Raw genomic sequence first — 57,671 nt, 5'->3', positions numbered from 1 at the left:
AAAATAAGAAGATTAAATAATCAATTGATTGATAGTTTTATCCAGAGTGTCAAGGGTGATTATGCAGAGAAAACGGTCAAATCATATGAAAATTCTCTCAAACTCTATTTAAATGAATATTTAGCTTTCAGATTTATAACGGTGTTTAATTATGAATCTGATAATGTTTCGGATTTGTATCTGCATGGTTCAAGTATGCAAGAAGTTAAACGGGTTCAAAAAAGCATGGTTAAATTTTATCAGTTTTTGGCGAATACTGGAGTAATAGATTTAAAGTTTGCAAAAACGATGAAGCAAGGCATGAAAGATAACATTGAATTATTAAATCTCTGGTAAAAATTAAAATATAACGAAATTGGTAGGTATGGTAATCACGCAATTACGATTAGCCATATCTATTTTTGTGGTTAATAAAGATTTGGTGTAATAAAATAAGGGAACTCGTTATAGTTTGTATTCTTTGAAATGACCCACAATTTACGATTGTTAATTATTTTATTTGTTAATAAATTCGATTTATTCATTATAAATAATTTGATTAAAATTGTCTTTTAAATAGATAAATTAATTAATCACGGATAAAAAGATAAATTAAAAAAGAATTCATTTAATACTGATAGAAAAGTCCTTATATGGTTAAATAAAATTTAGTTCAGAGCGTAGTTCAAAATGCTTTTTATAAAGGAGACTTTTCTAGTAATGAAAGTATCAGATCATGAGAATATTTATAAACAGATAAATAAAGACGGTAATTCAGGAAAATTAGTGGTATTAGAGGCTCCTACAGGGTGTGGAAAAAGTTACAGCGTTGTTTCTTTCTTATGCCAGCAAGCACTCAATAATAGTGGATTCAAGACTTTTTTTGTGACTGATCAAAAGAAAAACCTTATGGAGAAGAGTTTTGTGAATGAATGGAATCGTAAGAGAAAAAGCCAGAAATATTCTTACAAGAAGATTGCTGTTTTACGTTCATTAACAGACACTGTCAGTTTATTAGTGGATGATTATACTAATAAAGAAATTCCAATGATAATTATGAAATCAAATTTGGAAAAGGCTTTGATAAAACTTCAAGAGTCATTTAATTTATATAATACGATTCATAACTCTGACCCAGATACGATTTCAGGATGGTCTGAATTAAAAAAGATGGAATATGAATTTAGAAAAAGTTTAGCTGAGGTTCTTTCGGATTTAGCTGGAATTAATTTTAGTAATTTCAATGATGTTGAAGTACAAAAAGGTATAAAAGCATTTTTAAAGACATGTCCGGAAGAACTTCAAAGGTGGATAAATAAAATTTATCCAACAATTCATCCTGAGGATTTTCAAATTTTTCTATCCACAACTGATAAATTTATTCGAAGTTATACGCCTTTTTTTAAATTCGAAGGAGAATTATTTCAATACTCTGCTTTAATTGAAAATTCATTAGTTGTTTTTGATGAATTTGATAGTACTAAAACAAGATTTTGGAATAAGTCTATTAATGATGCTTTGACTATTAAATTTGATTTGATTGACCTATTTGATTCAATTTTAAAAGGATTGCAAAGAGTTGAAAATGATTTACCAATAAAATTGAACAAGATTCTTTCTGAAGGTAAAGGGTATCAACATTTTCTCGAAATTGCGAATAAATTAAATAGTGAATTCAAATTATCTTTTTTATATAAATTTAATGAAATGGAATCAAGTTCCTATGTGATTCACACACCAGGAAATACCTTAGTGAGTTTGAATAAAAAAAGATATGCTCATTTTGATGAAAATTTAAAGCAAATTATCGTTAATCAAAATGAACCGGATGAATTAAACTTTAGTCTTATGCTGAGACGCGTTTCCGGTTTTATCAAATATTTTAATGATTTTATCGTTCAATGTGCAAGACGATACATGAATTTTAGAAATTCCCATGGCTCTGATTTAGATATGGCAATTACTCAAATGGACGCCTACAGAACTATTTATCATGCATTACGATTGGACGACAGACAAATTGAAGGATTAGTCAATATCTTACCTGAAATCAAACAAAATGATAAGACTAACAAGATTAGCCAATATGATCCGCATGATTATCATGAATTTCAAAAGGAGGGAATGTCACTTTATTATTTTGAAAATTCAGCTGCGCATGATTTAGAAACAGAAATTAATGCTTCATTTTTGAATGCGACAGCTGAAAATTTTCTCTTAAATTTAACAAAAAAATGTCTAGTTTATGGATTGTCCGCAACTGCATTTGCACCAACAGTTTTAGATAATTATGATTTGGATTATTTGAAAGAAAAATTAGGTGATAATTTTATTAACGGGAGAAAATTTTTAACTAAATCAACAATTTCTGAATTTGATTATGTCAAAAGATATCATGAACACAAAATAAAAAATGATTCTTGGATAGTGGGTTTGAAATTGACTCTAAAGGACTCAGTTGAAATGGCTCTGTCTCATTCAAGAACTAAGAAAATTTCTAGGATAGACATAGATTGGAAAAAAAATTCAATCTTTGGATTCAGAATTACAAAAAACTCTTAACGGAATCAAATGTTCAAATATTAAAAATAGAGAAAAAGAAATACAATATTTCCGAACTAGATATTTATCTTTATTTGAAAGTTTTGTTTACTTTATTTTAGATAAAAATTTGACTTCGTTTTTGGGCTTGCAATCAAAGTTGGCAGATGAGTCGGATGAGATGTCAAAAGTTTTAATCGAAAAAGTTTTTAATGGATTGTGCAATGAGTTGGCTGATAAACATGAAAGCTTACCTCAACTTTGTTTTATTTCAACACAAAATGGGCAAGTTCAAGAAATGTTAAATCAAGCTTTAGAATTACTAGAAAAAAAAGATATTAGGGTTTATTTATTGAGTGCTTATGCATCGATAGGTGTTGGCCAAAATTTGCAACATAAAATGAGCGAGAAAGAAAAGGCATTAGCATTCAATATAGCTATGCCAGAAGTTCAAAGAAATGACGAAAGAATGAATCAAATTGATTTAGGAGGAATGTATTTAGGCGATGTCACGAACATCATGACCAATTTAACTGATTTTAAATTGAGCTCAGATATTTTAAAATTTGTAACTGGATTAGAGTATCTGCAAGATGCTAACGAAATAGGACCTTTTGAAGTAAAAAGACAGATGAAAGCTATTCAAAATAGATCCCCCTATTGTTCTCATCCTAAACATACTAAAAGTATTCCAGTAAGTTATACTAGAGCGATTATTCAAGCATTAGGTAGGATGAATCGGACTTTTAATAAAGTTCGTCGACCGTTGATACTAGCTCACAGTAATGTCATTAAGAATATTAAATACATTCATAAAGATAAAATGTTGTTTAGTCCCGAATTTAATTCTCTAATGAAAAAGGTTGATTCAGAAAATAATATTTTGCAACAAGATTATGATACCAATGTTGTAAAAAATAATTTAACCGCTTATAGCTATCGTGATGTAAATCAGTTAGTCCACAGATTGAGTAGCGATGAAAAATTTGCCGAGGAATATCAAAAAATTCGCAAACTGGTTTTAAAATATCCAACGATTTCTAATGATGATTTAAAACTATTACAAAGTACTTCCAAAAGATGTTTACAATATCTTCCTAACTCAGATAGATCAATATCATATTGCGTTGATTGTGGTTCAATTAACCGAGGAGAAATTGATTTTAGTTCGACAATTGATTTTAAGGAAAAAACATCGTTATGTGTTTCTGAACAGGAATCAGGTTTAGATATTTTAATGAACTATAAAGGTTTGAAACAGTTCTTTGATAGTAATGGCTATGCAACAGAGTGGGTTCCAAATGAGAATATTTTAAATCCAATTCAGTATATAAATTTGTATCGAGGAATTTTGGGAGAAATTGCAGGAAAATATATTTTTGAAGATGTTTTTGGTAATCAATTGCGTAATTTTGAAAAGTTAGGGAATAATGAATTGTTTGATTACAAAATTGAAAATAATAATGTTGCGATTGATTTTAAAAATTGGAATCCAAGTCACTTGGAAGATCGAAAAAATGCACTTTTAAAAGTCCAAAAAAAATTAAATATTTTAGAAAACAATGAAAATAAAAAATGGCGAGCCATAATTATTAATATTATAGGTGAAAATTATTCTCCAGTGACTATTACTAATGATGGCAAAATCATGGAGGTTTCAGCATTAGTTGATTTCAATTGTCAGAATTCCTTAACATCTGAAGATAAAAAATTGATTGGAGAGTTCTTAATTGGAAATTAAAAAGATGGTTAGGACTAATGAGACAGTTTACGATTTAGATTTTCTTAAATTAAATCATGATTTTGATTTAATCTATGCTCAGTTGGAAAGTAAAAGTTCATATAAACAATTTCAAAAAGATATTAGTAAATTAAAGTTACAAGCTTTAACAGCTATTAATTCACTTAGGTATGTAATTTTGTTTAAAAAAAATGAATTTGTTGAACCAAAAATAAATAATGAAATAACTTATACTAAAGTAGATTTTGGTATCTTTAATAAGAAAACTCCAATTTATGAAAATAATATCGTTCAATTAATGATTAATCAATTAGCAATTGATGAAGTGATGTTACCTGAAAAAAGCATCACTCCTTATTTGTTTGTTGGCAAGGGACAACAACCCAAAATATTAGCAGATGATTTAAAACAAATGATTACCTTAAAGGTATCTCTTAACTGGGAAAAAAATTTCGAAATTGGTGTGACGACGTTTACTGAAATCAGTAAAATTAAGAAAGTTCAGGAAGTTCAGGAACCATATGTCTGGGATAATAATCGTGAACAAATGCAACGCACCTATGATTATGGGAAAAAAGAGAGAAAAATAGTCTTATATGAAAGACACAATGGTCATAAAAAAAATTTAATAAATTATCTTTCTTTAGAAGATTTAGAAAACTTTAGTAAAAGTAAAATCGGGATTTTAAACCAATTATTAGATGAAATGAATACTTACTTTAATAAATATTTTCTTGATGGATTCAAATTGAAAGAAAGAAAAGAAGAGCAATTTGTTGACGGTAAATTGGCAGTTGATGTTGATAATATTTGGGATCATCTTCAAAATAAGACGATAAATTTATTTTTTGATCCTGACGATTTGATTTCAAAACAATTAACTGATTTGTTAATGGCAGGTTTTCAAGATAGTGAGTTATTAAAGTGGGAGAATATTACGATTACTTGTGCCAATCAAGCAGTTGATGGACTTAATATCCAAGTAATTCGTGATGCTCGTAAAGATATGAGTGTTGATGAACGATATCAATTGGGACAAGATAAAAAAATCATTCAACATATTACACCTGATGGTTTGGGAAACTTGAACCATAAAACTAATAAAGTTAATTGGAAACTAAAAAAGCATAAAGTTGATGGAGAAGTTCAAAATAAAGATATTGTTAAGAGTCCAGAAATTATAAATACTTTTCTTAATTTGATTGTCAAAAATGACATACGCCAGAAACAGATGACGCTGGTTTCTGGAGATTTATTGAAATTAGTTAGCTGTTATGAATTCTTTAGTTTCGAATGGATTAAAAAAGGTTCGATAAAAGTTATCAAATTAAGTATATCTTCTGAAGGAACAATGTTATTTGATTCAGACATTGTTAGTTTAGAAAATTACAATAGGAAAAGTGAGTTGGCACATGTTGTTTATGATGTTGCCGACACAATTAAAAGTAAAGAAAAAAAATATCACTGGGATCGTGTTGATTGTGTTATTAAGTCAGGCTCAGACTATTTGTTAATCACACAAACATCAATACAGGTTGTTCCACTGCAAGATGAAATAAAAGAACGTGAAATACACTTTGATAGTGAAAAGATTGTGTTAAAAAATGAAGTGATTAAAGATTTGAAAACTTTTTTAAGTATAAATCACCAAACCACACATGATGAGTATAATGATGAAGATGTGAATCTATTGATTGCTGCAGTTAAAAAAATTTCGACTTCTGTGGTTTCAATAGGTGAAATTAAAGATCAATTAAAATTAGATAGTCAAATAAGTTTCAAAAAGAAGAAATTTCGAAGTATTTGTCGAGATTTAGAAAAAAATTTCAACTATACTTTTAACAATTCAGTTCGTCAAAAGGATCCAACATCTTTGTTCCCAGGTTTTGATGGTATCGGTATTACAAGGTACAATAATGCATTTCTTTACTATGTAGGAACTAAACGGAGTTCTGGTATAAAGCAAGAAATCAGTAAGGCAATTAAATTTAGGAAGATTACAGCACTGACAGGGGATGACAAGGTCATTTTAGATTCTTTTGGTGATATTGCAAAAATGATGAGTGTTGATTTTGTCCGCCAAAACAGCTTACTGTAATCCCATTTCCAATGAAATATTTGCGAGAATATGATGATTATCAAGATAGATTATTAAATCAAAATAAATCTTTATAACACTGAAAAAAAGCCACGACTTTGTCGTGACTTTTTAAATTAAAATGAATTTTTAGCAGTTCTTAGAATCGAAAAATTTGAGAGACTATAGAGTATTTCGTACAAACAATCACCAAACTTTGAATGGGTTATTTCTTTGTTGTCACATTAGGATTATTAGAAATTTTTGCCAATAAAAGAATCATTTTATCTAAATCATTATCTGACAAAAATTTACAAGTATCTAACTTTGATACCAAAGCAACCGTAAATGAATACTTAGGATGTGTCTGACGAATGTCATAAAGTTGGCGAGCAATTTTTCTATAATCTAAAGCGGGTCTTGACTTAAAGATTGTTTCAATAAGTTATCATAACATCCCCATAATGGAGAAACAAGACCAAAAAATCATGCGAAGTAACATTATGTAAATTCATGTTAATATTTTTGTAGCTATTGATAACATCTAAAACGTTATTCCATTCGATCCATGCTCTGAAGAAATTAAAAATAGATTTTGATTTCTTTATTTTTTTCCATTTCCGATATGTTCTAGCCTTGAAAAACTTTCGATTTCTTTTGTGACAAGATTTAATTCTTTAATATCCATTATTTGAACTCTATTCTAAAGCATTAATTGAAAATGTAATCATTCTCACACAACTGCTTTATTTTGCTATCTAGATTAAATAAATTCAGTGTGATTTGTAAAAATGGAGTTGAATTATTTATTAAACTTGAGTGTAACATCATAGCTAAGTTTCGTGATTGAAAAAGTTCAGAGCGTATCTTTCCAATTAAATAAATTGTAATGTATTATTAAATAGTAGTTTAGTTTTTAGCAGGAGGGCAATAATATGGAATTTCAAAAATTAAGTAATGGTGTTTCTATCCCTATGTTAGGCTTTGGGACATATCAAATCAAAAAATCCGAAGTGGCTGACGCAATAAAAGGTGCAATCGACGCTGGATATCGTCACTTTGACTGTGCTCATATTTATGGCAATGAGGTTGAAGTAGGTAAGGCTCTTAAAGATTCGGGAGTTAAAAGAGAAGACTTATTCATCACTTCAAAAGTTTGGAATGCTGATCAAGGTTATGATTCAACTTTGGCTGCGTTTGATAAAACTTTGAGTGACCTTCAATTGGATTATTTGGATCTTTATTTGATTCACTGGCCAAATGAAGACAATTTCCAATTGACTTTGGATACTTGGAAAGCACTCGAAAAGATTTATGCAGATGGAAAAGCTAAGGCTATTGGTGTTTCTAACTTTTCAGAAGAACAATTAAAGAAGCTCTTTGCGGTCGCAAAAGTTAAGCCTATGGTAAATCAAATTGAGCGTCACCCACTCAAGACTCAAGTTGAATTGGCTAAATTCGATAAAGACAATGGCATTGTGAATGAAGGCTATTCTCCAATTGGACATGGTCATTTAGTACTTCAAAATGAGACCATCAATAAGATTGCTAAAGCTCACAACAAGAGTGCTGCTCAGGTTGTACTTCGTTGGCAAGTTGATACAGGATTCGTTATTTTCCCTAAGTCATCAAACCCTGAACACGTTAAAGCAAACTTTGATATTTTCGATTTCAATTTGACTGATGATGAAATTAAAGAAATTAATGGTTTGGATGAAAACGAGCATTTGAATTATGATAATTAAAATTAATAAATTATAGTTTTTCAAGATATATTCTCAGTGTTTTTGCTGAGAATATATTTTTTTGTTTGAGAAATAAATAATAAATTATCTCTTAATGGGTATTGACCTAAAGTAAACTTTAAGAATTAGTATAGTAGTGATAATTAAAGGAGATAAAAAATATGGCAAAAAAAATCACAGTTTTAACTGGTAGTCCACACAAAAATGGAACTTCAAGTCAATTGGCAGACGCATTTGTTAATGGTGTTTCTAAAACCAATGATTTATATCGATTCGATGCTGGTTTAAATGCATCAAAAATTGATTTTCTAAAAATAGATGAAAATGAAATGACGATTCATGATGACGATATTATCTCTAAGGAAGTTATGCCTAGGATTTTGGACGCAGGCGTTTTGGTATTATGTACTTCTCTTTATTACTATGGAATCAACGCTGAATTGAAAACAGTTATTGATAGATTTTATGAATACAACCATGAATTAAAAGACGGTAAAGATGTTTATGTTCTTATTAGTGGTTATAGTTCCGGGAATAAAGACAGTGAATTTTATCATTCTCTAGTAGAATATTTTGATCAACTTTGTAAATATATGCGTTGGAATATAAAAGGAGAAGTTCTTGCTTCAAATTCATGGAATAACAATGAATTGAATAAGCATATTGCAGAGGCAGCCGACTTAGGGAAAAGTATTAATTAGTTTTTTTATTGGAAGAGAAAAATACCCCTTAGATATACAAACTTTTGTATGTCTAAGGGGTATTTTTGAATTTTACTGTTAAATCATCAGGGCCTAAATTTACTCTTCTACAAATATGGTAAATTTAATGATTTTAAGTAATTCATAAAGCATTAATAGTCGAAATATAATCAGTTCATGAGTATAATAACCTCATAAGGAGGTAATGAAATGCAAATGAAAGAAGGCTCTAAGAAAAAATTAAACATCAATATTGATAGAAATTTGGCAGATGAGACTCAATCTGTTCTAGATGAATTAGGGTTAAATCAAACAACAGCAATAGTGATGTACTTTAAACAAATTGTGTCAAAGGGCAAGATTCCTTTTGCAATTGAACTAACTGATAAACAGAAAGCCTCACGAGAGTTAAGAAAAAGTATCAAAGATATTCCTATTGAAAAATTGCAGACAAAGAAGCAAATAGAGGAATGGTTTAATGACAAATCACAAGATTACTAAACCAGATGATATCTTAATACTTTATGTTAGTTTTATTGATTCTGATAGTGGGAAAAAAAGACCGATTTTAGTTGTAAATTCAAATGAATATTCAATTACTTTTTTTTCATTAACAACGAAGTACGAGAAAAAATCTAACAGAATAAAAAAACAATATTATAAAATAAAAAATTGGAAAAAATCTGGCTTGTTGAGGCAATCCTATGTAGATATTGGAACATTAAGGGAAATTTCTTTAGAAGAAAATATTAACTTTTATAAGTTAGGTGAATTATGTATTGATGATATTGTGGGATTAAATAAGTTTATAAATGAATTTTATATAAGGAAATATTGAGTTTCGTTTGAGAGTTGGGTTCTTTTAGTGAAATAATTTCATTAAAAGAATCCTTTTTTATTTGTAAAAATTGTTAGATTGAAAATCAGGGCAATTCAATTAGTCATGCTATAATTGAAAACGGCATTATAAGTAATTTCCTTAAATATAATAGTAATTAATTGTGAAATATAATCGTGGAGGACTAGTATGGCAACAAAACAAGACGAGAATAACCTAGTTGATCTGGCCAAACCAGTTCATCAACAAATGAATCAATATCGAATTCAACAGATTCAAGCGGTCTTGTCTCTTTTAAATGAAGGCGACACAGTACCATTTATTGCTCGTTACCGAAAAGAACGAACTGGCGCTCTTGATGAAGTTGCGATTCGAAATATCGAAGATGAAGCTCATCGTTTGATGAAATTGAATCAAAGACGTCAAGATGTTATCAATTTGGTTCAAGAACAAGGTAAATTAACACCTAAACTGCAACAACAATTGGAAAATGCGACCGTTTTACAACAAGTCGAAGATTTGTATTTACCATATAAACAAAAACGGCGTACGAAAGCTACTATTGCAAAAGAAGCTGGCTTGGAGCCATTGGCAAATTGGTTGCTGACTTTTCCAAAGAATGGACTTGATAGTAAGGCTAAGTCTTTTATTGCTGCAGATAAGGATTTACCCGATTTAACATCTGTTTGGGCTGGCGTCCATGAAATTTTAGTGGAGAATTTTAGTGAGAATGCTAAATTCCGTGAATGGATTCGTGGCTACACTTGGCAAAATGGCGAATTGACTAGCAAATTGAAACGTGGAGCTAAAGCTAAAGATGAACAACAAGTTTATGCAACTTATTATGAGTTCAGTCAAGCTTTGAAACAAGTACCACCTTATCGTGTCTTAGCCATTAATCGTGGGGAACACGAAAAAATCTTAACAGTGGGAATTGATTTAGACACAGCTGCAATTTTGAAGTATGGCCATTCTCAATTAGTAGGTCAAAAGACAGGCCCAGCGGTAGTTAAAATTGAAGATGCTTTTGCCGATGCCTATAAACGATTTTTAGGACCTGCTATCGAAAGAGAACTGCGTCGCAAATTATCGGAAGAAGCACAAAATCATGCGATTCAAGTCTTCGGTAACAATCTGTATCATCTTTTGATGCAAGCACCTTTAAAGGGCAAAGTAGTGATGGGATTTGACCCAGCTTATCGAACAGGTTGTAAATTAGCCATTATTGATAAAAATGGTCGCTTTTTGGCTAAGCAAGTTATCTATCCACATAAACCTGCCAATGCTAAACAACGCGCTGCAGCAGGTCCAGAGTTTAAAAAATTGCTTGAAAAGTATCATGTTGAAATGATTGCGATTGGTAACGGAACTGCCAGTCGAGAATCAGAAGAGTTCGTCAGCAACATTTTAAAAAAATTGAATCACCCAGTGTATTACGTAATCGTCAATGAAGCTGGTGCCTCGGTTTATTCAGCTAGTGCAAACGCTAGGGCAGAATTTGCGGATTTACACGTTGAAGAGCGTTCGGCTATTAGTATCGGCCGCCGTCTGCAAGATCCATTGGCAGAATTGATCAAAGTTGACCCTAAGGCTATCGGGGTAGGACAGTATCAACATGACGTTTCCGAAAAAGATTTAGATGAGAAATTAGACCGAGTGGTCGAAACAGCGGTCAATCAAGTCGGCGTTAATTTGAATACAGCTAGTCCGGAATTGTTGACGCATATTTCAGGATTGACTGCAACGACGGCCAAAAATATCGTGAAATTTAGAAATGAAAATGGGGCTTTCTCGAATCGTCAATCATTAAAGAAAGTTCCTCGCTTGGGACCAAAGGCTTATCAGCAATCAGTCGGATTTTTGCGGATAATTTCTGGTAGCAATCCCTTGGATAATACCGATATTCACCCTGAAAGTTATCCAGCAGCTAAGAAGTTATTGATAGATGTCGACTCTTCAGCTAGTGATATTGGAACAGCTAAATTGCAGCAACAGTTGAGTCAGTTGAATAAAAATGAAGTGGCTCAACAATTAGAAATTGGTTCGGAAACTTTGACTGATATTATTGCAGGGCTAAGTAAACCGGGTCGAGATTTGCGTGACAGCATGCCAGCACCATTACTGCGTCAAGATGTTTTAACCATGGCTGATTTGAAACCGGGGATGGAATTGCAGGGAACTGTTCGTAATGTCGTTGATTTTGGAGCTTTTGTCGATATTGGCGTCAAACAAGATGGCTTAGTTCATATTTCACAACTATCTGACCATTTTGTCAGTGATCCTAGTACTGTAGTGACGATTGGTGATATCGTGACTGTTTGGGTACTTGAAGTGGATGAAAATCGTAATCGAATTCAATTGACAATGCGTAAGGGTCAACAAAAATAATATATGATAAAAAAGACCATGAACAAAATTCTAGTTCATGGTCTTTTAAACTGAGGTTATTTTTTGATTCAATAGTAATTAATTGTTGATGCTGGTAGCGAATTCGGGTTCACTAACAGCAACATTAGGTACTGTGTCAGAATCGCCATATGACATTAAGGTGTTGGAATCTATCAATAACCATTCATTAGTGGAAACTTTTCCATAGAATTGATTATTCTTATTACGAACAACTCGATTAATTTTCCACGAAGAGCCGGCAGGCAAAATTCTGGTCATAGAATTAGTTTCTGTATTATAAACAGCTTGGCTATTTTTTAGAGTTGTTGTTAAGGAGTAACTTGGAATTGGAACGTTTGATACCCATTGATTAGTAGCGACACGATAGTAAGTAATGTTGTTCATGTTTTTCATACTATCGGCTTTCCATGACGTATTGGCTGGCAAAGTTTTACCAGTATAATTGCCATTGTCATCAACAATCCGTGAAGCATTGTTTAAAGTGATTGTTGTAATAGGAAATGCGTTTGTTTCAACAAATGCGGCAAGGACATATTCATTAGTTGCCACTTGGTAATAGGCGATACCCTTGATGTTTATCAATTGGCCTAATTGCCATGAGGAACCTGCAGGAAGGACGACGCCGTTAGTATTTCCATCGATGTTATAGACTTGAGCATCGCTTTCTATAGTTCCCAAAAGATTAGGGACAGCTGGCTGGATAACTGAATATGTTCCAGATGCTCCATCAGTTACTGTAATATGAGTAGCACTGAGATAGTTATTAGTTGCTACCTGGTAATATCTTTCTCCATTAATAAGAATAGATTTTCCTAACTTCCAAGAAGATTGACCTGGAAGAAAGAGATCAGTTTGATTGCCATTAGAATCAACGGTGTAAGCTCCACCCAGGTCAACTACTCCAACTGGATTTTTAAAGCTATCAGTTGTTGTAGTAGCTGCTTGTACAGAAGATTCAGATTCATATGAAATATTATTTAAAATACTTGGAGCAATTAAAACAGCTAATGTTGATGCTAACAAAAACTTATTCTTTTTCATTTCAAAATATTCCCCTCAAATCAATATTATTAGACTAGTTAATCCTTGAATCGACTTTTTACACAAACAATCTATTGTTGTTATTTAAGTAATGTTTTAAAAACGAAATATAATTGCACTAGATTAGGACAAGCAAGAGATTGTATTGGCAAAGTATTGGATTATCTAACTATGATTAAAGTAGCATTTATTTTTGACCCATTTTAGATTTATAAGAAAATTTAAAGAATTGAGGAAAGAATACTTTAAAAAAATCAGTTTTTTTGACTTAGAATAAAATCACAACAAAAAGAGCAATCTTCCTATTTCATAAAAATTGGAGATTGCTCTTTTTAAATTTGGATTGCTTTATTTAAAGTATTTCTTAGCAATTGTTTTATAAATATCAATATATTTCAAGTAATCATCTTCAAAAACAAATTCATTGATTTGGTGAGCACTTTCATTACCAGGACCAGCTACAACGACATCTAAATCAGGGTTAGCTTGAATAAATTGAGAGGCATCAGTTCCACCAGGAGCACCAACAGTCAAAATGTTTACGCCGAGCACATCTTTGTAACTGTCACGCACCAACTTAATGAAATCAGAATCGATATCTGTCTTAACTGGCCAATTGTTGCTGAGTAGTTTGAATTCCAAGTTCATTTTAGGATCAGCTTGATTTAATTTTTCAATTAAATCTTTCAAATCTGCAATCAATTTGTCATTGCTGAATTCAGGGATGGTTCTGATTTTAACTGTCAACTCAGCATAATCAGGGATAGTGTTCTCTTGGTCTCCACCTTTCATGATCGTAACTGAAGGTTTAGTCGTACCCAAAATGTCGTCTTCTGTTTGAACGATTTTTTGGAAGTATTCTTTTTGTTTATTATAGTAAGCAACTAAATTGTCGAGAGCATTGACGCCGACTTCAGGCATTGAACTGTGGGCAGCTTTACCGTGAGAAATAACCTTATAAGTAACTGAACCCTTGTGGGCACAAAAAGCAGCCATCCGTGTTTCTGGCTTTTGTCCATTGACTTCAATTAATCCACTGTCAATCAATTTTTCCATAACCAGACGGGATGATGAATTGCTAGGTTCACCAACGACTAACGCTTTGACATCGTCAACGAAGCCTTCCTTAGCTAACTTTTCAGAACCAATTTCGCCGACTTCTTCACCGACGGTTGCTAAGAATTTTAGATTGCCTTTAAAATCGGAATCTTCATTCAATTCAATCAAGGCAATTGCTAAACCTGCGAGGCCACTCTTCATATCTGATGAACCACGACCAAATATTTTGCCATCGATGTGTTTGGGATTGAAAGCACCATAATTCCATTTGTCATCATCAACAGTAGGGACGACATCCTCATGCCCAGTAAAGCCTAATATTGGACCATCGCCTTTTTTGATAGTCGCAACTAGAGAAACACGCTTGTCGGCATACTTATTCAATTCGACATTGATATTATGTTTTTCGAATAAATCTTTTAAGTAATTGGCAACTTTTTCTTCGTCGCCATTGACTGTTTCTAATTTTATCAAGTCGTCTAAAATACTAAGTCTTTGTGCTTTGTCCATTTTTTACTCCTCCAAAATAATGTATACTAAACTAATAAAACATTCTGTATACATTCTAATATTTTTTAATCGAAAATAATAATAAAAGGTCGTGCAAAATGAATTTACTGATGAAATTAGACCGTTGGTTGGGTATTTTACTTTTGGTCTTAGCTGTACTAGGATTTATTTTCAAATGGTTCAGCAAAAGTAATTTGATTTCTGCTGTCGTTGCAGGAGCGGTTTTACTACTGATCTCCGCTACAGCAGACATTGATAAGCCAAAAAAATAGCAGGGTTTAACTGCAATTGTCGTTGCAATCAAACTCTGCTTTTGTCATTTAATTGATTAATTTACTTTTTTACGTCCCTCAGGGGTATATTTATCTTTTTGGTGTTTCTTATATAGATAGTAGATTCCACCAACAATTGCCAAGATGACGATCAATGGCAAGATTAAATGGATAAAGATAGAAAACAATAATAGGGCGATGAAAAATCCTAAAACGTATTTCCAAATATTGTTCATTAAATCCTCCTTTTTTTAATGCTTGTGTCTTAAATTTTATGCGAATCCCTGATAAAGTCAAGGCAAGAGCTTAAAGTTGACTTTGGTAAAAGAAGACCGTATTATAATCTCAGTCGCTACCTCTAAGATATACGGAACATAAAGGAGGCGTGAATAATATGAAATACAGAATTCTTTTAGATATGAAGGATCAATTATTCACAGCAGTTGATGTTAAAGATAGTAATCGCTATGGCAACGGTACAACCATCGAAGAAGCTATCACTAATTTGAAAAACAAAGCTGCATAATTAATGTAAAAAAATTGTCGGAGTGTTAATTCACTTCGACTTTTTGTTTACTCTGGATTATCAACCGCAAAATCTCCAAATTTAGCATCAACTGATTTTGCCAGGTCATGTGGTTCAACCAAGAGTGATTGCCCAATTTTGCCAGCTGAGACGATAATTTTTTCAGCTTCATCGGCTTCTTTTGAGAAATAAATAGGATAATTGTGAAGCGAACGAATTCCCACTGGACTATTGGCTCCATGTTCAAAGCCACTAGTTTTAACGAGGTCTTTTAGAGGAATCATGCCAACTTTTTTATTGACTGATATTTTAGCCAACTTTTTGTAGCTTAGATGCTTATCTAATGGCAGCATGCCAACTAAAGGACCAGTTTTATTTCCAGTTAAAACTAATGTTTTATAAATTTTGTAGCCGTCACGACTAGTCTTATCAGTCGCAATTTCTTGAGTATCGCCGTCTTTTTCAGTTTCAAAAGTCATCGGTTGATATGCAATTTTTTCTTTATCTAAAATTTTTTCTACGAGAGTTTTTTGTAATTTCTTTTTTTTGCTCATTTTTTGTCACCAATCCCCAATACTTAACACTTACTTAGTATATAATAACAAAGCAGATAATTTTTAAAAGTAATTGAATATTTGGCATACAATTTATTTTTAATTATTAAACCATTTGTAGCTAACTGTTATATAATTATTAGCGTTACAACAGGATAAGGAGCGATTAGATGAGTTTGTTTAAAAAAGAACCAGAAGATCCTGCCAAAAATGATTTTAGCAAAATTTCTCAAGAAATTAAGAATAGCCCAAAGAAATTATCTGAGGCTCAAAAGTTGTTTAAGGATAATGAATCTTTAAGGAAAAAAGCTTATGACACAAGAGAACAACCTGATAAAAAATAGGTTGTTCTTTTTTATTATAATTATATAACTAAAAACTAATGCTTTTAATAATTAAAAACATATGGTATAGTCTTAAAAAGAAATGAGGTGGATTTATGGAATTAACAACTAGTAAATATCGTATTTTAGAAACAAATGTCTTATTAGAAAGGTTCGTTACTTATAATGAAGTGTTTGCGGAATATTTTAAAACGATGAAGGTAATCGAGCGTGGGGAAGCCTTACGATACGAAACATATGCTCGGTTGCAAGAAAACTATCTTTCTAATATTCATAAATTTATCAAACTATGCAATTCATATATAACAAAATACCAATTGGAAAATAGTTTGATAGCTGAAAAACTGAATCAATATTTTCTCGATTTAATTGATGGGATCAGCTGCTTAGATACGGATCAAAATCAAATCAATCATCCAAAATTAGAAGAAGCAAAACAAAAAATTAAACAACGCCAAGTAGATTTTATTCATACAATTGGTTTTTTAACTAAATAAAGACGGTAACGTCTTTTTTTTATTGGCCTTTTCTAGTAATCTTATAATAATGGAGGAACGTTTATGATTTGGAAAAAAATAACGGTCGCAATCCCAAATGATTTTGACCCCGAGATTATTTCTGACGTATTTATGCGTGTTGGCGCAAACGGAACAGAAATGGTCGATGATGAAGATAAAAGTGTCAAAACCAAGATTAATTCTTATTTTGATGAAAAAAATTATAATACAAAGATTTTGACAGAATTAGAAGCACAGATTAACAAATTAACTGATTTTGGTTTTGATATTACTGGAGTGGAAGTATCTGTCAGTGATTTAGACGATAAAAGTTGGGAAAATGAATGGAAACAATATTATCATCCCGTTCAAATCAGCCGTTATTTGACTGTTGTGCCAAATTGGGTCGATTACCAACCCAAGAACCCTGGTGAACGAATAATCACGATGGACCCAGGCAAGTCCTTTGGAACGGGAACTCATTCCACGACTTTTTCTTGTATGCAAGCTTTAGAGATGATACTTGGTCAATCCAAGTCACTCTATGACGTTGGAACAGGTTCAGGAATCCTGTCGATTCAAGCACGTCAATTAGGCGTCAGTGATATTAAAGCTTTTGATTTGGATAAAGAAGCCGTTCGTGCGGCTAAAGAAAATATTCAATTAAATCCTGGCTGCGAAGATATTGAAGTGTACGAGAATTCATTGTTAGACGGCGTAAATGGAAAAGTTGACGTCATTGTAGCTAATATTTTGGCAGATGTGATTTTACAGTTTGTCCCTCAAATCGATGAACATTTAAATAAAAATGGATTTGTCATTCTTTCAGGAATTATCAATGAAAAAGAAGCTTTGATTACTGATAAAATGACAGAAATAGGTTTTATCGTCGTTGAAGTTCTCCATCTTAAGGGATGGTCTACTTTGATTTGTAGAAGAAAAGAAGAGTACGAGGCAGAAGATGGAGCAATACTTCGTTAATAATGAAATAATTGATAGTAATTTTAAAATAAACGATTCTGAAACATTTAAACATATCGTTAAAGTTTTGCGTCATCAAATTGGCGATGTGATTTATTTAGTTGATCCAACAAAAAATTTATTTACAGCAAAAATTGCACAGATTGATTTAGACAATAAAGAACTTTCAGTAGAAGTAGATAAATTGGATATTCCAAGTACTGAAATGCCAGTTTCTGCAATTGTGGCTTGTTCTTTATCGAAAAAGGATAAAGTTGAATGGATTACGCAAAAGTCGACTGAACTTGGTGCAAGCAAGATTATTTTCTTTGCTTCCAAATATTCGATTATGCATTGGAAAAATAATGTCGTTGAAAAAAAGCTGGCCCGTTTACAAGAAATTGCCAAAAATGCCGCTCAACAATCTAAACGTCGCATTATTCCAGAAGTTATTTATTTGAATAAATTGTCAGATTTGTTGAAGTATCAGGTTTCAGCAAATTTAGTAGCTTACGAGGAATCAGCTAAAGTTGGCGAAATAAGTTTACTAGCTCAAACCTTACAGAAAAAGCCGGAATCAGTTTTGTGTGCTTTTGGTCCTGAAGGCGGTTTTGCACCAGATGAAATTGAAATGTTGAATCAAAATGGATTTTTATCCGTAGGACTAGGACCACGTATTATGAGAGCGGAAACTGCTCCCACCTATTTCTTATCAGTGCTATCATATAAGTACGAATTAACTGTAAAATGAGGAACAAATTGTGAAAAATATTTGGAAAAAAGTTGAAAAATCAAAAACAACTTACATTGCTTTAATCTCGATTATCTTGGTTTTTATTTTACCAATCTTAATTAAACTCTTTCATTTGGGAAGAACCAGTCGAATAATTTGGCTTTTCTTTGTGATTAATATCTTTTTTGCTGGTTTTATTGGTTGGTTCACCAGAAAATACGGTTTGTCTTTTTATAATTTATTTATTTTCCCAATCATTTTTGTAATCAGCGTTTTTGCAAAATATGGTCGTTATGGCTATTTTCTTACAGGCATTTACCTGCTTTTAAGTATTTTAATTTACTTTTTATTTGAAAAAGAAAAATAATTGTAATTTTGACCTAAAGGAATCATAATAATATGTAAAAATAAAAAGCACTCACTGAGTGCTTTTTATTGTAAACGGGGTGAATATTTCTATGAAAAAAAATAAAGATTATACGCCAGAGGAAGTTTTAGATATTTGCCGCGGGTATATGAATGAAGAGCACGTTGAATTTGTCAATAAGTCTTACAAGTTTGCCGCTTATGTTCATAAAGAGCAAAAACGTGCAACTGGTGAACCATATATTATTCACCCAACTCAAGTTGCTCAAATATTAGCTTCATTGCATATGGACCCTTATACTGTTGCGGCAGGGTATTTACATGATGTTGTTGAAGACACCAATGTCACTTTAGGAGATGTCAAAGAACTTTTCGGTACTCAAGTTGCAACAATTGTAGACGGCGTAACAAAAATTAGTAAATATAAATACCATTCTCACCAAGAACTTTTAGCTGAAAACCATCGGAAGATGCTTTTAGCTACGGCAAAAGACTTGCGTGTCATCATGGTCAAATTGGCCGATAGACTGCATAATATGCGGACTTTAAAGGCCTTGCGTCCTGATAAACAACGGAGAATTGCCAATGAAACTCTGGAAATTTATGCTCCTTTAGCTGATCGTTTAGGTATTAGCAAGATTAAATGGGAGCTGGAAGATTTATCGCTTCATTATATTAATCCTCAGCAATACTATCGAATCGTTCATTTGATGAATAGTAAACGTGACCAACGAGAGGCCTATATTGCGGAGGCAATTGATTATATCAAGAAGAACGTTGATGCGTTAGGGATTAAATATGATATTTATGGTCGTCCTAAACACATTTATTCCATCTATAAAAAGATGCGTGACAAGCATAAACAATTTTCCGAGTTATATGATTTATTAGCAATTAGAATCGTGGTAGATTCGGTCAAGGATTGTTATGCAGTCCTAGGTTCGATTCACTCGAAGTGGAAGCCTATTCCTGGCCGTTTTAAGGATTATATTGCTGTTCCTAAGGCCAATGGCTATCAATCGTTGCACACGACGATTATCGGTCCTGGTGGACAACCACTTGAGGTTCAGATCAGAACTTTTGAGATGCATCAAGTTGCTGAATATGGTGTTGCTGCTCACTGGGCATACAAGGAAGGTAACTTCGAGGGCGTTAAATTAGACGATAATGAACAAAAAATTGATGTCTTTCGTGAAATCCTTGAACTGCAGGAGAATTCCGATAATGCCTCTGACTTTATGAAATCAGTCAAAGGTGAAATTTTTAATGACCGGGTCTATGTTTTCACACCTGAAGGCGAAGTTATTGAATTGCCCAAGGGTGCAGTTACATTAGACTTTGCTTATCAAGTTCATACGGAAGTTGGTAATCATTCGGTCGGTGCTAAAATCAATGGCAAAATGGTGCCTTTGAATACGCAATTAAAGAATGGCGATATTGTCGAAATGTTGACTAATTCTAATTCACAGCCAAGTCGTGACTGGGTCAATACGGTTTTCACTTCTAGAGCTCGTAACAAGATTAAGCGTTACTTTAGAACTAAGGACCGTGAAGAGAACATTCAGCTTGGCCGTGAAGCGGTTGAAAATGAATTGAAGAATTGTTCACTTTCAAGCAAGAAATATTTGGACAAGAAGCATCTGGAATTGGCAATGAAGATTTTCAATTACACAGAGCCAGATGAACTGTTCAATTCAGTTGGTTATGGTGAATTGTCGCCAATCAACGTCGTTCATAAGATTTTGAGTGAAGACCCTGATCATAAGCGTGAAGCTGAGAAAAAAGAACTTGAAGAACAGGTCATCACTGATACGGATGATAAGACAGCACCAGCAACAGACAGTCCTAAATTACGCAAAGAAAGAAATAATGCCAACAGCAGCATTTCAGTTCAAGGAGTCGACAATCTCTTGATTCGTTTAGCTAAATGTTGCAGCCCAATCCCGGGAGATAAAATTGTTGGTTATATTACCAAGGGACGTGGTTTGACGATTCATCGAGCTGACTGTCCGAATGTCCAAAGCGAGGAAGCTCAAAAGCGTTTCATCGATGTCAGCTGGGATAATGTTACAAAAGAAAAGCGTTATTCAGCTGAATTGGACATTTATGCATTTAACCGCAATGGCTTGATCAATGAAGTTTTGCAGGTTATCAATTCCAATACTAATACGCTCAATAATGTCATTGGTCGTCTTGATAAAGAAAAAATGGCAATTATTCACGTCAGCATTGGTGTCAACAACAAGGAACATTTGGATAGCATCATTTCTAAATTGAAGAATATTCCAAATGTATACGAAATCAAGAGGACGGTAGCTTAATGAAAGTTGTAATACAACGTGTTAAAGATGCTAAAGTCACTGTTGACGAAAAAATCCTTGGTCAAATTGATCAAGGATTTTGTTTGTTAGTGGCTTTTGCGGATACAGATACAGAAGAAACATTGGAATACATGGCGCGTAAGATTGTGAAGATGCGGGTCTTTTCCGATGCGGATGATAAAATGAATTTATCAATTAAGGATGTCGATGGGAAAATTTTATCTATCTCTCAATTTACTTTGTACGCCGATACCAAGCATGGCAATCGACCAAGTTTTACGGGAGCAGGGAATTTTGTTGCTTCAAGTAAAAAATATGATCATTTCAATGATTTGTTACGAGGATACGATTTGACTGTCGAAACTGGCGAATTTGGAGCTGATATGCAAGTATCAATTACCAATGACGGACCAGTGACTATAATAATGGAGAGATAACTATGAAAAGTATTGTTTGGGATTTTGATGATACCATTGCCAACAGTTATCCGGGGATTGTCTCAGCAACTCAAAAATCTCTACGAGAAAATTTTGGCATTAGTTTGTCAAAAGATACAATTTTTAAAGAAGCTAAGAAGACTTCAATTAGACGATTCGTCACTGATTTATTAAAAGACGAAGAGGATCAAAAACAAGCTGTCAAAGTTTTTTATGCATCATATTTCCGTTTTGAAAAAGAATATCATGATAAAATAACTTTAATTCCACATGTAAAAAATGTTTTAAAGTATTGTGATGAAAAGCATTATGTCCAATTCATCATAACGCATCGTGATCAATCGATTTATGATTTAGCTAAAAGTTTAGGAATCGAGCATTATTTTAAAGAAATCGTCAGTGTCAGCGATGGTTTTAAACGTAAACCTAATCCGGAAATGTTAAATTATTTAATCGATAAATATGATTTGAAATCTGATGGTCTTTGGGTCATAGGCGATCGACAAATCGACATAGAGTTTGGTAAGGGCGTTGGTGCACATACAATTCTCTTAAACTCAGAAAAAGTTGATTTTGCTTGCGACCATCAAGTAAGTGATTTATTGGATGTTGAAAAAATAATTTAATGTTAATGGATGAAAAATATGGAAAACAAACTCGAAAAATTAACGTACGATCAAATTGTAGCAATTCACCTAGCAATTAATGATAGTGAAGAAATCACTTTTAGTGAAAAAAGGCTTCAAAGCAATGTTGAATTCTTGAATCAATTTGACAACTTGAACGTTTATTTAACACATTTGTTTTGCACAATAATTTGTGATGATATCTTTGCAAAGGATAATATTCAAACTGCAATTGTGGCAATGGACTTCTTTTTGCGACGTAATGGTTATTGTTTAGATTTAGCCAATAAAGAAGAGCACAAGACGATTATGGACTTAGTGAAAACTATTCAAGATAGTCGTGAATTAAAGAAGACTGAACTTAACTATATTCAATCTCGATTAGCAGATTGTGTTCACCCATATAGTGATTAAGATATTTTACTTAAAGAGTTTAAGATATAACTATTTTTCTCCTGAATTTGCAGCATAAACGGGGAACATAGCATAGCTTTTTATGCTTAAAACAAATAGCTCCTGGTAATCAGAGTGCGATTACCAGGAGCTATTTGCCTTAATGCTGTGTTATATTTCGCGCTCTTTATTTTGAGCTAATTACCTTATATCCACCACTAGTAAATTTATTCAGCAATTGCAAATCGTGATACCAGGCCTCATCTTTGACAAAATGATGTTTCTTATTGATGGCAAAGGAACCATGAATGGCATAAATAAAGAGTAATTCAGCTTCTGATTTGCTAAGCCCGGTTCGTTTTTGAATAGATGGAACAGTTCGAGATTTTTCATGTTTAATAATGCGGCCGATAATATAATCGCTCAGACTAGGATCCATTAATAAATGATGATACTTGGGAGAATCGGCCACTCGTTGACAAGCTGGCAGTAATGACTCGTTTTCTTTTAAGACGTCGATTGATGGATTATCTTCAAAAGACATTGGTTCTACTTCCGTGTTAGAGAAGAGTAGGGCTTCATCAAGAACTTCATTTAAAACGTCAGTCAAATTATCAAAATGGAGATAAAAAGTCGAACGAGTGATTTCTGCTTCACGACAAAGCGAAGTAACGTTTATTTGACTGTAAGAATTTTGTTCGATTAATTTTAAAAAAGCTTTTTTAATGGCATTGATTGTATAGACTGTGCGACGATCTGTTTTACGTTTGTTTTTCATAAAACTCCTTTACATATTTCCTGATCCGTCAGATTAAAAACACTTTTAAAAAGTTGTTCTTAATTTCTGGCGGCTTTTTGTTTAGTATCTAGTTAATAAAATACACGTTGTAAATAATTATACAACTAGTCAATCATTTTATTAAGGAGGATAAAATGAATCAAGAGATAATTAAAGCTAAAAAAATGCTTGATAATAGCGATGCCATTTTAATCAGTGCCAGCAATGGGTTGTCAATTGCAGAAGGATACAACATTTTTGCAGACGATGAGAATTTTCGCAAATATTTTAATGAATTTAAATCGCTCTATGGCATATCCAGTTTGATTCAAGGTGTTTTTGCCCAAATACCGCAAACCGATCACCAGGTATTTATGCATAAAGTCCATCAATTAATGATTGATGATTATCAGCCCAATCAAACCTTTGGCAATTTAAAAAATATCTTGCATCAAAAAGATTATTTTGTCGTGACATCGAATGCTGATACGCATTTTCAATTGAATGGTTTTGACCCAGATAAAATTTTTGAAGTTGAAGGTAATTTTGATGGTCTTGAAATAAAGTCTGTGGCATGGGAGAAGCAACAGACTCGATTTGAAAAATTTATTACTGATTATAAAGACAAGAAAGTTGTGCAATTGGAACTAGGAATCGGCGCCAACAATAAAATGATCAAATTACCATTGATGAGTTTAGTTTCCCAAGATAAATTGGTCCTTCATTACGTTAAATATGTCCAAAGAAATTAACGTGCCTACAGAAATCAGTAACCGTTCAGCTTCATTGGCTGGCGACATTGGACAAACATTTAAGAGTTTATTAGCAGTTGAGGAGAATTGAAATTATGCAAAGAGAACAATCACTGTACGAAAAAATCGTTATGGAAACGCAAGTCAATTATCAAAATTATTTTAACTTATACGCTAAAGGCGGTACACCGGTTGTTTTAACTGAAAATAAACCACTGCCTTATGATGAACAGATCAAGGTCTTTGCCGAAAAGATCAAACAAGCGACTCACGTTATTGTCGGGGGTGCTTCAGGCCTATCAGCTGCTGGTGGTGGAGACTTTTATTATGAGAACAATGATTCATTCAAAAAGTATTTTGGGAAATTTGCAAAGAAATATCCTCTTAAAGGTGCTTTTTCAGGGATGAATTATCCTTGGTCGAGTCGTGAAGAGTTCTGGGGTTACATGGCAACTTTTCTTCACACAACCCAACATGCTCCAGTTAGAAAGCCTTATCGAGACTTGCAAGCTATCTTAAAGGATAAAGACTACTTCATTTTGACAACTAACCAAGATACACAAGCAATTAAGGCTTTTCCTGAAGAGAAGGTTGCCCAGATCCAAGGAGATCACCGCTTTTTCCAGTGCTCTAGGCAATGTAGCGATAAAGTTTGGGATGCGGTTAAACCGGTCCAAGAAATGGTTGATGCCATGGGTGATGATACTAAGATTCCTAGCGAATTGATTCCTAGATGTTCTAATTGTGGTGCTGAGGCCTTTCCTTGGGTCAGAGGCTATGGTAATTTCTTAGAGGGAACAAGGTATCAACAAGAGTATCAAAAGATTTCTGATGATGTTGTAGCTCATTTACATGACAGTCATGTGCTCTTTATTGAATTAGGAGTTGGCCGAATGACACCAATGTTCATCCAAGAACCATTCTGGGCTTTGACTAACAGTTTGGATGGTGCGTACGATATCATGGTCAATCGTGATCACCAGTTTTTGCCAAAGCAAATTGAAAACAAGGGTCAAGCTATTAAAGCCGACATCGATAAAGTTTTGGACGATGTCCGTTTGGAGCTTGGTAAATAAATTTCATTAAAAAAGAGTTTCAACGAAAAATTCGTTGAAACTCTTTTATTATTTAAAGTATTCTTTTAAGCCATTAGTTACATCAGTAGCAACTTGTTGCTTATAAGTATCTGATTTAATGTATTTATAGTCTGACTTGGAATTGATATAGCCTAATTCAATCAAGACTGATGGTTGACTGTTGTAATGCAATACGTAGAGATCTTTTTGTGCTGTACCACGATTGCCGATTGACAAGCCCTTTAATTGGCTATTGAGATCAGTAGCTAATTGACCATCTTTATTCTTGTTGTAGTAGTAAGTAGTTACACCAGAACCGGAATTTGCTTGTGCACTAGAGTCGAAGTGGAGACTGATAAAAGCATCCGCTTGAATCTTACTTGAGAGTCGAGCTCTTGCACCAAGCGATTTACTGTTGTCGCCAGATCTTGTCAAGACTACTCGAGCACCTGTTTTTTCAAGTTGTTCCTTGATAGCCTTAGCATAAGAAAGGGTGAAGTTCTTTTCAAAAGTCTTCTTCTTTGATTCAGCACCAGAGTCATCGCCACCATGTCCAGGGTCAATCACGATGGTAGCCTCAGAAATATTAGTGGCGGCGGATTTAACAGCGCTCTTTGTACCTGTTACAGTTACGACCCAACTAGCAACATAGCCAACTGAACCATCGGTATCGCGAACTTTGTACCATTTACCATTTTTACCAAGATAATCAAACTGTTTGCCAACTTTGACGGTTTTGACGACACGTCCATTTTGGTTAGGCTCAATTCTTAATTTGGTACTTGGTTGAGTAACGGTAACTTTTTTAATGTCATTATCAGAGGTAGTAGAACTATTTGATGAACCAGAAGTTTCTTGAGTACTTTGGATAAAACTAGACTTGACCCAGCCAGCAGTTCCGTTATAAAGAATCTGCGTCCAGTCTTGTTCACGGTACATGATAGTAACCTTTTGCGATTGCTCGATTGTGCCTAAGACATTACTATTAGCATCGGCGCTCTTGAAGACAGTCGTATTTGGTACTTTAACAATACCTACTTTATTGGTTGTCGAGCTTACATCAGTGTTGTCGATCAACCAGCTGGCAACCCAGCCAATTTTGTCACCGGATAATCTAACTTGATACCATTTGTTTTTTTCAGCTAAAATAGCTAATTTATCGCCTTTTTTCACTTGTCCCATATTGGCGTAAGCTAAGCCTGGTCCAACACGGACATTAACTGAATCTGATTGGACGACAACAGCATTAGCACTTGCTAAGGCGACAGTTGACCAACTTGATAGAGCGATTAATAACAAAATAGCAACAAGGATTCGGTTTTTAACAAAAAATTTAATAATTTTTTTCATTTCACTGATTCCTTTATTGTTTAACGACTGATAATCCTATAACTATATATTACTGAATATTTGTCCAACTTGAAAGAATAGAATACTAATTTCTTTGATAAAACTTGACTTTTTTAGTAAATTTGGATATTTTATAACTATATTACGAATCAAGAAAGGTTGTTTTACAGAGAATCTGGTGGCTGAGAGCAGATAACAATTGTTGTGTGACTTTTTTATCGTTCGGCAGGCGTTAACTGCAGCAAAAAAACTAGGTGGTACCGTGCAAATTGCGCCCTTGTCTTATTCAGACAGGGGTGCTTTTTTATTTTAAGGAGGATTTTATGCGTTATCAAAAACCAAAGGGGACGATGGACATTTTGCCCGGAGATTCCAAAAAGTGGCAATATGTTGAATCTATTGCTCAAGATACGTTCAATAAGTATCGTTTTTCGGAAATAAGAACACCGATCTTTGAATCATACGAAGTCTTTGAAAGATCTTCAGGTGATACATCTGATATTGTTTCAAAGGAAATGTATGATTTTCACGATAAGGGTGATCGACACATTGCTTTGCGTCCTGAAGGAACAGCAGGCGTTGTGCGTGCATACGTTGAAAATAAACTATATGGACCTGAACATATCAAGCCTTATAAAGTTTGGTACAAGGGACCAATGTTTAGATATGAACGTCCTCAATCAGGTCGTCAACGCCAATTTCACCAAATTGGTGTCGAAGCCTTTGGTTCAGATTCTCCTGAATTAGATGCTGAAATCATTTCAGTCGGTTTGGAATTTTTGAACCGTTTAGGTATTAAGAATTTGAAGGTTGCTTTGAACTCACTTGGCGATCCCGAATCACGAGCCGCTTATCATCAAGCATTGGTGGATTACTTCACTCCATTTAAAGATCAATTAAGCGATGACTCTAAAGTACGTTTGGAAAAGAATCCATTGCGTATCCTTGACAGTAAAGACAAGGGTGACAAGAAAATCGTGGCTAATGCTCCATCAATTTTGGATTATTTAAATGAAGCATCTAAAGACCGCTTTGAATATCTCAAGTCTCTATTAGACGATTTGGGTGTCAATTATGAGGTTGATTCAACAATGGTTCGTGGTCTAGATTATTACAACCACACGATTTTTGAATTCATGGTCACTGATCCAGCTTTTGACAATAAGGAAATTACTGTTCTTGCTGGTGGTCGTTACAATGGACTCGTTGAAGAACTCGGTGGACCACAGACTCCTGGAATTGGTTTTGGCCTTGGAGTAGAAAGATTGATGTTGTTGCTAAAGGATGAAGATTTGCCTGCAAGTGACGACTTAGATGTTTATTTAGTAACAATCGGTGAAAAGGCAGAACGTGCTTCAGTTAAGATTCTTGTGGGCCTACGTCAAGCTGGTTTTTGTGCCGATAAGGATTATCTTCAAAGAAAAATTAAAGCGCAATTTAAGACAGCCAACAATTTGAATGCTAAATATACCGTGACAATTGGTGACTCTGAATTGGAAAATGACACTGCAAGTGTTAAAAATATGGCAACAGGTGAACAAATCAGCGTTTCACTAGAAAACTTAGCTGAAGAATTGAAAAAGATCGAGGGATAATTATGGAAGAAAGAACAGATTATTGCGGAAACATCACTGAAGAATATGTCGGTAAAAAAGTTTCCCTAGACGGCTGGGTACAACGTCGCCGTGATTTAGGTGGCTTGATCTTCGTTGATTTAAGAGATTACAAGGGTATCGTACAATTAGTCTTCAATACTGATCACCAAGATGTACTTGACGTTGCTGAAACGTTGAGATCAGAATATGTTATCAACGCCATTGGTACAGTTAGACTCCGTGGCGAAGGTGCAACTAATGAAGAAATGACAACAGGTAAAGTTGAAGTTGTTGTTGAAAAAGTTGAGATTTTGAATAAATCACTGACACCACCATTTGAAATCAAAGATGATATCGATTCTTCAGAAGAAACAAAATTGAAGTATCGTTACCTTGATTTACGTAGACCTGAAATGCAAAAAGCTATCAGAACTCGTGCTCAAATCAAGCATTCAGTTAATGAATATCTTTATGACAATGGCTTTATCGACATTGAAACACCAAACCTAACTCCATCAACTCCTGAAGGTGCTCGTGATTACTTAGTTCCTTCACGTGTTTATCCTGGTCGTTTCTTCGCTCTTCCACAATCACCACAATTGTTCAAGCAATTATTGATGGTTGGTGGATTTGACCGTTACTTCCAATTAGCACATTGTTTCCGTGATGAAGACCTTCGTGGAGACCGTCAACCAGAATTTACTCAAATCGATCTTGAAACTAGTTTCATGAGTAAAGAAGAAATTCAAACAGTTACTGAAGGACTTATTGCTCGTGTCATGAAAGATGAAAAAGGTATCGAAGTTAAGACTCCTTTCCCAAGAATCGATTGGGACGACGCTATGGCACGCTTTGGTTCAGATAAGCCTGACGTTCGTTTTGGTATGGAGTTGCAAGACTTAAGTGAAACCTTCAAGGATAGTGGCTTCAAAGTCTTCAAGGGTACGATTGATAATGGTGGTCAAGTTAAGACTATCGTTGTTAAAGGCGGTGCTGATAAGTATTCACGTAAAAATATCGAAAGCTATCAAGAATATATCAAACGTTTTGGTGCCAAAGGCTTAGCTTGGGCTAAATTTAATGACAACGAATTAACTGGTGGCGTATCTAAATTCATCAAGGACCAACAAGATGCTCTAGTAGAACGTTTAGGCCTTGAAAATGATGATTTGTTACTATTTGTCGCTGACAATAAAAAAGTTGTTGCAGACGCTTTAGGTTACTTGAGAAACGCTATTGCTAAAGAACAACAACTTTATGATCCTAACGAATTTGCCTTTATCTGGGTCGTTAACTGGCCATTGTTTGAGTATGATGAAGGAATCAAGCGTTGGACGGCTGCTCACCACCCATTCACAATGCCAAATGAAGAAGATGTTCACTATCTAAATGATGGCGAAGATCCTCACAAAGCATATGCTCAAAGTTACGATATCGTCTTGAACGGTTATGAACTTGGTGGGGGCTCAATTCGTATCCACGATTACAAGATTCAAGAGAAGATGTTGAAAGCTTTGGACTTCACAAAAGAAAAAGCTTATGAACAATTCGGCTTCCTACTAGATGCTTTACAATACGGTTGTCCTCCACATGGTGGTTTGGCTATTGGTTTGGATAGATTTGCTATGTTATTGTCTGGCAAAGATAATATCCGTGATGTGATTGCATTCCCTAAGAATTCTAATGCTACAGAACCGATGACTCACGCTCCATTAGAAGTTTCAAAGCAACAATTAGATGATTTGGGCATCGAAATCAAAAAAGATAATCAATAATATTTAGAATAATGCAGGAGTCATATTGGTAATAACTGATATGACTTTTTTTATATGAAAAATTATCATTGAAATTACTAGTTTATTAGCGGTAAACTTAAAATAACATTAGAAAATTATTCAAATTGTGCACAATTTAACAATCAAACTAACTGCCACAGTAAGATTGTGAGCATAATTCTAGATTAAATTTTTCTGGTGTTTATACTGGAACATGTAATAAAGAGAAGGAGTGATTTTATGGCAGACTACAAAAAAGATTTAACTGGTCTAACTGATGAGGAATATGAGGTGACTCAACACGCTGCCACTGAACGTGCTTTCACTGGTAAGTATGATGATTTCTATAAAAAGGGAATTTACGTTGATGTAACTTCTGGTGAACCATTATTCTCTTCAGCTAAGAAGTATGATGCTGGCTGCGGTTGGCCTTCATTTAGTGAACCAATTGCTAAATTAAAGGAGCATCGTGATACATCTCTAGGTATGGAAAGAACTGAATTGACTAGTAAATCAGCCGATTCACATTTGGGACATGTATTTACTGATGGTCCTGAAGAATTAGGCGGTTTGAGATACTGCATTAATTCTGCTTCATTAAAATTTGTTCCATATGAAGAAATGGATGAAAAAGGTTATTCTGACTACAAAAAATATGTTGAAGATGGGGATGCTGAATAAATGAAAGAAGAAACTGCAATTTTTGCTGGGGGCTGCTTTTGGTGCATGGTAAGTCCTTTTGATCAACAACCAGGTATTATTTCAGTTGTTTCTGGTTATACTGGTGGTCATGTAGCAAATCCAACTTATGAGCAAGTGTGTTCTGAAACTACTGGACATACAGAAGCAGTTAAAATCACATTTGATGCCGATGTAATTTCTTACAAAGATTTAGTTGAAATTTATTGGCAAGTAGCTGATCCAACTGATGCTACTGGTCAATTTCAGGATCGTGGCGACAGTTATCGTCCTGTAATCTACTATGCCAATGATGAACAAAAAGAAATTGCCGAAACGTCTAAAAAGACTCTTGCTGAATCTGGTGAATTCGATGATCCAATCGTGACTCAAATTCTTCCTGCTAAAACCTTCTATGATGCCGAAGACTACCACCAGGATTTCTACAAGAAAAATCCGCTTCGTTATCAAATGGAAGAAATGGGCGGACGTGGTGATTTTATAAAAAAGCACCGTAAATAATATAAATATTATAAAAAGCCTGAAAAAAATCTTAATTGTGCTAATATGTTGTAAGTAACTTAACACAATTAGGAGAATTTATTAGTATGGGTGAATTAGATAAGCTGATCGAAAGGCATCAGTACTTATCAAAAGTTTCAATAGCATTTCTGTATTCAATTGCTGTATCGATTGCGGTTAATATGTTCTGGACTCCGGGTGGGATTTATGGTTCTGGAGTAACCGGTGCTGCGCAGTTGGTTTCAACAATTTCACATCGGTGGATGCCATTTAATATTTCTACAGCTGTTATGTACTTTGTATTGAATGGTCCACTTTTTGTGCTGTCTTGGAGAAAGATAGACCACAAATTTACCGTCTTTACGATAATTGCAGTCGCTTTAGCCAGTATGATGATGCATCTGTTGCCACCAATTAAAATTACGGCAGATCCATTAGTCTGTGCCATCTTTGGTGCGGTTGCCAATGGATTCGGTACCGGAATGGCTTTAAGAAATGGTATTTCAACAGGTGGTATTGATATTCTTGGGATTATTCTGAGAAAGCGGACTGGTAAAAGCGTTGGAACGATAAATATTATGTTTAATATCTTTATCGTTGCCTGTGCCGGATTATTGTTCGGTTGGGTCCACGCTTTGTACAGTGCGGTCAGTATCTTCATCAATGGTCAGGTAATTGACATGATTTATAACAAGGATCAAAAGTTACAAGTGATGATCGTTACTTCTAAGCCAAAGAATGTTATTACGCAGATTCAAAATGAAATGAGACGTGGAATTACTATCGTGCATGATGCCGAGGGTGCTTACAAGCATGAAGAGAAGACAATTCTCTTTACTGTTATCTCTCGTTCAGAGTTGCATGATTTGGAAACGGCGATGGCAAAATCTGATCCGCACGCTTTTGTTAGTGTCACGGATACGGTTAAAGTCATGGGTCGATTCTATCAAGCTCATATTTATTAAAATAAAATTTAAATATATAATCATTTTCTAAATGGGTAGACTAATCATTATTGGTTAATCTACCTGTTTTTTTTGATTGTTTGCCTATGCTATAATTTTCTTTGCATAGGGATGGAGGATTTTAAATGATAATTGGATCACACGTTGCCATGAAGGCACCTAAAATGTTAGCTGGTTCAGCTAAGGAAGCACATAGCTATGGTGCTAACACGATGATGATTTTTACTGGAGCACCGCAAAACACTCGTCGAAAAGATGTTTCGGAAATGAATATTCCTGAGGGTCAGCGTCTATTGAAACTTTATGGAATTGATCATGTTATTGGTCATGCTCCATATATTGTTAATTTAGGTAATACAGTCAAGCCCCAGAATTTGAATTTTGGGATTTCATTTATGCACGATGAATTTAAGCGTTGCGATGCTTTAGGAATTGAAGCCTTAAGCTTTCATCCAGGAGCACATTTAAAAAAAGGTCCAGAAGTGGCTATCAAGCAGGTTGGCCAAGCGTTGAATGAAGCCATTGATCCTAACCAAAAAGTTTCCGTTGCGATTGAAACTATGGCCGGTAAAGGTACCGAAATTGGGACTAGTTTTGAACAAATCGCGGAAATCTTTGATAACTGTGCCCAAAGCGATAAACTATCGGTTACGATGGATACTTGTCATATGAGTGATGCTGGTTATGATATTAAAAATGATTTTGATGGTGTTCTAAACGAATTCGACCATATTATTGGTTTGGATAAATTATCTGTAATCCATTTAAACGACTCAAAAAATGAAATCGGTTCGCATAAAGACCGTCACGAAGACATTGGTTTTGGTACAATTGGTTTCGATGCCTTAAGCTATGTTGCCCACCATCCACAATTGGAGAATGTTCCGAAAATTATGGAAACCCCATATGTGAAAAAAGATGAAAACGATAAAAAGGGCGTTGCTCCTTTTAAAGCAGAAATCTACATGTTAGTAGCTGATAAATTTGATCCAGAAATGAAAAATAAATTAATTAAATAGCCGAGTCGCACTCTAATTTGAGTGCGATTTTTTATTGATTATTTTTTGGAATTAGTATTAAGATACTATATAAAAATAATCAAACAGGGGTGATTCAATGTTAATGGATGGACATACGCACACTGAGCTTTGTCCGCATGGAAGTGGCGAGCCGCTAGAAAAGATGATTTTACGCGCAATTCACATGGGTCTAAAAAAGTATTGCATCACAGAACATGCCCCTTTGCCACCTGATTTTAAAAATAGCTATCAAGGGAGCAAAAGCGGCATCGATGAAGCGTCGATAAGTTTTGACGACTTACCCAGATATTTTGCTTTGACTGAAAAAATGCAAAAAAAATATGGTGACGAAATTGATATCACAATAGGATTTGAAGTTGATTATTTAGAAGGTTTTGAAGATTTCACCAAAACATTTTTGGATGAATATGGACCAAGGACGCAAGAAAACATTTTATCGGTTCACTTCATGAAAGGAACAAATAATAAATTTTGGTGCGTTGATAATGGCGTAGAAGATTTTGAAAATGGTTTTGAAAGTTACATCAAAAATCCTCAAAAGATTTTTAAGCTTTATTATCAAACCATTCAAAAATCGGTTGAAGCGGATTTGGGGAAATATGCTCCACAAAGAATTGGACATATGAGTTTGGTTAGAAAATATCAGGATTATTTTAATTTAACTGAAGATTTAGATGACAATAATTTAAAGTTGGTTAATGATATTTTGTCTAAAATTAAAAGACAAGATCGACAACTAGATTTAAATTTAGCTGGTTTATATAAACCACTGTGCAATGATTTTTATCCAGGGAAACAAATTTTAAATCTTGCTCAAAAACTCTCGATTCCTTTAGTTTACGGTTCTGATGCTCATGATATTGAATCTGTTGGTCGGGGAATTCACTTATTAAAAACTTTAATTAACTATTGACATTTCCAAATTCAGCGCCTATTATTACAACTAAATTAAATTCACTAATATTTTACTAATCAAATTATAATAATAGTCATGAATAGGACAAGTAAATATTGATCCCTCCTCAAGAGAGTTTCAGTAGCTGGAAATGAAACGGAAATTAATGTTGAACACACACCTATGAATAACTTCAAAGCTGAATCAAGTAGGCTTTGACGATACGGGTTCGTTATCCCAGTTGACACAGCCAACATGAGGTTTAATTCGCAAGGATTAAACGAAGGTGAGGTGGAACCACGTAAATTACGTCCTCTTAGCAATTATTTGCTAAAAGGGCTTTTTTATTCTCATTTTTTGTTTTGCTGTTTCAAAATTTATTCGATTAGTAAGGAAGATGGGGGCGTTGAAATGAATAATAATTTATTACCATTAGGAACTCGCGATGAGTTCGGTCAAAGAGCGGTGGTCAAAAAACATCTAATCTCAGTGATTGAAAATTCAATTTCCACTCGTGGATTTTCTAAGATCTCAACGCCACTTTTGGAAAAACAAGCTGTTTTTGAACCATATCAATTAGGCAATTATCAATTGTACCGTTTGCTTGATCAGGAAGGCGAAACCATCGTTTTACGACCAGACATGACTTTGCCCATTGCAAGATTCTTAAGTTCGACCAATGTTTCTTTACCACAAAAATTTTGGTATCTCGGCGATATTTTTAGAATTAGTCGCAAACTCTCGGGTTCGTACAACGAGTTAACTCAAGCAGGGATTGAATTAGTCGGGTATCCCTCAATCAAAGCTGAGTTTGAATGTTTAGTTTTAGTCAATCAACTCAGTCAAAAATTGTTGGATGAGCCAATTGAGTTGGAACTTGGTATGGCAGACTTTGCCGAAGTTGTTTTATCGCAAGTGACGTCCAATGAGGAATTGAAAAAAACCGTAGCTCAAGCATTATTCGATAAACAAATTCCTAAGTATGAACAATTAATTGCACAATTTAAAGATAAATCAGAATATCAATTTTTACTTCAGTGGCCCAGACTTTTTGGTAAACCTGAAAAAATTTTTAAAGAATTAAAAAAATTTGATTTATCCTCTAAGGTTCAACAACGAATCAAAAAATTGCAAGAGGTTGTTTCGTGGGCTAAGAAAAATCTTTTGAACCAAACTTTTTCAATCGATTTGAGTAGTCAGGCCCCACAACAATATTACACAGGATTAACTTTTCGGGGGTTTTCTAAAGCGGGATCAGGATATTTATTCAGCGGAGGTCGTTACGATAAATTATTAGCTAATTTCCAAGATGTGAGTGAATCAGCTGTTGGCATGGGAATCAATATTGATTTAATTACAGATTTAGTCGTCAACAAGACAAAACCAAAAAAGAAGCAATTGATTTACTTCAAAACCAATCAATGGCAAGAAGCAGAGTCGTTGTTGAAGGGTACTCCAGGAGGCATTCTTTCGCTTTCGGACAATTTGAATAATGCTCAAATCGAAGCAAAAAAATTGAATGCAACTTTAATCGATATGACAGAGGGTGAATTTATTGGCTGAAAGACGTTTAAAGATAGCTTTAACCAAAGGACGAGTAGAAAAACAAGTTGTCCCAATACTTGAAAAAGCTGGTATCAATTGCGACCAAATTCGGAATAAACAAAGAAGATTGATTTTTAACTCCGATAGTCAACCTTATCAATTTATTTTAGCTAAGGGTCCAGATGTAACGACTTTTTTAGAACGAGGAGCAGCTGATATTGGTATCGTTGGGAGCGATATTTTAACAGAGCATCAAAGTTCACAGTATGAACTATTAGATTTAAATGTTGGCAGATGTCAGTTCGTTTTAGCTTCAACTAAAGAATTCAATCCGAAAGCACCAAAAAGAAAGATTATCGGAACTAAATATCCAGTAATAACGAAACACTATTTTGATTCTTTAGGACAAGATGCTGAAATTATTAAAATTGAAGGCTCAGTTGAATTAGCGCCTTTAACTGGATTGGCTGATGCAATCGTCGATATTACGGAGACTGGGACAACGATTCGAGAAAACAATTTAAAAATTTTTGATTATTTAGATAAAGTTTCAACCCGATTAGTAGTCAATCGGATGGCTTTGAAACAAAGACCAGAAATGATTTTTGAATTCGTCGATCGACTCAAGGCTGTTGTAGAAAATGAAAAGATGGGGCAAGCACAATGAAAATCGTACAAAAAAGTTTAAATGAATTGGAAAAAATGGTTCAAATGAAGACTCGTCAATTGACTGATCCTAAGGTTGTAGAATCGGTCAGTCAAATAATCAATGATGTGGTTGAAAATGGCGATCAGGCCTTAAAAAAATATGAACAAAAATTTGATAATGTTAACATCGATAATTTCAAATTGAGTCAAGAAACAATTGATCAAGCTTATCAAGCAATCGACCCAGATGTTAAGAATGCTTTGTTATTAGCTAAGAGAAATATTGTTAGCTTTCACAAGAAGGAATTAGAAAATGGCTTTATTGATAGTGAACAGCCAGGAGTGATTCGAGGACAAAAGTTAGTTCCGTTACAAAAAGTTGGCCTTTACGTTCCAGGGGGTACTGCAGCTTATCCTTCAACTATTTTAATGAGTGCCTTGCCAGCCAAAATAGCTGGTGTGAAACAAGTTGTAATTGTGACCCCACCTCAAAAAGATGGCATTTCTAAAGCTGTTTTAGCAGCTGCCAAAATTGCCGGCGTCGATGCTATTTATCAAGTTGGTGGCGCTCAAGCAATTGCTGCCTTAGCTTATGGGACGAAATCCATTCCTCGAGTTGATAAAATCGTTGGTCCAGGAAATGTCTTCGTAGCTACAGCTAAGAAACAAGTTTTTGGTCAGGTCGCGATTGATATGGTAGCTGGCCCCTCAGAAATTGGCATTATCGCTGATGATTCAGCAGATTCTAAACAATTAGCAGCTGATTTATTATCGCAAGCCGAACACGACAAGTTAGCACGACCAATTTTAGTGACCGATAGTTTGAAATTAGCCCAATCCGTGAGCGAGAATGTCGATTCGCAATTAAAGGTTTTGCCACGTCTAGAAATTGCCAGTGCTTCGGTACAAAATAAGGGCTTTATTGCAGTTGTTGAAAAAGTTGAAGATATGTTCACTTTGATGAATACAGTTGCTCCTGAACATTTGGAAATCCAATTAGAAAATCCTACGCAATATCTCAATTCGATTAAAAATACTGGCTCAGTCTTTTTAGGAAAATATGCGTCTGAACCTTTAGGGGATTATGTAGCTGGACCTAATCATATTTTGCCCACTGGCGGGACAGCTAGATTTTCATCGCCATTAGGTGTTTATGACTTTGTCAAAAGAACGTCATTTATTCAGTACACTAAAAAAGCACTGGCGAAAGAGGCTCAAGCAATCACTACTTTGGCCAGAGTTGAAGGATTAGAAGGACACGCAAGAGCAATCGAATCACGTTTCGATAAATATTACGACTAAGGAGATTCTTATGAGAAAAGCAACGATTGAAAGAAAAACGCAGGAGACACAAATAAAAATCAGTCTAAATTTAGATGAGCAAACAGGTATCAAAATTGATACAGGAATTGGTTTTTTGAATCATATGTTGACGCTTTTTGCTAAACACGGACGTTTCGGCTTAGAAGTTGTAGCTCACGGAGACCTCGACGTCGATCCTCATCACACAACAGAAGATACCGGTATCGTTTTAGGCGAATGTTTCAAAAAGGCCCTTGGAAATAAGGTTGGTATTGAACGTTATGGAACAGAATTTGTACCAATGGATGAGACCTTAGGTCAGGTCAGCGTTGATCTTAGTGGAAGATCTTATCTGGTATTTGATGCCGAATTGACTAATCCAAGATTAGGTGGTTTGGATACTGAAACAGTGGAAGATTTCTTTCAGGCAGCTGCCTTTGCAGCAGAAATGAATTTACACGCGCGGATTCTCTATGGTAGAAATACGCACCACAAAGTTGAAAGCCTTTTTAAAGCTTTTGGCAGAGCAATGCGTGATGCAGTTACTATCAACCCAGATATTATCGGGGTCAATTCTACGAAAGGTGTGATTTGATGTTTGCAATCGTTGATTACGATACTGGTAATACATTGAATTTAAAAAAAGCCCTTAATTATTTAAAAATCGATAATAAATTGACAGCTGATGCAGAAGAAATTTTAAATGCTCAAGCAATTATTCTTCCTGGCGTAGGTGCTTTTGAAAGTGCAGTAGAGTCATTAGAAAAACGTGATTTGATTGATACTTTGAAGATGGCCGCTCGAAAAAAAATACCTTTTTTGGGGATTTGTTTAGGGATGCAGCTACTCTTTGAAGATAGCGAAGAATATGGCCTAAATAAAGGCTTAAATTTGATTCCCGGACATGTCTTGGCAATACCAGACACTGGTTTGAAGGTTCCTCAAATGGGCTGGAATCAAAATGTTGTTAAACAAGTCAGTCCTTTTAAGATAATCGATAATCAATTTACTTATTTTGTTCATTCATATTATGCTGATTGTCCTGCACAATACGTTATCTCAGAAGTCGACTATGGTATTAAAATCCCTAGTATCGTTCAGAATGAAAATGTGATTGGAATGCAATTTCATCCTGAAAAAAGCGGTCAAGTAGGTTTAGATTTGTTGAAAAAATTTCAAAAGATGGTGATGGAAAATGATTTTTCCCGCAATTGATTTACATAACAGTCAAAGCGTCAGGTTGTATCAAGGAGATTATCAAAAGGTCACCTTAATCAATAAAGATCCAGTTACTCAAGCTCAAGAGATAGCGAAACAAGGCGTCAATCAGATTCATTTGGTCGATCTTGATGGAGCTAAAAGCGGTCATTTGGAAAATTACGAGATGATAGAAAACATCAGACGACATTTTGCAGGCTTTTTAGAATTTGGCGGAGGAATTAGGGATGAAAAAACTGCCCGCATGTATTTAGATATGGGAATTGACCGAATCATTATTGGTTCAGCAGCTATTGAAAATCCTGATTTTGTCAAAAGATTATTAAAAGAATACGGTGGCAAAAGAATTGTTATTGGTGTTGATGGAAAAGATGGCAAAGTTGCGGTTAATGGCTGGATTGAGCAATCAAACATCTTAATGGAAGACTTAATTAAAGAAATGATGAATCAAGGAGCACAATCATTTATTGTGACTGACGTAGCTCGAGATGGAACAATGACAGGACCAAATTTAAATTTATTAATGTTGCTTAGTCAAAAAATTCCCCAAGCTAATCTTGTTGCTAGCGGTGGCGTTCGTAATAAGAAAGATTTACATAATTTAAGAGCTCTCGGAATTCAAGATGTCATTATCGGTAAAGCTTTATATGAAAAGACAATCACTCTTAAACAGATTGTGGAGGTGGAAAATGGTGTTAGCGAAGCGAATAATCCCCTGTCTTGATGTTGATGATGGACGAGTGAAAAAGGGTATCAATTTTGTTAACTTGACTGATGTTGGCGACCCAGTAGCAATTGCTGCACAGTATCAAAAGCAAGGTGCTGATGAACTGGTTTTTTTAGACATATCAGCGACTAACGAAAAAAGAAAAACGATGTTAGATGTTGTTGAACAAGTTTCTCAAGAAGTTTTCATGCCTTTGACAATTGGTGGCGGAGTTAGTTCAGTTTTGGATATCCAAAATTTATTAAGAGCCGGTGCCGATAAGGTTGCTATCAATTCAGCGGCAATCGATAATCCAGAATTGATTTCTCAAGGTGCTAAAAAGTTTGGCAATCAGTGCATCGTTTCAGCAATTGATGTGAAATTTGATGCTGCTCTTCAAAAATATTTCGTCTACACTCATGGCGGTAAAAAAAAGACCAATCTTGAAGCAATAGCTTGGGCCAAACGAGTCGTGGAACTTGGAGCAGGCGAATTGTTGGTCACAGGAATGGATCAAGACGGAACTAAGAATGGTTTTAACATTTCGTTATATCAAAAATTAAATCAAGCAGTAAATGTTCCCATCATTGCTTCTGGGGGTGCCGGAAAATTACAAGACTTTAGTGAAGTTTTTTTAAAAGCCAAAGTTGATGGTGCTTTAGCAGCCTCAGTATTCCACTATGGCGAATTAACGATAAAAGATGTCAAACAATATCTTAATCAAAAAGGAGTTGTTGTTAGATGATCGAACCAGATTTTTCGAAGGGATTGTTAACTACAGTAGTTCAAGATGACCAGACAAAAGAAGTCTTAATGGTCGCTTGGATGAATCAAGAGAGCTATCAAAAAACTAAAGCGAGCGGTCAAACATGGTTTTGGTCACGTTCAAGAAAAGAATTATGGCATAAAGGTGCCACTAGCGGCAATTTGCAAGATGTTGTAAAGATGACATTAGATTGCGATAAAGATACGTTGTTGGTTGAAGTGAAACCTCATGGTCCAGCATGTCATACGGGGCACAGAAGCTGTTTTTATCAAAGTATCGATGAATAAAGGAGAAATTTGGATGCAAAATTTAGATGAATTATACGAAATGGTCTTAGATAGAAAGAATAATCCTAAAAAGGGATCCTACACTGATTATTTGTTCACTAAAGGTTTGGACAAAATTTTAAAAAAAGTTGGCGAAGAGGCGACCGAAGTCATTGTTGCATCCAAAAACCCGGATAAACCACGTGGAGATGATGAATTAGTTTATGAATCAGCTGATTTGTTATATCACCTTTGTGTTTTGTGGGCTCAACAGGGAGTAAGTTTTGATCAAATCAAAAAAGAATTGGCTAAACGTGAAGGATTGATGAGTCAATTCAAGGATCGTCCTGAAATTAAAGACTTATAGGAGGCAACTGATGAGAGAAGTTATCAAAAAATTACAGCCATATGTCCCAGAAAAGCCTTTAGAAATATTAAAAGATGAACTAGGATTGAAAAAATTAGTTCGTTTGTCGGCTAATGAAAATCCTTATGGGACTTCACCAAAAGTAAAAAAAGCAGTAATCGATTGGACTTATGAACAAAGCAATCGATATCCAGATGGAAATGCTAGTGAATTGCGTCAACTAATTGCAAAAAGGTTTTCATTAGATCCAAAACAAATCGTTTTTAGCGTCGGCTTAGATGAAATGATTGCCATGTTATCAAGGGTCTTTTTGGAACCAGGAGATGAAGAACTTATTTCGACGCCAACTTTTTCAGAATATGCTCTGAATGCCGAAATCGAGGAAGCTTCTATAAAAAAGGTGCCGGTTTTAAATAATGGGGGCATTGATTTTTCAGGGATGCTCGAAGCTGTAAATTCTAAGACTAAGTTGATCTGGCTTTGCAATCCTAATAATCCGACAGGAACTTATGAAACAACTGCAGATATTGAAAAATTTATTCAGCAAGTTCCAAATAAACTGGTTTTAATCGACGAAGCATATATTGATTTCGTTGATCAAGAAAAGCCATCAACTATGGAACTGACTAAAAAATACCCTAATGTCGTTGTCATGCGGACGTTCTCCAAAGTCTATGGCTTAGCTAATTTTCGAATCGGCTATTCAGTCTTTGCCAAGCAAATCGCTGAGCAGATGCAAAAAGTAAGATTGCCATATAATGTTAATTCAATTGCTCAAGTTGCTGCTAAAGCGGCTTTTGAAGATCAAAATTTTGTGGATCAGGTGGTGCAAAAAAATTCTGAACAAAGAATTTCTTTGGAACGATTTTTTAACCGTTTGGAAATAAAGTATTATCAAAGTCAGGCTAACTTTATTTTCTTCAAATATCCTGAAGCTGAAAAGCTGGCTAATTATTTGTTACAAAATGGCTACTTACTCAGAACGGAACTGAAAAAAGACTGGTTAAGATTAACTATTGGCACAAAGGAAGATAATTAAGAAATTCAAAAATTGATTGAAAATTATGGAAGAGAGTAAAAAGAGAGCTCCTTAGACGTGTGAATTAAGTCTAAAGAGCTCTTTTTGATGTCATAAAAAATAATTAGCCTTTTTGATAGCCATTAAAATTAAGCTTTTCCATAATTATAGCAGCTGTCTCTTCAATTGAACGGTCGGCAGTGTTGATTACTGGACAACCGAGTTTCTTATAAATTTTATCTGAGTAATCCAGTTCTTTTTTAATTTCGTCTTCATCAGAGTAGGTAGCATCAGGATTTAGTCCATAAGCTATCATTCTTTGACGACGGATTTTAAGCAAAACATTCATATCATTAGTCAAGCCAACGATTTTACTTCTATCAACGTCCCATAATTGGTCTGGGAGACTCATCGAAGGCCCTAATGGTAAATTAGCTACTCTAATATTTTTATTTGCTAGATAAAGCGAGAGCGGTGTTTTCGAAGTTCTTGAGATTCCTAATAATACCAAATCTGCTTCGAGTAGTCCTTTAGGATTTTGACCGTCATCATTTGAGATGGTAAACTCCATAGCAGAGATCATATCGAAATAATTTTTATCCAATTCGTGCAAGAGTCCTTTTTTACGAATTGGTTTTTGATGGGTCATTTGTGAGAAAGTTCCGATAATTGGATTCAAAATGTCATAGTAAGTGAGGCCATTTTCCTGGCAAAATTTATTGATCACTTCACAGATTTCTTCTGAGACAATTGTGTGTAAAATGACTGAATTCTTGGCTTTAGCCTCATTTAAAATATTTTTTAGCTGTTCGTCGTTTTTAATAAAGGGATATTTAGTATATGTGGTGTCCATTTCAGGAAATTGAATGAATGCTGCTTTAGCAACTCTTAAAGCGGTTTCACCAACGCCATCTGATAGTACAAAAACATTTAATTTTTGTTTCATGATAAATTCCTCCAAAAAAATGTAAAAAATTATTTGAACATTATCTTCTTTTTGTTATAATAACATATGAACTGCAAGAGCAATAGACAGTTACGTTAGAAATCGGAAGGAGGGATTATCATATGGCAAAAACCGTCGTTCGTGAAAACGAGTCGCTTGATGATGCTCTTCGTCGATTCAAACGTTCCGTTTCAAAGAGTGGTACTCTTCAAGAATATAGAAAACGTGAGTTTTACGAAAAGCCAAGTGTCAAGAGAAAGTTAAAGTCTGAGGCTGCTCGTAAGCGCAATAAGAAACGTCGTTAATAGACTTGTTTCGAAAGGTTAAAACATTTATATGTTTTAACCTTTTTTTTATCAAAAAAAACTCTCAATGTGCTATCATTCAAGGTAACAATAGGAGGTTTGTTGTTTATTGACAGAAAAAGTTGAACTAATTAAAAAGAGCATTCAAATCAAGAATCCTCAAAATGCCATCAATCTTTTCGGTGTTAATGATAGTAATTTACATTTAATTGAGGAAGGCTTAGATGTTCAAATTCACGCCTTTGGCGATCGTCTGGATGTAACGGGGACTGAGGAAAATGTTTCTAATACATTGGCATTACTGAAGAAATTAATAGAATTAGCAAATTCCGGAGTTAGTTTGGGTGCTGCTGATGTAGTCAGTGGCTTGAAGATGTCCGAACGAGGAACTTTGGATTATTTTGGTGATTTATATAAGGATGAATTGATCAAAGATTTCAGTGGTAAACCTGTTCGGGTGAGAAATTTTGGTCAACGACAATATGTTAATGCAATCAACCACAACGACATAACATTTGGAATCGGGCCTGCCGGAACTGGTAAAACTTATTTAGCCGTTGTTATGGCAGTTTCTGCTTTGAAACAAGGTAAAGTTCAAAGAATCATTTTGACTCGTCCAGCTGTTGAAGCGGGCGAAAGTCTTGGCTTCTTGCCTGGAGATTTGAAAGAGAAGGTCGACCCTTACATGAGACCTATTTATGACGCCTTGTATGCCATTTTAGGGTCAGAACATACTGGAAGACTATTGGAACGTGGCGTGATTGAGGTTGCTCCTTTAGCCTATATGAGAGGTCGTACTTTGGATGAAGCATTTGTTATTCTAGATGAGGCGCAAAATACGACTCGTGAACAAATGAAAATGTTTTTAACACGTCTTGGATTTGATTCCAAGATGATTGTTAATGGTGATATTTCACAAATTGATTTGCCTGGACACACTCGTAGCGGGTTGATTCAAGCTCAATCAGTTTTGAATAACTTGCCACATATCCATTTCGTCAATTTCACTTCCGCTGATGTTGTTAGACATCCAGTGGTGGCTGAAATTATCGATGCCTATGAGAAATCAGACAAAAATGAAAAATAAGTATTGGGGACTATTATGGACTTAGAAATTTATAATGATGATAATTTAATTGATCAAACAAGAGAGAACTGGGTCAAAGATATCGTGCAATTTACTTTTAATAAATTGGAATTAAAAGATAATACACAATTGTCGATTCACTTTGTAACAAAGGATAAGATTCACGAGATCAACAAAAAATATCGTGATACGGATCGAGCTACTGATGTGATTAGTTTTGCCATTAACGATGGTGAAGATTCACTTGATTACTTGGAAGCGCAAATTCCTGATTTACCAGTTGACTTGGGCGATCTCTTTATCAGTGTAGAAATCGTTGACGAACATGCTAAAGAATACGAGCATTCATTTGACCGTGAATTAGGCTATACGATTGTTCACGGAATTCTTCACTTAAACGGTTATGATCATATTAAAAAAGAAGACGAAAAAGTCATGATTGGCTTACAAGAAAAAATTCTCAGTGCTTATGGATTAGAAAAGTAGAAAACAATTATAAATTGGAATATAAGGCGAATTTAGCTTTATATTCTTTTTTTTACTTATTACTTTCTAGTTAAGGGAATCTCTTGTATTATAATTAATAGTTAAGATACATATTAAAGGAGACTGTAACTAGTGGAGATTAACGAGAAGCAATTATTTGAGATTGCAAGTAAGGCAATGGAAAATGCCTATACTCCTTATTCGAATTACAAAGTGGGTGCAGCAATACTTTGTGACGATGGAAAAATTTATTCTGGTGTCAATGTTGAAAATGCATCCTTTGGATTGACGAATTGTGCCGAAAGGACAGCTATCTTTAAGGCTGTTTCAGAAGGTGCTAAGAAGGTTTTGGCGATTGCAATTGTCAACCAGACTAAAGTGATGTCAAAGCCTTGTGGAGCTTGTCGACAAGTGATGAGCGAATTCATGGGTCCAGAAGATGTCGTTTTTTTAGCAAATAGCCAAAACGAATACAAAGAATTTACTTTTAAAGAAATTTTGCCACTAGCATTCAGTGATGAGGACATGGATTAATTATGGATAACAAAAATTTTAAATCAGGTTTCGTAGCAATTGTAGGACGTCCTAACGTTGGTAAATCAACATTTATGAATCGTATTATTAAAGAACAGATTGCAATTACTTCACCGAAAGCACAAACAACACGTAACAAGATTCAAGGTATTTATACGGATGATGAACGTCAAATCATTTTCTTGGATACACCCGGTATTCACAAGCCTCACAACGACTTGGACCAATATATGGATAAAGCTGCTATTTCAGCTCTAAAAGAAGTTGATGCTGTTTTATTCATGACTGAAGCTGGCGAACAAGCAGGTCCTGGAGACAAGTTTATTATTGAAGAATTGAAAAAAGTCAAAGCACCAGTTTTCTTAGTTTTGAATAAAATTGATTTGATCAATCCTGACGAAATGGCGCCACAAATTGACGAGTATAAGGATTTAATGGATTTTGCCGAAGTAATTCCAATTTCAGCAACTAATGGTAATAATGTTGAAGACTTATTCGACACTTTGACAAAACATTTGCCAGAGGGACCACAATATTATGCAGCTGACCAAATTACCGACCACCCAGAATACTTTATCGTTGGTGAATTGATTCGTGAGAAGATTTTGGAAGATACCCGTGATGAAATTCCCCACTCAGTTGCTGTTGTCGTAGAATCGATGAAACAAAGAAGCGAAGCTGGAAAACTCCAAGTTGAAGCTTATATTTATGTTGAACGCGAGAGCCAAAAGCCAATCGTTATCGGTCGTGGCGGTTCAATGTTGAAGAATATTGGGATTGGTTCACGAATCAAGATTGAGCACCTCTTAGGCGAAAAAATCAATTTGAAGCTTTGGGTTCGAGTTAAAAAGAATTGGCGCGATGATCCTGCTTTCTTAGCTAGTGCTGGCTATTCACTAAAGGATCTCAATAATTAATGCACCAAACGCCTACTAATTTTTTTGGTATCGTCGTTCGTCGACAGCGCTATAAAGAACGGGATGCTTTAGTTACGATTTTGACCAAAGAATATGGCTTTAGAACTTTTTTGGTCAGAGGTACACAAACAGCTAAGTCCAAGATTTCTGGGTCAGTGATCACTTTTTCCTATGGTGAATATTCAGGCGTCGTCAAAAAGGAAGGTCTGTCTTATTTGAATTCAGCTAGTGATATCAAACAATTTGATGAAATCATCAATGATATCGAATTGAATGCCTATGCGACCTTTTTATTTGACCTCTATCATGAAGCCTTTATCGATGATCCAGTGCCGGATAACTGGTATCGGATGTTGTTTAAAGCTTTGCTTTATATTGAAAATGGTTCTGATGCCCAAATCATCGTTAATATTATGCAGATGAAACTCTTAAAGGCCTTTGGCGTTGAACCCAATATGGATTCTTGCGTCGTTGGCGGCGAAACTGAGGGTGTGTTTGACTTTTCAGTTTTATTAGGTGGCTTACTTTGTTCAAAGCATTTCGATAGCGATATTCATCGGCTGCACATTCCTAAACGAATCGTCTATTTTTTAAGATTGTTTAGCAAAATCAGCCTTTCACAAGTGGGAAAAATTGAGATTAAAGAGAACAATAAAGATTTGATTCAACATGCTATTGATGCTATCTATTTAGGAACAGTTGGTTATTATCCTAAAAGCAAAACTTTTATTGATAAAATGAAGCGTTGGCATTTGTAGTTAATTGACAATCATTAAAAAAATGGTTATATTGATAAATGTTGAAACAGCGACGAAGGACAGTGAAAGCTTCGAACAGATTTATGGCGTACAAATTTAATTTGAATATAAAAGAGCAGGACTTTGTCCTGAATTAGGGTGGAACCGCGAATACTCGTCCCTTGCAGAAGTACCTCAGTGTACCTGCAAGGGATTTTTTTGTGTTTTGTCCGAAGGGAGAAAAAATGGTTAAGAAGTTAAATATACAAGATATGATTCTTACGCTTCAAAAGTTTTGGGGCAGTAAGGGCTGCATGTTGATGCAAGCCTATGATACAGAAAAGGGTGCTGGTACCATGAGTCCCTATACATTTTTACGTGCGATCGGGCCGGAACCATGGAATGCAGCTTACGTTGAACCATCAAGACGTCCAGCTGATGGTCGTTATGGCGAGAACCCTAATCGTTTGTACCAACACCACCAATTCCAAGTTGTTATGAAGCCAGCTCCAGAAAATATTCAAGAATATTACTTGGATTCATTGAGAGCTTTAGGAATTGAACCTTTGGAACATGATATTCGTTTCGTTGAAGATAACTGGGAGAACCCTTCAATGGGCTGTGCCGGTGTTGGCTGGGAAGTTTGGCTTGATGGTATGGAAGTTTCACAATTTACATACTTCCAACAAGTCGGTGGACTCCAATGTCATCCAACAACTAGTGAGATTACATATGGTGTTGAACGTTTAGCTTCATATATTCAAGATGTTAACTCAGTTTACGATCTTGAGTGGGGCGACGGCGTTTTATACGGTGATATTTTCAAAGAACCAGAATATGAACACTCAAAATATTCATTTGAAGAAAGCAATCAAGATATGTTGTTTAAATTCTTCGATGAATACGAAAAAGAAGCTAATCGCTTGATGGATTTAGGCTTAGTTCACCCAGCTTACGATTATATTTTGAAATGTTCACATACATTTAACTTGCTTGATGCTCGTGGTGCGGTTTCAGTTACAGAACGTGCTGCCTTCTTGTCAAGAATTAGAAAGATGGCTCACAAGGTTGCCAAAGCCTTCGTTGAAGAAAGAAAGAAACGTGGCTTCCCACTTCTAGCAAACAGCCAAGTAAAGGAGAATGAAAATGCCTAAAAATTACTTATTAGAAATCGGTTTGGAAGAAATGCCAGCCCATGTCGTTACTAAGAGTGTTAACCAATTTGCTCAAAGAGCTGAAAAATTCTTAAAAGAAAATCGTATTTCCTTTGATTCAATCGAAAAATTTTCGACTCCTAGACGTTTGACGATTCTTGTTAAGGGAATTGCTGACAAGCAAACTGATATTGATGTTAAAGCTAAGGGACCATCAAAGAAAATTGCTCAAGATGCTGATGGCAACTGGACTAAAGCTGCTCAAGGATTTGCCCGTGGCCAAAAGATGACTCCTGACGACATCTTTTTTGAAGAACTAAAAGGTGTTGAATACGCCTATATTCAAAAACACGAAGACGGTAAAAAAGTTGAAGATATTTTGACTCATATGGACGAGGTAATTACAGCAATTACCTTCCCAACAAGAATGCGTTGGGGCTCATATGATTTCGAATATATCAGACCAATTCACTGGTTAGTTTCATTGCTTGATAACAAAGAAGTTCCTGTTCAAGTGCTCGATATTAAATCAGGTCGCATGACACGTGGACACCGTTTCTTAGGTGAAGATATCGAAATTGACGATGCTAAAAATTACGTTGAAAAATTAAAATCACAATTTGTGATTGCTGATGCTAAAGAACGTAAACAAATTATCTCTGACCAAATTGATAAAATTGCCAAGGATAACGACTGGGATATTGATGTTGACGCTGATTTATTGGAAGAAGTTAACAACTTAGTTGAGTATCCAACAACATTCTATGGCTCATTTGATAAGAAATATTTGGAAATCCCTGACGAAGTTTTGATTACTTCAATGAAGGATAACCAAAGATATTTCTATGTTCGTGACCAAGAAGGCAACCTTGCTCCGTACTTTATTGGGGTTAGAAACGGTAATTCAGAACACATTGAAAATGTTGTTCGTGGTAACGAAAAAGTGCTTGTTGCTCGTTTGGAAGATGCCGACTTCTTCTTTAAAGAAGACCAAAAGGAGACTATTGCTGATTACGTTGAAAAACTCAAATCAGTTAACTTCCACGTTAAAATCGGTACAATGTACGAAAAAATGGCTCGTGTTCACCAAATTGCCGATTACCTAGCAGATTTATTTGGTTTGTCAGCTTCAGAAAAGACCGACCTATTACGTGCTAGTGACATTTATAAATTCGACTTGGTAACAAGCATGGTCGACGAGTTCTCAGAGTTACAAGGTGTCATGGGTGAGAAGTACGCTGAAATCATGGGTGAAACAAAAGGCGTTTCTCAAGCAATCAGAGAACACTATATGCCAATTTCTTCAGAAGGCGATTTGCCTGAAACTAAAGTTGGTGCAGCTTTGGCAATTGCTGACAAATTGGATTCCATCATCACATTTTTTGCCGTTGACTTGATTCCAAGTGGTTCAAATGACCCATACGCCTTGCGTCGTCAAGCCTATGGTATTATCAGAATCTTGAATCAAAACCAATGGTCAATGAACTTAGATGATTTGCAAGATTATTTGAAAGCTAATCTAACTATTCCAGCAAAATTAGACTTGAGTAAGCATGAAAAAGACGTCAACGATTTCATGATTGATCGTGTACGTCAATTGTTGAAACAAGATAAGATTCGTGTTGATATTATTGATGCTGTGGCTGGTGGTTCAAATATTGATCCAATCAAGATGATCGACGTTGCAAAAGTCTTACAAAATCATGCTAACGACGATGACTTCAAGGTAGTGATGGAAGCTCTTGGTCGAATCGTTAACTTATCTAAGAAAGCTAAGTTTGATTATTCTGATGACTTAACAGTTGATGATGCATTGTTTGAAAATCCATCAGAAGCTAAGTTAAAAGAACAAGTTGCCAATGTCAGTGACGACAGTGCTGAAGCTTTGTTCAAACAATTAGCCGCTTTACGTCCTACAATCGATTCATACTTCGATGAGAATATGATTATGGCTAAGGATGAAAAAGTTAAGAATAATCGTTTGACACAACTAGTTATTGCTAATCACTTGATTGCCAAATTAGGTGACTTGTCAAAAGTACTTACTAAATAATTAATATTCTAAAAAGTAATTATATCCTCAAGGGTATGATTGCTTTTTTATTTCCAATCAAAAAAGTTATAAATTACCAGTTAAATGACGTGACTTTTTAGATAGACCGTGTATAATAAATAGTTGACAAGCGACCAGTGGTCCCAGTTTGCACTTTTTGTGGGAGCACTTTTTTATTTCTTGGTCGTTATGTATTGATGCAACATGTTTGTTTTCATGAAATGAATGTGTTAAATTATGATTCACCGTTTTGTTAAACATATGAGGAGGTGACGGCCATGGCAACGAGAATTCCTCAGGAATTCATTGATGAAGTTACCTCGAAGACTAATATTGTCGATGTTATCAGCAAATATGTACAGTTAAAGAAATCTGGTAAAAATTTGTTTGGACTTTGCCCGTTTCATGAGGAACGAACACCATCGTTTTCAGTTGCGGAAGACAAACAAATTTTTCATTGCTTTAGCTGTGGTCGTGGTGGAAATGTTTATAAATTCATTATGGAAATGGAAAATAAGAGTTTTCCAGAATCTGTAATTGAAGTTGCCCAAATGGGGAATATTCCCGTTCCTGATCAATATGAAGCTAGAAACACGCAATATCAAAATTCTGACAGTCGAACATTATTAAAAATGTATAGCGATGCGGCTAAACTTTACAGTCACATTCTGACTAAGACTGAAAATGGTACTCCAGCTTTGAAGTACTTGAAGAATCGAGATCTTTCGGATGATTTGATTCAAACATTTGGAATCGGATATGCGCCGAATAATAATAATCTTTTATTACAGTTTTTCAAAGATCGTGAAATCACAGAAGATGTTTTACGAAAATCAGGATTGTTCGCTGAAAATCAAGAGGGCGAGTTGTTTGACCGCTTTCGTGATCGGGTGATGATTCCAATCACTGATGAGTCTGGTAATATTATTGCCTTTTCAGGGCGTGTTTTAGATAAGAATGCTTCAACGGCAAAATATTTGAATAGTCCTGAAACTGAGATTTTCAATAAAGGTAAGACGTTGTTTAATTTAAATAATGCCAAAAAAGAAATCCGTGAGAAAGGAAACGTAATCCTTTTTGAAGGATTTATGGATGTTATCAGTGCTTATAAAGCAGGCGTTACTAATGGAGTAGCTTCGATGGGTACCAGTTTGACCGACGATCAGCTTTATGTTTTGAGTCGATTGACTGATAAAATCAATGTCTGCTATGACGGAGATGACCCCGGAGTCGAGGCAACTTATCGGGCTTTGACGCAATTGACCGATGACCGGTTCACTTATGGCGTGATCAGTATCCCTGATAAGAAGGACCCCGATGAATATATCAGAAGCGAAGGCGCACAGAAGTTTCAAAATTTAGCAAATGGTGGCGTGCAAACTCCAATTTCCTTTATTTTGAATTACTTCAAACGCAATTATAATCTGAACAACGAACATGACCAATTAGAATTTCTAAATCAGTCATTGCAAGAAATTGTTAAATTGCAATCACCCGTTGAAGTTGATATGTATGTTGGAAAAGTTGCTGATGAAATGGGTGTTTCTAAAGAGTCGATCAATAAGGAATTAGATTCCTTGCGTCGACAAATGGAAATCCAAAAACCAGCTAACAATTACAAAAATGTCCAAAAAAAGGCTTTAGAAAAGGTCACATCTACTGTCAAGCCTAAGTATGACCGCTTAGAAAAGTCTGAGAGATATTTACTATATTGGGCAATCAATTTCCCTGAAATCAGAGTAAATCTGAAAGGTGATGGTTTTAGTTTCGTTAATCAAGACTACCAACGAATTTTTGATTCATTGCTAGCTTATGTTGAAGAAGAAGATATTGACGAGGATGTTAATATTTCTGAGTTCATGAACTTTTTAAGCGATGAAGATAAAAATTTGTTAGCGGAATTAGAGATGATGAATATGCCTGAAGAATATAATGATCAAGAAATTGATGATTATATGAGGAATATCAAAAATTCAGGTTTAGAGTCACAGCTTGGAGATATCAATCAACAGTTGAAGAAAGCTGCTTTAGTTGGCGACAACAAATTGCAGTTGGAATTAGCTCAAAAATTGATTAATCTGAGAAGAATCCTTAGCAATTAAGCATACTGGAGGAATATAATATATGGCTACAAAGAAAACAGCAACAAAAACACCAAAAGTATCAAAAGAATTGAAAGCTGCTACTAAAAAACTTATCAAAGATCTTAAAAAGACCGGTAAGATTACAGAAGATGACCTTCAAGAAAAAATCATCAAACCTTACAAATTAAAAGGCGAGGCTTTGAACAACTTCATCAGTGAGCTTGAAGATGTTGGTATCGGTGTTGTTGATGATAAAGGTAATCCAAGTAAGCTAGCTCTTATGAAAGAAAAGAGCGAGGCTAAAAAGAGTAAGAAATCTACTACAACTACTACTGATATTAAAGTTAACGACCCAGTTAGAATGTACTTAAAGGAAATTGGTCGTGTTCCTTTGCTTAATGCTCAACAAGAAGTTGACCTTGCTTTGAAGATTGAACAAGGCGATGAAGAAGCTAAACAAGCTTTGGCTGAAGCTAACCTTCGTTTGGTTGTTTCAATTGCTAAGAGATACGTTGGACGTGGAATGCAATTCTTGGACTTGATTCAAGAAGGTAACATGGGTCTGATGAAGGCTGTTGAAAAATTTGATTACCGTTTGGGATTTAAGTTTTCAACTTATGCAACTTGGTGGATTAGACAGGCTATCACGCGTGCTATTGCTGACCAAGCTAGAACTATTCGTATTCCAGTTCACATGGTTGAGACCATCAACAAGTTGATTAGAATTCAACGTCAATTGCTTCAAGATTTGGGTCGTGAACCACTTCCAGAAGAAATTGGTGCTGAAATGGATATGCCTACTGGTAAAGTTCGTGATATCTTGAAGATTGCTCAAGAACCAGTTTCATTGGAAACACCTATTGGTGAAGAGGACGACTCGCACCTTGGCGATTTCATTGAAGATTCTGATGCAACAAGTCCTGAAGACCACGCTTCTTATGAATTGTTGAAGGAACAACTTGAAAATGTTTTGGATACTTTAACAGATCGTGAAGAAAATGTTTTACGTCTTCGTTTCGGCCTTGACGATGGTCGTACAAGAACACTTGAAGAAGTTGGTAAAGTCTTCGGTGTTACTCGTGAAAGAATTCGTCAGATTGAAGCAAAGGCATTGAGAAAGTTGCGTCACCCATCAAGATCTAAACAATTAAAGGATTTTCTTGAGTAAAATAGTAACTGTTTTGAGGATTGCCCTAGAGCAATCCTCTTTTTTTGTGAAAAAAGTGCTTTTAAAGACATTTTTATGAATATGTTTCTGAAAATTGGGAGTTTTCATTTATATTTTTTCACATTTTGATTTACAATTAGTATATATTTATTTTGGAGGATGTTATGTTAGATAAAAAGATTTATGATGAAATATTTGAACGTTCATTTACTATTCCTATTAAAGTTATTTTTTTGGATGGCAAAGAAAAGAATTACGGACCAGAGGGAAAATCTGATATAACTATCAAATTTAATGATAAGATTCCTATATCTGAGGTTGTTAAACATGCCACACTTACTTTAGGTGAAGCATATATGGACAAGAAGATTGAAATTGATGGCTCAATCCAAAAATTGATTTCTTCAGCTTACACACAATCAGACAGTTTCATGTCCAGTGCCAAATTAAAGAAAATCATTCCTAAGTTCAGTCACACTGAAGAAGGAAATAAAAAAGAAATTCAAGAACACTATGATATCGGTAATGATTTTTATAAGTTATGGCTTGATAAGACTTTGACATATTCATGTGCTTATTTCAGAACTCCTGAGGACACTTTGGAACAAGCTCAAATGAACAAAGTTCACCATATTTTAAATAAGTTGAATACTAAACCTGGAGAAACAATCCTTGATATTGGTTGTGGTTGGGGAACATTTATGTTCACAGCTGCTAAAGAATACGGCTTGAAAGCTAAGGGTGTAACTCTTAGTCAAGAACAATACGATTACGTTAACCAAAAGATTCAAGACGAAAACTTAACTGACCAAATGGAAGTTATGCTTGAAGATTACCGTGAAGTCAACGAAAAATTCGATCACGTCGTTTCAGTTGGTATGTTCGAACACGTTGGTAAGGAAAACTTGCCTGGCTATTTCCAAACTGTTAAAGACCTTTTGAAGCCAAATGCTAATGCTTTGATTCACGGTATTACTGGCCAACATTATGGTGTCGGTGTCGATGCTTGGTTAGTTAAATATATCTTCCCAGGTGGCTACATTCCTGATCTTAAGGAAAACGTTGGTCATATCTTGGATGCTAAACTCCAAATCGATGACTTAGAACCACTTCGTCGTCACTATCAAAAGACAGTTGAAATTTGGGATCACAACTTCAACAAGGTCAAGGACCAAGTTAAGCAGATGTATGGCGAAAGATTCGTTCGTATGTGGGACTTATATCTTCAAGCCTGTGCTGCTTCATTTGAAAGTGGTAACATCGATGTTGTGCAATACTTATTGACAAACGGACCTAGTGGTACTGCAATGCCAATGACACGTGAATACATGACAGACTTAGACAGAAAGACTGCAGAATAGAGGACAATGTGACTTTACTATCAAAGAGATTACAAGCTGTTTATCAAATGGTTGATAACAATGTGAGAGTGGCTGATATCGGATCAGACCACGCTTATTTGCCCGTAGAATTAATCGAACAAGGAGTTGCTTCATATGCGATTGCAGGTGAAGTGGCACCTGGTCCAATGTCTCGCTCAAAAGAAGACGTCGAGAAGTTCGGACTCAGTGAAAAAATTGATGTTCGTTTAGGTGATGGTCTTGCGGTTATTACTGATAACGACGCAATTGACACAGTTGTGATTGCCGGAATGGGAGGAATATTGATTCAAAATATTTTAACCAGAGCGACAACTGAACAACTGCAAAACGTTAAGACTTTAATTCTGCAACCTAACATTGGTGAGCCTCTTGTACGTCACTGGTTGGTGGAGAATAATTTTGCAATCGTCGATGAAGATATCGTTGAAGAAGATCATCACGTTTACGAAATTATCAAAGCTAACAAAGTTGAGAATCCAGTTAGTTTGACTGAAGCCCAATTTTTGATGGGACCAATTTTGATCGATAAGAAGACAAAGACTTTTGTTGCTAAGTGGCAACATAAACTCAATAGCTATCAAAAGGCAGTTGAGAACATGGGTCATGCTAAAAAAGTCGATCAAGATAAAATTGATGTAATGAACCGATATATTAAATATATTGAGGAGATACTCTAAATGGTTAAAGTTCAAGATATTATTAATAGAATAGAAGAAACTGCACCATTATCAATTAAAATGGAAGGTGACCCCACAGGTTTTCAATTAGGCGATCGTAAGCAAGATGTCAAAACCGTTATGACAGCCTTAGACGTCAGACCAAATGTGGTTCAAGAAGCCATTGAAAAAAAGGTCGACTTGATTGTGGCACACCATCCATTGATGTTTCATGCTGCTCATAATTTAGATTTAGCTTCGCCACAAAATAAAATGTATTGTGACTTGTTATCTCATAATATTTCCGTCTATGCCGCTCATACTAATATTGATAAAGCTCATGATGGTATGAATGACTGGTTGATGGAAGAATTAGGTTTGGAAAATGCTCGCTTCATAGATGAAAATGACGATTATTCGATTGGTCGTATGGGTCAATTGAAAGAACCTATGGATTTAGTTGATTTCGCCAAAATGGTTCGTGATGCCTTTCATGTTCAGAATTTACGCTACGTAAAATCTGATTTAGGACAAAAAGTTAAAAATGTTGCCATAATCGGTGGCGATGCTGGCAAGTTTTATCCAGAAGTTTTGAAGGCTGGTGCCGATACCTTTATTACTGGAGATGTTTACTACCATACGGCCCAGGATATGATGGCTAATGGTCTGAATGTAATCGATCCCGGTCACCATATTGAAGTAATCTTTATTAAAGAAATGGCAAGTATCTTAAATGATTGGAAAAAATCTAATAAATTCGATGTAGATATAGTACAATCAGAAGTGGATACAGAACCATATAATTTCTTATAGGGAGCGTATAAAAATGGCAATAAAATATGAAAAATTGATTCCTCGCTTTTTGGGATATGTTAAGCAAAATACCCGTTCAGATGAGAATTCAACAACAATTCCTTCGACGAAGAGACAAACAGTCTTTTTAGAGAAGCTGGCTGATGAATTAAAAGAAATCGGCATGGAGGATGTCAAAATCCGGAAAGTTGATTCATATTTAACGGCTAAGTTGCCTTCAAATCTTGATAAGGATGTTCCAGTCTTAGGATTGATTTCTCACATCGATACTGCTGACTTTAATTCTGAAAATGTCAAACCTAAAATCGTTGAAGATTATGATGGCAAGAGCGTTATCAACTTGGACGATAAAGGCGAATATACTTTGGACCCAGCTGTTTTTCCTTCATTGAAGAACTACGCTGGTCAAACTTTGATTACTGCTAGTGGCGATACACTTTTAGGTTCCGATGATAAATCTGGTGTGGCTGAGATCATTACAGCCATGGAATACTTGATTGGTCATCCAGAAGTTAAACACGGTGAAATTAAAATCGGCTTAGGTCCTGATGAAGAAATCGGAACAGGTGCTAAGCATTTTGATGTCAAAGACTTTGGTGCCGACTTCGCCTATACAGTTGATGGTGGTCCAGTAGGTCAATTGGAATTTGAAACTTTCAGTGCTGCTAGTTTGAAAGTTCATATTACTGGTAAAGATGTTCACCCATCTGGCGCTAAGGGTATCATGGTCAACTCATTGTTAATTGCTAATGAATTCCAAAGTGCCCTTCCTGCTGATGAAGTACCTGAAAAGACTGATGGTCGTGATGGTTTCTTCTTACTTTGCGATGAACAAGGTTCAATCGATCATACTGATATGAATTATATTATTCGTGACTTTGAACGTGACGGTCTAAAAAGCCGCAAGGACAAGGTCACAGAAATCGTTAAGTCATTGAATGACAAGTATGGTGAGGGTACTGTTAAAATCGATATGGGCGACCAATACTACAACATGTATGATGTTATGAAAGACCATATGGAAGTAGTTCACTTAGCTGAACAAGCTATGAAGAACTTGGATATAGAACCAGATGAAGCCCCAGTTCGTGGTGGGACTGATGGTTCAACAATTTCCTTTATGGGTCTACCAACACCAAACTTGTTTGCTGGTGGCGAAAACATGCACGGACGCTTTGAATATGTGGCTGAAGAGTCAATGGAAAAAGCTGTCGATGTAATTTTAGAAATTATTAAATTAAATAATGATAATAAAAAATAAAGTTAATTCGTTTAGAAGGTAGCTTTATCGGCTGTTCGTCAAATTAAGTTGATGGCAGTTTACATAAGCAGTTAGATCATAATTGGTCTAGCTGTTTTTTATTTGGCTGACGAGCTTGCTCGGAGCCAAAAAATTTGAAGATTGATACGCTTAATA

General features: G+C 35.0%; 60 protein-coding genes and 1 other annotated feature (1 of these 61 running past the window's edge). Of the genes, 53 read left to right on the top strand and 7 right to left on the bottom strand.

Annotated elements, in window-relative coordinates; genetic code table 11:
- From FHL06_RS06870 to FHL06_RS06830, 9 genes are all read left to right on the top strand, one after another.
- Window positions 1–336, top strand: partial view of a DUF6933 domain-containing protein gene (locus FHL06_RS06870; RefSeq protein ID WP_153385490.1) — the final stretch only. It extends 660 nt beyond the left edge of the window; only the last 336 of its 996 coding nucleotides appear in the window; its start codon lies off the left edge, out of view; its stop codon occupies window positions 334–336.
- A gap of 363 nt (window positions 337–699) precedes the next feature.
- Window positions 700–2,541, top strand: coding sequence for a hypothetical protein (locus FHL06_RS06865; protein ID WP_153385489.1), 1,842 nt, complete (start codon window positions 700–702; stop codon window positions 2,539–2,541).
- Complete coding sequence (locus FHL06_RS06860) at window positions 2,513–4,261, top strand: hypothetical protein (RefSeq protein WP_153385488.1); 1,749 nt, start codon at window positions 2,513–2,515, stop codon at window positions 4,259–4,261. The genes FHL06_RS06865 and FHL06_RS06860 overlap by 29 nt, the downstream gene beginning before the upstream one ends.
- Window positions 4,251–6,359, top strand: a complete 2,109-nt coding sequence (locus tag FHL06_RS06855) for a hypothetical protein (protein WP_153385487.1) — start codon at window positions 4,251–4,253, stop codon at window positions 6,357–6,359. Before FHL06_RS06860 ends, FHL06_RS06855 begins: the two co-directional genes overlap by 11 nt.
- 914 nt (window positions 6,360–7,273) lie before the next feature.
- Entirely contained in the window at window positions 7,274–8,083 is an 810-nt protein-coding gene (locus FHL06_RS06850) for an aldo/keto reductase (protein WP_153385486.1), read from the top strand.
- A gap of 161 nt (window positions 8,084–8,244) precedes the next feature.
- Window positions 8,245–8,784 carry a flavodoxin family protein gene (locus FHL06_RS06845; RefSeq protein ID WP_153385485.1) on the top strand — a complete coding sequence of 180 codons (540 nt, stop codon included), beginning with the start codon at window positions 8,245–8,247 and terminating at the stop codon, window positions 8,782–8,784.
- A 210-nt stretch (window positions 8,785–8,994) separates the two neighbouring features.
- A complete protein-coding gene (locus tag FHL06_RS06840) occupies window positions 8,995–9,285 on the top strand; it encodes a type II toxin-antitoxin system RelB/DinJ family antitoxin (protein WP_153385484.1) in 291 nt (96 codons plus the stop codon).
- On the top strand, window positions 9,263–9,622 hold the full coding sequence (locus FHL06_RS06835; protein ID WP_153385483.1) for a type II toxin-antitoxin system PemK/MazF family toxin: 360 nt from the start codon (window positions 9,263–9,265) through the stop codon (window positions 9,620–9,622). The genes FHL06_RS06840 and FHL06_RS06835 overlap by 23 nt, the downstream gene beginning before the upstream one ends.
- A gap of 189 nt (window positions 9,623–9,811) precedes the next feature.
- Window positions 9,812–12,010: a Tex family protein gene (locus FHL06_RS06830; RefSeq protein ID WP_153385482.1), complete on the top strand. Its 2,199-nt coding sequence runs from the start codon at window positions 9,812–9,814 to the stop codon at window positions 12,008–12,010.
- A 78-nt stretch (window positions 12,011–12,088) separates the two neighbouring features.
- Here the strand turns inward: FHL06_RS06830 and FHL06_RS06825 are convergent, their stop codons facing one another.
- Window positions 12,089–13,072 carry an SLAP domain-containing protein gene (locus tag FHL06_RS06825; RefSeq protein WP_153385481.1) on the bottom strand — a complete coding sequence of 328 codons (984 nt, stop codon included), beginning with the start codon at window positions 13,070–13,072 and terminating at the stop codon, window positions 12,089–12,091.
- Window positions 13,073–13,420: 348 nt separating this feature from the next.
- Window positions 13,421–14,641: a M20/M25/M40 family metallo-hydrolase gene (locus FHL06_RS06820; protein WP_153385480.1), complete on the bottom strand. Its 1,221-nt coding sequence runs from the start codon at window positions 14,639–14,641 to the stop codon at window positions 13,421–13,423.
- A 98-nt stretch (window positions 14,642–14,739) separates the two neighbouring features.
- Between FHL06_RS06820 and FHL06_RS06815 the strand changes: the two genes are divergently transcribed.
- A complete protein-coding gene (locus tag FHL06_RS06815; protein WP_153385479.1) occupies window positions 14,740–14,913 on the top strand; it encodes a hypothetical protein in 174 nt (57 codons plus the stop codon).
- Between the two features lie 56 nt (window positions 14,914–14,969).
- Here the strand turns inward: FHL06_RS06815 and FHL06_RS06810 are convergent, their stop codons facing one another.
- Window positions 14,970–15,149: a hypothetical protein gene (locus tag FHL06_RS06810; protein WP_153385478.1), complete on the bottom strand. Its 180-nt coding sequence runs from the start codon at window positions 15,147–15,149 to the stop codon at window positions 14,970–14,972.
- Between the two features lie 158 nt (window positions 15,150–15,307).
- Here FHL06_RS06810 and FHL06_RS14920 point away from each other — a divergent pair, with 158 nt between their 5' ends.
- Window positions 15,308–15,439, top strand: coding sequence for a hypothetical protein (locus tag FHL06_RS14920; RefSeq protein ID WP_272950453.1), 132 nt, complete (start codon window positions 15,308–15,310; stop codon window positions 15,437–15,439).
- 47 nt (window positions 15,440–15,486) lie between these two features.
- On the opposite strand, the gene FHL06_RS06805 is transcribed toward FHL06_RS14920, so the two are convergent.
- The gene (locus FHL06_RS06805) at window positions 15,487–15,993 is read right to left on the bottom strand and encodes an aminoacyl-tRNA deacylase (protein ID WP_153385477.1); all 507 of its coding nucleotides are present in this window, start codon (window positions 15,991–15,993) and stop codon (window positions 15,487–15,489) included.
- 170 nt (window positions 15,994–16,163) lie between these two features.
- Between FHL06_RS06805 and FHL06_RS14375 the strand changes: the two genes are divergently transcribed.
- The 9 genes from FHL06_RS14375 to FHL06_RS06765 all read left to right on the top strand — a co-directional run bounded on the left by FHL06_RS14375 (window position 16,164) and on the right by FHL06_RS06765 (window position 22,691).
- Window positions 16,164–16,337, top strand: coding sequence for a hypothetical protein (locus FHL06_RS14375; RefSeq protein WP_162853722.1), 174 nt, complete (start codon window positions 16,164–16,166; stop codon window positions 16,335–16,337).
- Window positions 16,338–16,432: 95 nt separating this feature from the next.
- Complete coding sequence (locus FHL06_RS06800) at window positions 16,433–16,834, top strand: hypothetical protein (RefSeq protein WP_153385476.1); 402 nt, start codon at window positions 16,433–16,435, stop codon at window positions 16,832–16,834.
- A 63-nt stretch (window positions 16,835–16,897) separates the two neighbouring features.
- Window positions 16,898–17,815 carry a 50S ribosomal protein L11 methyltransferase gene (prmA, locus tag FHL06_RS06795; RefSeq protein ID WP_153385475.1) on the top strand — a complete coding sequence of 306 codons (918 nt, stop codon included), beginning with the start codon at window positions 16,898–16,900 and terminating at the stop codon, window positions 17,813–17,815.
- The gene (locus FHL06_RS06790; protein ID WP_153385474.1) at window positions 17,796–18,545 is read left to right on the top strand and encodes an RsmE family RNA methyltransferase; all 750 of its coding nucleotides are present in this window, start codon (window positions 17,796–17,798) and stop codon (window positions 18,543–18,545) included. The genes prmA and FHL06_RS06790 overlap by 20 nt, the downstream gene beginning before the upstream one ends.
- Before the next feature lie 10 nt (window positions 18,546–18,555).
- Window positions 18,556–18,894, top strand: coding sequence for a hypothetical protein (locus FHL06_RS06785; RefSeq protein WP_162000153.1), 339 nt, complete (start codon window positions 18,556–18,558; stop codon window positions 18,892–18,894).
- A 91-nt stretch (window positions 18,895–18,985) separates the two neighbouring features.
- On the top strand, window positions 18,986–21,214 hold the full coding sequence (locus tag FHL06_RS06780; protein WP_153385473.1) for a RelA/SpoT family protein: 2,229 nt from the start codon (window positions 18,986–18,988) through the stop codon (window positions 21,212–21,214).
- On the top strand, window positions 21,214–21,651 hold the full coding sequence (gene dtd, locus FHL06_RS06775) for a D-aminoacyl-tRNA deacylase (protein ID WP_153385472.1): 438 nt from the start codon (window positions 21,214–21,216) through the stop codon (window positions 21,649–21,651). The genes FHL06_RS06780 and dtd overlap by 1 nt, the downstream gene beginning before the upstream one ends.
- A 2-nt stretch (window positions 21,652–21,653) precedes the next feature.
- Entirely contained in the window at window positions 21,654–22,277 is a 624-nt protein-coding gene (locus FHL06_RS06770; protein WP_153385471.1) for an HAD-IA family hydrolase, read from the top strand.
- Between the two features lie 18 nt (window positions 22,278–22,295).
- Window positions 22,296–22,691, top strand: coding sequence for a hypothetical protein (locus tag FHL06_RS06765; protein ID WP_153385470.1), 396 nt, complete (start codon window positions 22,296–22,298; stop codon window positions 22,689–22,691).
- 166 nt (window positions 22,692–22,857) lie between these two features.
- Here FHL06_RS06765 and FHL06_RS06760 read toward each other — a convergent pair whose 3' ends face one another.
- The gene (locus FHL06_RS06760; protein ID WP_153385469.1) at window positions 22,858–23,448 is read right to left on the bottom strand and encodes a TetR/AcrR family transcriptional regulator; all 591 of its coding nucleotides are present in this window, start codon (window positions 23,446–23,448) and stop codon (window positions 22,858–22,860) included.
- 155 nt (window positions 23,449–23,603) lie between these two features.
- Here FHL06_RS06760 and FHL06_RS06755 point away from each other — a divergent pair, with 155 nt between their 5' ends.
- Both FHL06_RS06755 and FHL06_RS06750 read left to right on the top strand, forming a co-directional pair.
- A complete protein-coding gene (locus FHL06_RS06755) occupies window positions 23,604–24,200 on the top strand; it encodes an SIR2 family NAD-dependent protein deacylase (RefSeq protein WP_238333973.1) in 597 nt (198 codons plus the stop codon).
- A gap of 95 nt (window positions 24,201–24,295) precedes the next feature.
- The gene (locus tag FHL06_RS06750) at window positions 24,296–25,276 is read left to right on the top strand and encodes an SIR2 family NAD-dependent protein deacylase (protein ID WP_153385468.1); all 981 of its coding nucleotides are present in this window, start codon (window positions 24,296–24,298) and stop codon (window positions 25,274–25,276) included.
- A gap of 48 nt (window positions 25,277–25,324) precedes the next feature.
- Here the strand turns inward: FHL06_RS06750 and FHL06_RS06745 are convergent, their stop codons facing one another.
- Entirely contained in the window at window positions 25,325–26,626 is a 1,302-nt protein-coding gene (locus tag FHL06_RS06745; RefSeq protein WP_153385467.1) for an N-acetylmuramoyl-L-alanine amidase family protein, read from the bottom strand.
- 323 nt (window positions 26,627–26,949) lie between these two features.
- On the opposite strand from FHL06_RS06745, the gene hisS reads away from it, so the two are divergent.
- The 17 genes from hisS to hisC all read left to right on the top strand — a co-directional run bounded on the left by hisS (window position 26,950) and on the right by hisC (window position 41,953).
- Window positions 26,950–28,221 carry a histidine--tRNA ligase gene (hisS, locus tag FHL06_RS06740; protein WP_153385466.1) on the top strand — a complete coding sequence of 424 codons (1,272 nt, stop codon included), beginning with the start codon at window positions 26,950–26,952 and terminating at the stop codon, window positions 28,219–28,221.
- Window positions 28,222–28,223: 2 nt separating this feature from the next.
- Window positions 28,224–29,996 carry an aspartate--tRNA ligase gene (gene aspS, locus FHL06_RS06735; RefSeq protein WP_153385465.1) on the top strand — a complete coding sequence of 591 codons (1,773 nt, stop codon included), beginning with the start codon at window positions 28,224–28,226 and terminating at the stop codon, window positions 29,994–29,996.
- A gap of 240 nt (window positions 29,997–30,236) precedes the next feature.
- The gene (msrB, locus tag FHL06_RS06730; protein WP_153385464.1) at window positions 30,237–30,677 is read left to right on the top strand and encodes a peptide-methionine (R)-S-oxide reductase MsrB; all 441 of its coding nucleotides are present in this window, start codon (window positions 30,237–30,239) and stop codon (window positions 30,675–30,677) included.
- Window positions 30,678–31,196 carry a peptide-methionine (S)-S-oxide reductase MsrA gene (msrA, locus tag FHL06_RS06725; RefSeq protein WP_153385463.1) on the top strand — a complete coding sequence of 173 codons (519 nt, stop codon included), beginning with the start codon at window positions 30,678–30,680 and terminating at the stop codon, window positions 31,194–31,196.
- A gap of 86 nt (window positions 31,197–31,282) precedes the next feature.
- Window positions 31,283–32,161, top strand: coding sequence for a YitT family protein (locus tag FHL06_RS06720; RefSeq protein ID WP_153385462.1), 879 nt, complete (start codon window positions 31,283–31,285; stop codon window positions 32,159–32,161).
- A 125-nt stretch (window positions 32,162–32,286) separates the two neighbouring features.
- Window positions 32,287–33,180 carry a deoxyribonuclease IV gene (locus tag FHL06_RS06715; RefSeq protein ID WP_153385461.1) on the top strand — a complete coding sequence of 298 codons (894 nt, stop codon included), beginning with the start codon at window positions 32,287–32,289 and terminating at the stop codon, window positions 33,178–33,180.
- Between the two features lie 97 nt (window positions 33,181–33,277).
- Entirely contained in the window at window positions 33,278–34,114 is an 837-nt protein-coding gene (gene hisJ, locus FHL06_RS06710; RefSeq protein WP_153385460.1) for a histidinol-phosphatase HisJ, read from the top strand.
- Window positions 34,115–34,183: 69 nt separating this feature from the next.
- Window positions 34,184–34,415 (top strand) — a binding site (T-box leader).
- Between the two features lie 92 nt (window positions 34,416–34,507).
- Window positions 34,508–35,659, top strand: coding sequence for an ATP phosphoribosyltransferase regulatory subunit (locus tag FHL06_RS06705; RefSeq protein WP_153385459.1), 1,152 nt, complete (start codon window positions 34,508–34,510; stop codon window positions 35,657–35,659).
- The gene (gene hisG / locus FHL06_RS06700; RefSeq protein WP_153385458.1) at window positions 35,652–36,308 is read left to right on the top strand and encodes an ATP phosphoribosyltransferase; all 657 of its coding nucleotides are present in this window, start codon (window positions 35,652–35,654) and stop codon (window positions 36,306–36,308) included. Before FHL06_RS06705 ends, hisG begins: the two co-directional genes overlap by 8 nt.
- Complete coding sequence (gene hisD, locus FHL06_RS06695; RefSeq protein WP_153385457.1) at window positions 36,305–37,591, top strand: histidinol dehydrogenase; 1,287 nt, start codon at window positions 36,305–36,307, stop codon at window positions 37,589–37,591. Before hisG ends, hisD begins: the two co-directional genes overlap by 4 nt.
- Before the next feature lie 10 nt (window positions 37,592–37,601).
- Window positions 37,602–38,186: an imidazoleglycerol-phosphate dehydratase HisB gene (gene hisB / locus FHL06_RS06690; protein WP_153385456.1), complete on the top strand. Its 585-nt coding sequence runs from the start codon at window positions 37,602–37,604 to the stop codon at window positions 38,184–38,186.
- Complete coding sequence (gene hisH, locus FHL06_RS06685; RefSeq protein ID WP_153385455.1) at window positions 38,186–38,806, top strand: imidazole glycerol phosphate synthase subunit HisH; 621 nt, start codon at window positions 38,186–38,188, stop codon at window positions 38,804–38,806. The genes hisB and hisH overlap by 1 nt, the downstream gene beginning before the upstream one ends.
- The gene (hisA, locus tag FHL06_RS06680; protein WP_153385454.1) at window positions 38,787–39,533 is read left to right on the top strand and encodes a 1-(5-phosphoribosyl)-5-[(5-phosphoribosylamino)methylideneamino]imidazole-4-carboxamide isomerase; all 747 of its coding nucleotides are present in this window, start codon (window positions 38,787–38,789) and stop codon (window positions 39,531–39,533) included. Before hisH ends, hisA begins: the two co-directional genes overlap by 20 nt.
- On the top strand, window positions 39,502–40,260 hold the full coding sequence (gene hisF / locus FHL06_RS06675; protein ID WP_162000156.1) for an imidazole glycerol phosphate synthase subunit HisF: 759 nt from the start codon (window positions 39,502–39,504) through the stop codon (window positions 40,258–40,260). Before hisA ends, hisF begins: the two co-directional genes overlap by 32 nt.
- Window positions 40,260–40,568 (top strand): phosphoribosyl-AMP cyclohydrolase, encoded by a 309-nt coding sequence (gene hisI, locus FHL06_RS06670; RefSeq protein ID WP_162000155.1) that lies wholly within the window; start codon window positions 40,260–40,262, stop codon window positions 40,566–40,568. The genes hisF and hisI overlap by 1 nt, the downstream gene beginning before the upstream one ends.
- A gap of 13 nt (window positions 40,569–40,581) precedes the next feature.
- Window positions 40,582–40,914, top strand: coding sequence for a phosphoribosyl-ATP diphosphatase (gene hisE, locus FHL06_RS06665; protein ID WP_153385451.1), 333 nt, complete (start codon window positions 40,582–40,584; stop codon window positions 40,912–40,914).
- A gap of 10 nt (window positions 40,915–40,924) precedes the next feature.
- Window positions 40,925–41,953 (top strand): histidinol-phosphate transaminase, encoded by a 1,029-nt coding sequence (hisC, locus tag FHL06_RS06660; RefSeq protein WP_153385450.1) that lies wholly within the window; start codon window positions 40,925–40,927, stop codon window positions 41,951–41,953.
- A 103-nt stretch (window positions 41,954–42,056) separates the two neighbouring features.
- Here the strand turns inward: hisC and FHL06_RS06655 are convergent, their stop codons facing one another.
- Window positions 42,057–42,878, bottom strand: coding sequence for a pyruvate, water dikinase regulatory protein (locus FHL06_RS06655; RefSeq protein WP_153385449.1), 822 nt, complete (start codon window positions 42,876–42,878; stop codon window positions 42,057–42,059).
- Window positions 42,879–43,000: 122 nt separating this feature from the next.
- Between FHL06_RS06655 and rpsU the strand changes: the two genes are divergently transcribed.
- The 14 genes from rpsU (at window position 43,001) to pepT (ending at window position 57,515) form a co-directional block, all read left to right on the top strand.
- On the top strand, window positions 43,001–43,183 hold the full coding sequence (gene rpsU, locus FHL06_RS06650; RefSeq protein ID WP_010019742.1) for a 30S ribosomal protein S21: 183 nt from the start codon (window positions 43,001–43,003) through the stop codon (window positions 43,181–43,183).
- Window positions 43,184–43,292: 109 nt separating this feature from the next.
- Window positions 43,293–44,270, top strand: a complete 978-nt coding sequence (locus tag FHL06_RS06645; RefSeq protein ID WP_153385448.1) for a PhoH family protein — start codon at window positions 43,293–43,295, stop codon at window positions 44,268–44,270.
- 15 nt (window positions 44,271–44,285) lie between these two features.
- The gene (gene ybeY, locus FHL06_RS06640; protein ID WP_153385447.1) at window positions 44,286–44,756 is read left to right on the top strand and encodes an rRNA maturation RNase YbeY; all 471 of its coding nucleotides are present in this window, start codon (window positions 44,286–44,288) and stop codon (window positions 44,754–44,756) included.
- A 132-nt stretch (window positions 44,757–44,888) separates the two neighbouring features.
- On the top strand, window positions 44,889–45,290 hold the full coding sequence (locus FHL06_RS06635; RefSeq protein ID WP_337692537.1) for a cytidine deaminase: 402 nt from the start codon (window positions 44,889–44,891) through the stop codon (window positions 45,288–45,290).
- A gap of 2 nt (window positions 45,291–45,292) precedes the next feature.
- A complete protein-coding gene (era, locus tag FHL06_RS06630) occupies window positions 45,293–46,207 on the top strand; it encodes a GTPase Era (protein ID WP_153385446.1) in 915 nt (304 codons plus the stop codon).
- A complete protein-coding gene (recO, locus tag FHL06_RS06625; protein WP_153385445.1) occupies window positions 46,207–46,965 on the top strand; it encodes a DNA repair protein RecO in 759 nt (252 codons plus the stop codon). Before era ends, recO begins: the two co-directional genes overlap by 1 nt.
- A 224-nt stretch (window positions 46,966–47,189) precedes the next feature.
- Window positions 47,190–48,098, top strand: coding sequence for a glycine--tRNA ligase subunit alpha (gene glyQ, locus FHL06_RS06620; RefSeq protein WP_153385444.1), 909 nt, complete (start codon window positions 47,190–47,192; stop codon window positions 48,096–48,098).
- Entirely contained in the window at window positions 48,091–50,151 is a 2,061-nt protein-coding gene (gene glyS, locus FHL06_RS06615; RefSeq protein WP_153385443.1) for a glycine--tRNA ligase subunit beta, read from the top strand. Before glyQ ends, glyS begins: the two co-directional genes overlap by 8 nt.
- 278 nt (window positions 50,152–50,429) lie before the next feature.
- Window positions 50,430–52,253 carry a DNA primase gene (gene dnaG, locus FHL06_RS06610; RefSeq protein WP_153385442.1) on the top strand — a complete coding sequence of 608 codons (1,824 nt, stop codon included), beginning with the start codon at window positions 50,430–50,432 and terminating at the stop codon, window positions 52,251–52,253.
- A 22-nt stretch (window positions 52,254–52,275) separates the two neighbouring features.
- Entirely contained in the window at window positions 52,276–53,403 is a 1,128-nt protein-coding gene (gene rpoD / locus FHL06_RS06605; RefSeq protein WP_153385441.1) for an RNA polymerase sigma factor RpoD, read from the top strand.
- A gap of 164 nt (window positions 53,404–53,567) precedes the next feature.
- The gene (locus FHL06_RS06600; protein WP_153385440.1) at window positions 53,568–54,764 is read left to right on the top strand and encodes an SAM-dependent methyltransferase; all 1,197 of its coding nucleotides are present in this window, start codon (window positions 53,568–53,570) and stop codon (window positions 54,762–54,764) included.
- Between the two features lie 8 nt (window positions 54,765–54,772).
- Window positions 54,773–55,462 carry a tRNA (adenine(22)-N(1))-methyltransferase TrmK gene (locus tag FHL06_RS06595; RefSeq protein ID WP_162000152.1) on the top strand — a complete coding sequence of 230 codons (690 nt, stop codon included), beginning with the start codon at window positions 54,773–54,775 and terminating at the stop codon, window positions 55,460–55,462.
- Window positions 55,463–56,254, top strand: a complete 792-nt coding sequence (locus tag FHL06_RS06590; protein WP_153385439.1) for a Nif3-like dinuclear metal center hexameric protein — start codon at window positions 55,463–55,465, stop codon at window positions 56,252–56,254.
- A gap of 13 nt (window positions 56,255–56,267) precedes the next feature.
- Window positions 56,268–57,515, top strand: a complete 1,248-nt coding sequence (pepT, locus tag FHL06_RS06585; RefSeq protein ID WP_153385438.1) for a peptidase T — start codon at window positions 56,268–56,270, stop codon at window positions 57,513–57,515.
- The last annotated feature ends 156 nt before the right edge of the window (window positions 57,516–57,671 follow it).

The organism is Companilactobacillus halodurans, from assembly GCF_009600985.1.
Taxonomy (GTDB): domain Bacteria; phylum Bacillota; class Bacilli; order Lactobacillales; family Lactobacillaceae; genus Companilactobacillus; species Companilactobacillus halodurans.
The sequence above is the reverse complement of the archived record's forward strand: the minus strand, read 5'-3'. Positions and strand labels throughout refer to the sequence as shown.

Bases quoted from the DNA above. Each gene is read 5' to 3' on its own strand.
- prmA (WP_153385475.1), top strand. From the start codon at position 16,898: ATGATTTGGAAAAAAATAACGGTCGCAATCCCAAATGATTTTGACCCC.
- rpsU (WP_010019742.1), top strand. From the start codon at position 43,001: ATGGCAAAAACCGTCGTTCGTGAAAACGAGTCGCTTGATGATGCTCTT.
- FHL06_RS06825 (WP_153385481.1), bottom strand. From the start codon at position 13,072: ATGAAAAAGAATAAGTTTTTGTTAGCATCAACATTAGCTGTTTTAATT.
- rpoD (WP_153385441.1), top strand. From the start codon at position 52,276: ATGGCTACAAAGAAAACAGCAACAAAAACACCAAAAGTATCAAAAGAA.
- FHL06_RS06845 (WP_153385485.1), top strand. From the start codon at position 8,245: ATGGCAAAAAAAATCACAGTTTTAACTGGTAGTCCACACAAAAATGGA.
- hisD (WP_153385457.1), top strand. From the start codon at position 36,305: ATGAAAATCGTACAAAAAAGTTTAAATGAATTGGAAAAAATGGTTCAA.
- FHL06_RS06745 (WP_153385467.1), bottom strand. From the start codon at position 26,626: ATGAAAAAAATTATTAAATTTTTTGTTAAAAACCGAATCCTTGTTGCT.
- hisS (WP_153385466.1), top strand. From the start codon at position 26,950: ATGCGTTATCAAAAACCAAAGGGGACGATGGACATTTTGCCCGGAGAT.
- FHL06_RS06590 (WP_153385439.1), top strand. From the start codon at position 55,463: ATGGTTAAAGTTCAAGATATTATTAATAGAATAGAAGAAACTGCACCA.
- pepT (WP_153385438.1), top strand. From the start codon at position 56,268: ATGGCAATAAAATATGAAAAATTGATTCCTCGCTTTTTGGGATATGTT.
- FHL06_RS06715 (WP_153385461.1), top strand. From the start codon at position 32,287: ATGATAATTGGATCACACGTTGCCATGAAGGCACCTAAAATGTTAGCT.
- FHL06_RS14375 (WP_162853722.1), top strand. From the start codon at position 16,164: ATGAGTTTGTTTAAAAAAGAACCAGAAGATCCTGCCAAAAATGATTTT.
- hisC (WP_153385450.1), top strand. From the start codon at position 40,925: ATGAGAGAAGTTATCAAAAAATTACAGCCATATGTCCCAGAAAAGCCT.
- FHL06_RS06820 (WP_153385480.1), bottom strand. From the start codon at position 14,641: ATGGACAAAGCACAAAGACTTAGTATTTTAGACGACTTGATAAAATTA.
- FHL06_RS06865 (WP_153385489.1), top strand. From the start codon at position 700: ATGAAAGTATCAGATCATGAGAATATTTATAAACAGATAAATAAAGAC.
- hisJ (WP_153385460.1), top strand. From the start codon at position 33,278: ATGTTAATGGATGGACATACGCACACTGAGCTTTGTCCGCATGGAAGT.
- FHL06_RS06705 (WP_153385459.1), top strand. From the start codon at position 34,508: ATGAATAATAATTTATTACCATTAGGAACTCGCGATGAGTTCGGTCAA.
- FHL06_RS06655 (WP_153385449.1), bottom strand. From the start codon at position 42,878: ATGAAACAAAAATTAAATGTTTTTGTACTATCAGATGGCGTTGGTGAA.
- FHL06_RS06790 (WP_153385474.1), top strand. From the start codon at position 17,796: ATGGAGCAATACTTCGTTAATAATGAAATAATTGATAGTAATTTTAAA.
- dnaG (WP_153385442.1), top strand. From the start codon at position 50,430: ATGGCAACGAGAATTCCTCAGGAATTCATTGATGAAGTTACCTCGAAG.
- dtd (WP_153385472.1), top strand. From the start codon at position 21,214: ATGAAAGTTGTAATACAACGTGTTAAAGATGCTAAAGTCACTGTTGAC.
- FHL06_RS06815 (WP_153385479.1), top strand. From the start codon at position 14,740: ATGAATTTACTGATGAAATTAGACCGTTGGTTGGGTATTTTACTTTTG.
- msrB (WP_153385464.1), top strand. From the start codon at position 30,237: ATGGCAGACTACAAAAAAGATTTAACTGGTCTAACTGATGAGGAATAT.
- FHL06_RS06850 (WP_153385486.1), top strand. From the start codon at position 7,274: ATGGAATTTCAAAAATTAAGTAATGGTGTTTCTATCCCTATGTTAGGC.
- hisH (WP_153385455.1), top strand. From the start codon at position 38,186: ATGTTTGCAATCGTTGATTACGATACTGGTAATACATTGAATTTAAAA.
- FHL06_RS06770 (WP_153385471.1), top strand. From the start codon at position 21,654: ATGAAAAGTATTGTTTGGGATTTTGATGATACCATTGCCAACAGTTAT.
- ybeY (WP_153385447.1), top strand. From the start codon at position 44,286: ATGGACTTAGAAATTTATAATGATGATAATTTAATTGATCAAACAAGA.
- FHL06_RS06780 (WP_153385473.1), top strand. From the start codon at position 18,986: ATGAAAAAAAATAAAGATTATACGCCAGAGGAAGTTTTAGATATTTGC.
- aspS (WP_153385465.1), top strand. From the start codon at position 28,224: ATGGAAGAAAGAACAGATTATTGCGGAAACATCACTGAAGAATATGTC.
- FHL06_RS06840 (WP_153385484.1), top strand. From the start codon at position 8,995: ATGCAAATGAAAGAAGGCTCTAAGAAAAAATTAAACATCAATATTGAT.
- hisE (WP_153385451.1), top strand. From the start codon at position 40,582: ATGCAAAATTTAGATGAATTATACGAAATGGTCTTAGATAGAAAGAAT.
- FHL06_RS06830 (WP_153385482.1), top strand. From the start codon at position 9,812: ATGGCAACAAAACAAGACGAGAATAACCTAGTTGATCTGGCCAAACCA.
- hisA (WP_153385454.1), top strand. From the start codon at position 38,787: ATGATTTTTCCCGCAATTGATTTACATAACAGTCAAAGCGTCAGGTTG.
- FHL06_RS06810 (WP_153385478.1), bottom strand. From the start codon at position 15,149: ATGAACAATATTTGGAAATACGTTTTAGGATTTTTCATCGCCCTATTA.
- FHL06_RS06765 (WP_153385470.1), top strand. From the start codon at position 22,296: ATGGAAAACAAACTCGAAAAATTAACGTACGATCAAATTGTAGCAATT.
- FHL06_RS06760 (WP_153385469.1), bottom strand. From the start codon at position 23,448: ATGAAAAACAAACGTAAAACAGATCGTCGCACAGTCTATACAATCAAT.
- FHL06_RS06750 (WP_153385468.1), top strand. From the start codon at position 24,296: ATGCAAAGAGAACAATCACTGTACGAAAAAATCGTTATGGAAACGCAA.
- glyQ (WP_153385444.1), top strand. From the start codon at position 47,190: ATGGTTAAGAAGTTAAATATACAAGATATGATTCTTACGCTTCAAAAG.
- glyS (WP_153385443.1), top strand. From the start codon at position 48,091: ATGCCTAAAAATTACTTATTAGAAATCGGTTTGGAAGAAATGCCAGCC.
- FHL06_RS14920 (WP_272950453.1), top strand. From the start codon at position 15,308: ATGAAATACAGAATTCTTTTAGATATGAAGGATCAATTATTCACAGCA.
- FHL06_RS06755 (WP_238333973.1), top strand. From the start codon at position 23,604: ATGAATCAAGAGATAATTAAAGCTAAAAAAATGCTTGATAATAGCGAT.
- era (WP_153385446.1), top strand. From the start codon at position 45,293: ATGGATAACAAAAATTTTAAATCAGGTTTCGTAGCAATTGTAGGACGT.
- FHL06_RS06835 (WP_153385483.1), top strand. From the start codon at position 9,263: ATGACAAATCACAAGATTACTAAACCAGATGATATCTTAATACTTTAT.
- FHL06_RS06720 (WP_153385462.1), top strand. From the start codon at position 31,283: ATGGGTGAATTAGATAAGCTGATCGAAAGGCATCAGTACTTATCAAAA.
- FHL06_RS06805 (WP_153385477.1), bottom strand. From the start codon at position 15,993: ATGAGCAAAAAAAAGAAATTACAAAAAACTCTCGTAGAAAAAATTTTA.
- FHL06_RS06800 (WP_153385476.1), top strand. From the start codon at position 16,433: ATGGAATTAACAACTAGTAAATATCGTATTTTAGAAACAAATGTCTTA.
- recO (WP_153385445.1), top strand. From the start codon at position 46,207: ATGCACCAAACGCCTACTAATTTTTTTGGTATCGTCGTTCGTCGACAG.
- FHL06_RS06600 (WP_153385440.1), top strand. From the start codon at position 53,568: ATGTTAGATAAAAAGATTTATGATGAAATATTTGAACGTTCATTTACT.
- msrA (WP_153385463.1), top strand. From the start codon at position 30,678: ATGAAAGAAGAAACTGCAATTTTTGCTGGGGGCTGCTTTTGGTGCATG.
- hisB (WP_153385456.1), top strand. From the start codon at position 37,602: ATGAGAAAAGCAACGATTGAAAGAAAAACGCAGGAGACACAAATAAAA.